Below are 56,959 nucleotides of genomic sequence, written 5' to 3'. Positions count from 1 at the left end.
TGGTCAGGCCTGACTGTGCAAGCGCCGCCTTGATGGCAACTCCGCCAAGTTGGGGAGCATCGACACCACTCAGGGCGCCTTGAAAACCGCCCATCGGGGTTCGGCTTGCACCAATGATATATACGGACATTTTGAAACACCTTTGCTGATAGCCATGATCGAATGCATACCGAATGGTAACCTTTGGCGTCTAGTCCAAGAACCTGAAAAGATCAGGAGCACGGACCATGATGCAAACGACAACACACCAAGACGGCATTCTTGTTCTGACGCTGTCAGCGACACGTATTGATGCAGCCAGCGCGATCCACTTCAAAGATGACTTCAGAAATGCGACCGCCGCACCAGCGAAGCGTGTCATCATGGATCTTGCTACCGTCACCTTTATGGACAGCAGCGGCCTGGGGGCGATGGTCGCTGCATTGAAGTCTTTAGAGGGGCGTAAGTTGGAATTGTGTAATCTGACCGCGGCAGTCGAAAAAGTATTCCGGCTTACCCGTATGGATAAGGTTTTTCCAGTGCACACCAGTATGAAGGAAGCCCTCGCTTATAGAAGCCCGAAGGGTATGGACGCCGCATGAGCAGCTTGGCCCGTTTGCCACTCTCTTTTGGAGCTCCCCGCCTTCACTACGAAGAAACAATCAACGCTGATCCAATCTCGGTCCGTGATACGATTGTGGAAATTATGAAGCGTTTGCAGCACGAATTTCCGGCGCAATCGGAGGGGATTATCAGTACCGAAATTGTTTTGGCGGAAGTGCTAAACAACATCGCGGAACATGGCTACAACCAGTCCAATCTGGGAGACATCATCGTCTCGGTCCTTTGCACAGACGACATGATCTCGGTCGAGACGCGGGATCATGGATTGCCAATGCCCGGCCTAAACCCACCTGAAGCAGAGCTAGAAGATTTACCAGTGAGTGTCGATGATCTTCCCGAAGGTGGATTCGGATGGTTCTTTATCCGCAGTCTTTCATCCCACATGGAATATCGCCGCGCTGCTTCACAGAATATTTTCTGTGTACAGATCCCAACTGTTTCCGAACTGGCAACTCAGAAGCCCTGACAGATCGCACTTAGTCAAAAGGCTGAACAGTTCACATTTTTGCCATGTTATTCACTCGCAATGGTCTAATTTTTCCCGTCGAGACGCCACACTCCAATGCGAAAAATTTGGTGTAGCTGCAGAGCTTCACTCGGCGTCGTGTTTATCAGCCCCCACCCAGATGCGCGACGCCGAGGACCATTCTTGCGGCCGTTTTCCCGATCTTTCCATCTTCCATAGACATTCCCATTTTGACGCCTATCCTCTCGTTTAACCACAGGGGAGCCAATTTCATGCGCGACTTTCATCAACCCGGACGCTCTACGGTCTTTGCGACAAATGGCATGTGCGCCACATCCCATCCATTGGCCGCTAAAGTTGCTGTGCAAATGCTCGAGGCTGGTGGAAACGCGGTCGATGCGGCCATCGCCGGGGCGGTACTGTTAGGGTTATGCGAGCCCCAGATGACCGGCATCGGCGGCGATTGCTTCGTATTGCTCAGCAAGCCCGGAGAGCCTGATATTATCGCATTGAACGGATCGGGACGCGCGCCGAAAGGGCTGTCTGCTTCTGAAATGCGCAAGAAAAAGCTCAAAAATGTTCCTGTGGACACTGTTGACGCGATCACCCTGCCCGGTGCGATCGACGCTTTTTGCCGCCTTAGCAAGGATCACGGAAAACTTGGTCTCAAGGCAATTCTCGCGCCATCCATCTACTATGCCGAGGCCGGTGTGCCGGTGGCCCCACGCACCAGTTTCGATTGGGCGCAGGCAGAAGGCACGCCAAAAGGGGCGGCAGCAGAATATTACCTACTGGAAGGCAAGGCTCCGAAACCTGGTCAGTTGTTCCGCTCACCACAGCAAGCAGAAGTTCTAAGACTCGTTGCCGAGCGTGGGCGCGCCGGCTTTTACGAGGGTGAAGTGGCGGAAGATATGGTGGCATCGCTGCAATCCGCGGGCGGCACCCACACTCTTGACGATTTCGCCGAAACTTCGTGTGACTACACGGCTCCGGTTTCCGGTTTCTACAAAGGCACAGAGTTGGTCGAGCATCCGCCAAACGGGCAAGGTGCAACTGCGATTTTGATGAACAACATACTCGGCCATTTTGACTTGGCGTCGATGGACCCGCTCGGTTCAGCGCGCGCCCATATTGAGATCGAGACCTCAAAACTCGCCTACGACGCGCGCAACAGGTTCTTGGCAGATCCGGATTTTACCACCCGCATTGATCATATGCTCGCACCGGAAACAGCCGCAGGTTTGGCAGCGCTCATTGCCCCCCAAAAAGCCATGACCTCGCCGAGCGAACTGTCCGAGCAGGTACACAAGGATACGGTTTACATCACAGTCGTGGACAAGGATTTGATGTCCGTGTCGCTGATCTATTCAATCTTTCACAGCTTTGGCTCTGGTATTGCCTCCGACAAATTCGGAGTCTTGTTCCAAAATCGAGGCTGCGGGTTTTCGCTTGAGGAAGGTCATCCGAATGAAGCTGCTGGCGGCAAAAGACCGATGCACACGATCATCCCGGGCTTGCTGCGTCAGAACGGCGAAACCGTCATGCCATTTGGCGTGATGGGTGGTGCTTACCAACCCTGTGGACACGCGCGCTTTGTGACCAACCTTGTGGACTTCGATATGCATCCGCAGGCAGCGATCGACGCCCCTCGGTGCTTTTCCGATGAAGGTGAGTTGAGGGTAGAACGAGGGTACTCGGACGCCGCGAGGCAGGAGCTGAGCGAACTAGGCCATAACGTCACGGTACCAAATGGCCCGATTGGCGGCGCACAAGCAATTTTCATCGACAGGGTAAAAGGTGTTCTTCACGGGGCATCCGACCCGCGGAAAGACGGTTGCGCGTTGGGGTACTAGTTGAAGTCGAACTGCAGCGGGTACTTTCCACGCCCGTCATAGTCACCAAACATGGCGCTTAGATCGGGGTGGTCGACAGGCTCTCCGGTCAAATCTGCTGCGAGGTTTTGCTCAGACACATATGCCACGTAGTAGCTTTCATCGTTCTCGGCGAGCAGATGGTAAAAGGGCTGGTCACGGTTTGGCCGGCTTTCAGCGGGAATGTTATCATACCATTCTTCAGTATTCGAAAACTCGGCATCAACGTCAAAAATCACCCCTCGGAAGGGATGTTTCTTATGGCGCACAATTTGGCCCAGTGTGAATTTAGCCTGAGTTTTCAGCATAACATTGCAACCCTTACCCCTCCTAGATAGACCCTCAGCGGGTGATTTGTCCATAAATGGGCACCGTTTTTCAAGGAAACAGTCTGTGAACCTAATTTTAACAGTTTTAGAGATTGTCGCACCGGTGTTCATCCTCGCAGCCATCGGCTTCGCATGGGTAAAGCTAGGTTTCGACTACAGAATCGAGTTCGTGACGCGGCTGGCGATGACCCTTTCAGTCCCGTGCCTCATCTTTTCTGCACTCATGCGGACCGAGATTGCTCCTGATGCACTGACCAAAGTTTCTCTAGCGGCGGTTACTGCCTATGCTATTGTAACAGCTGGATGTTTTTTGCTGGTTAAACTTGGGCGGATGGATGTCCGTACCTATTTGGCACCTTTGATCTTCGGAAATACTGGGAATCTAGGCCTACCTCTCGCTTTGTTCGCGTTCGGCGATGAAGGGCTTGGTTATGCGGTGGTGATCTTCGCGATTATGGCGATTTACTCATTCACTTTCGGTGTGTGGCTCGTATCGGGAGGCGGGTCGGTCAGCAAAGTAATTAAGGAACCATTGGTCGGAGCCACGCTCCTAGGTGCCCTATTTTTGGTCATGGATTGGGAAACACCCCGCTTCTTGACGAATTCCATCGATCTCATCGGGCAGATGGCGATTCCCATGATGCTGATCACGCTCGGGGTTGCTGTCGCCCGTCTAAAGCCACAAGGGGTGGGCAAAGCCATCGTCGCATCGCTCCTGAAAGCCTGCATTTGCATCGCAGCCGCTTTGGCTGCCGGACTGTGGTTTGGGTTATCTCAAATCCCATTGGCCGTACTGATTCTTCAGGTCTCGACGCCGGTGGCTGTGACCTCCTATTTGCTGTCGGTCAAATACGAGGCCGACAGCGACGCTGTCGCCGGCCTTGTGGTGGTCTCCACGCTGCTATCTGTTGCTTATATCCCGCTCACATTAACGTTTTTGGTTTAGACAACGTGATTGCGCAGTTTGCCTAGGCCAGATTTTGCGCTAAGATTCCGAAAAGCCAAAGAGGCATAAAGCCCAAATCAAGGCGAGCAGGTACCATGAAAAAGATATTCACCGCGTTAGCGTTTGTTCTTCTTGTGTCGGCATGTGGCGGCGGCGGGGGAAGCTCACCGAACAACCTCGACAACGCATGCTCCATTGTTTCCCAGCGCGCTAGTTGGTTGAAAGACATGAAAGCCGTGGAACGCAAATGGGGCGTTCCGGTTCATGTGCAAATGGCAACCATCCATCAAGAAAGCAAGTTCGTGAGCGACGCGCGTACGCCGTTCCGATACGCGATTGGTGTAATCCCGATGGGGCGGCAAAGCTCGGCTTATGGCTTTAGTCAGGCCCTTGATGCGACTTGGAAAGAGTACCAAGTGGACCAGCGGCGCCAGAGTGCCAAGCGTGACAAATTCCGCGATGCCGTGGATTTCATGGGATGGTATATGGACGGCAGTTCCGAGCGTCTGGGTATTTCTAAATACGACGCGCGCAACCAATATCTGGCCTATCACGAGGGTCGTACAGGCTTCGCCCGTGGATCGTATAATCGTAAATCATGGTTGCTACGGGTCTCTCAGGCGGTCGCTGACCGCTCTGAGATGTACCGCTACCAGCTGATCAGCTGCGGCAAGGCGTAGGGGGCCTAGTTTAGCCCCCTCGCCTGAATTTCTTGAGGAATGTTGAAGGGGCGCGCGCCGATTTTGACACCTTTCTTCAGCTCACCAAGAATGACAGTGGTCTGGCCACCTGCATCGTTGGTGATAACCCATTGGCGAAGTTCAACCGGATTAGACGTGAATTTCAGCTGAATATTGCCGTATTCTGGATGCTGTGGGTCCTGCACCTTTACGACAGTCGCCGTGCCATCGTCGCGATGGCCAACAACCATGTTTGAGCGGCTGAAATCGACGTTCCGTGCCAAAATCAAGTTCAGCGGTGTGCGCTTCAAGGGGAACTGCTCTGGCGGGACGTTTGATTTCGGATCGAAAACCGCAACTTGACTACCGCCAGCAATGACAAGGCTGTCATCGGGCGGGGCGTAATCAAATCGAACGCGCCCAGGCCGTTTGATCAGGATTTCCCCGGTCGTCACCGACCCGTCCTCATTGATCTGCGTAAAGTCACCCTTCGCAGTCTGGAAACTGTTGAGATAGTTGGAGATTTGCGAAAGCGAAATCTTCTCAGCCATAGCTGGCACCGCCAAAGCAAGCGACAGGACAGGGGCAAGGATCAGTTGTTTTATCATCATGACCTCAAGATAAGCAAAAGGCCGGGGGTTTAAACCCTCGGCCCTTCACGAAGCTGACATATGGCGCAATATTGCGCGACCGTTAATGCTGCTCAGGCACAAGAATCTCGCGTTTGCCAACGTGATTGGCTTGTGAGACCACGCCTTCTTCTTCCATTTGCTCAACAAGGCGCGCAGCTTTGTTGTATCCGATCGCCAGCTTGCGCTGAATATAAGAGGTCGAACATTTACGGTCTTTCAGCACGATCTGAACGGCAGTGTCATACAGCGCATCCTCGCCGTCGGTATTCCCACCGAGGCCAAGCACCATGTCGATGTCATTGGATTTCTCATCGGTTGGCCCCTCAACAACGCCCGACATATATGTCGGTGGTCCGAAAGACTTGAGGTGGTTGACGATTTCCTCAACCTCTTCATCAGACACAAACGGGCCGTGAATACGTGTGATTTTAGAACCGCCAGCCATGTAAAGCATGTCGCCCATGCCCAACAGTTGTTCGGCCCCCATCTCGCCAAGGATCGTCCGCGAGTCAATTTTCGACGTCACTTGGAAGGAAATCCGCGTTGGGAAGTTGGCTTTGATAGTACCTGTAATAACATCGACCGACGGGCGTTGCGTTGCCATGATCAAGTGAATACCGGACGCACGCGCCATCTGTGCAAGACGCTGGATGCAGGCTTCGATTTCCTTGCCGGCAACCATCATCAGGTCTGCCATCTCGTCCACCACGACCACGATATATGGCATGGTTTCAGGCTGGAATTCCTCGGTCTCGAAGATCGGCTCGCCGGTTTCGTCGTCGAAACCGGTCTGAACTGTGCGCGAGAACAGCTCGCCTTTGGCAAGCGCGTCTTTCACGCGGCTGTTGTAGCCGTCAATGTTCCGCACGCCCATCTTGGACATCTTGCGGTAACGCTCTTCCATCTCGCCCACTGTCCATTTCAAGGCCACAACCGCCTTTTTGGGGTCGGTTACAACAGGCGACAGCAGGTGAGGGATGCCGTCATAGACGCTGAGTTCCAGCATCTTCGGATCAATCATGATCAAACGACATTCTTCCGGTGTCAGCTTGTAGAGCAGAGACAGGATCATCGTGTTGATGGCTACGGATTTACCGGACCCAGTTGTACCCGCGATCAGCAGGTGGGGCATCTTGGCAAGGTTGGCGACAATCGGCTCGCCACCAATGTCCTTGCCCAGCGCCAGCGGAAGTTTCTGATTTCCATCACCGAAGTCACGTGCCGAGAGGATCTCGCGAAGCACAACCATTTCGCGCTTTTCGTTCGGTAGTTCGATACCGATCACAGTGCGACCCGGCACGGTTGAAACACGTGCGGACAAGGCGGACATTGATCGCGCAATGTCGTCCGACAATCCGATCACCCGAGATGCCTTCAAACCCGGTGCGGGCTCCAATTCATACATTGTGACAACTGGGCCGGGGCGAACGGAAACGATTTCCCCTTTCACGCCATAGTCGTCCAAAACGGCTTCAAGCATACGCGCGTTTTCTTCCAGCGCTTCATCGCTCAGAACGTGGCGTTCCACGGTGGATGCGCTGGTCAGAAGATTTAGGGGAGGCAGCTCGAAATCAGAACTGTTGTCCTCGAATTGTAACGCCGGCTGCGCCTCCGCAACGGCCCGTTTGGACGGTGCAACAGGTTTGCGGACGGGTTGCTGTACGACCGGTTTGGTCAATGGCGCATTAACACGTGCCAATGTTGGAGCAGTTGATAGCGGTTCGATCAGTTCATCTTCGTCCACATAGCGCTGCTCTGCCGTTTCGTGAAAGGCAGGATCAATGCGCAGAGGCTCTGGGCCACGACCGCGAGTGAGTTGAGGCTCCGCACGCATCGACGGCTCGTCGGTATATTCAAGCGGCTTTGTACGGCGACCACGGTTCTTGATGACGTCTGAAATCTTTGACTTGATGCGATCTTCTGGGTCCACATCATCGTGAATTATCGCGGGTTCATCATATAGTTCCGGCTCGACATCCCGCGGCTTCAATCCCGGCAGGCGAGCAAGCAGGCTTGGTTTAGCGGCAGGTTTTTCAACTTCGATCTGCGGCGCGACAAGTGGCTGTGGCGCATGCACGACAGGCGCACGGCGCAACGATGGTCCGGGAATTGGCACGTCGTCCTGATAGGATTCTTCAACGGCACTTAGGCGTGCCTCCTTGCGCTGCACCCGAATTTCGTTGGCTTTGCTTGCCGCGAGTACAGCACCTTTGCCGGTCGAGCCTATCAGCTTCATGATGCTGGCATATGTCAGGATGACGCCGACCAACATAAAACGTGCGACGGCTTTGATCTCTGACCGATCGAAGCCCAGCACAAACAGCGACAAAAACAGCAAACCAAAAAAGACAAGGAACGCCAGCACCTTCAGCCCGAAGGTCGCGCTGATCGGAGCCACACCAAGGATCGCACCAAGAACCGTGTCACCGAACAAGCCGCCCAAGCCAAAGGAATGGGTCCATTCGCTCACCGGGACATGGGTTGAAGCATAGACCGAGGCCAAAGCAATAGCCAACGGAGCGAAGATCAGTCGGCCAACCGCCCGCTCCTCTCCGCGATGCATAACAAACCGCAGCCCCCAAACCACGGTGACGAATGGAATAGCCCAAGCGCCGAAGCCGACGATGATGAACAACGGGCTCGCAAGATAAGCTCCAAATCGGCCCAGCCAGTTTTTTGCAGGCTCGTCAGTGGCGGACATCCAGCTTGGGTCTTCCGGTACATATGACAACAGAAGCATGGTCACCATGACGCCAACCGCCAGAAGCCCGAAACCGAACAGTTCCTTGCCTCGTTTCTCGATTGCCGCCTGCATATCGCTGTCCAAAAACGGATCGCGCGGCCTTGCCTGATACGCCATATCTACTTCCTCACCTTCAACCGTAAATGCAGCTCTTGAGACGGGTCAGCCCCGGCTGCAGTTCGTTCATTGGAGCGACCAAAGCCACCCGTATATAATTCGTGCCGGGGTTAGACCCCTGATATTCGCGGCCCAGATATGCGCCGGGTAGAACTTTGACGCCCGTCGAACTCCACAGCTGCTTCGTCGCGTCTTCGCCGTCCTTGACAGGGAGCCACAAAAAGAAGCCCGCTTCTGGTGGCTTGTAGCCGTCCACATCTCCAAACAGCGTATCGCTGAAATCCAGCTTTTCTCGGTAGAGGGCGCGGTTCGCTTCGACATGGTCTTCGTCAGCCCAGACCATTTCTGCCACGCGCTGCAAAGGCAGCGGCAATGGAGCGCCTGCATATGCGCGCAGTGCCTTAAGCCGCTTGATGTTTTCGGGTCCACTTGCCGCGAAGCCGGACCGCAGGCCTGCAAGGTTGGACCTCTTTGATAGCGAATTGAACAAAACCACACGTTCCGGATCAAGCTCTTTACCCGCCGTTAACGCGCCCATCGGCGCAGAAGAACGATAGATTTCAGAATAGCATTCGTCCGCGAAAATCTTGAAGTCGTATTTCTCGGCCAAAGCCAACAAGTCGGCCCAATATTCTGGTGTCGCGACCGCACCCTGTGGATTGGAAGGCGAGCAAAGATAAGCAATCGCTGTGCGGTTCAACACATCTTCCGGTAGGGCAGAAAAATCAGGTAAAAAGCCGGTTTCCAGCGTCGCGGGCACGTAAATCGGTTCCGCACCTACAGCCAGCGAAGCAACGGCATATACTTGATAAAACGGGTTCGGCATCAAAACGACGGGTGTGCCGTTCTTATCTTCGGGGCACAACGCCAACGCCGCGTTGAACAAGCCTTCGCGAGTGCCGTTCAGTGCCAAAACCTGCGTAGCCGCATCAACTGCAACGCCATATCGACGGGCGATCCAAGCCGCGATTGCTGCCTGTAGTTCCGGCGTTCCGTCGTTTGGCGGGTACCCGCCGAAGCCGGACGCATGTGCTGCAATGATGTCGGTAATCCAGTGAGGAAAGGGATGCTGAGGCGAGCCAATTGTCATATCCACAGGCACCCCGCCCGGCTCCAGACCGGCGAGTAGCGACCGCAAACGCGGAAATGCATATGGTGGCAGGTTCGAAAACCGCTCAGGAAAGGTCATTGGGACCTACTATTACTGCCTCAAGGATCGGGATCATGGACGCCCCGTTTAGACCAAGCTACCCCAATGCGCAGGCCGCGGTCCAGAAAAAGCGCCGCAATTTCAGCAATGTGGTCACAGGCCTGTGACTTTTTGGCCCACTAGCTAAGCGCGTCCTCCGCGGCAGCGCACAAGCGCAGCAATCGTTCCTCCGCGTAAGGGGCACCAAGAAACATAATCCCCGTTGACGCCAAACCGGTTGGCAAAGTGACGCCAGCGGACCCCATCAGATTGCCAACCCTTGTATTACGCAGCGCCAACAAGTTCTCGGTAACGTAGTAATCGCTATCAGTCAGCAACCGTTCGGCGTTGGGTGGTAAAATTGGAGAGGTCGGAAGTACTACGGCATCAAAGGCCGAGATACGCTCGTTCCAAATCGAGATAATCGCTTCAAGGCGACGCCACCCCGCAACGTAATCAGGCCCTGATATGCCTGCACCTGAACGGAAACGCTCCAGAATTTCGGGAAACATGACGCTTGGGTTTGCTTCAATCACGTCTTTCCAAACCCCGTAGGCTTCCGGAGCAAACAACGTGCCCGACAAAGCAAGCGCGTCTGCAATCTCGGGCACCTCCTTGCGTTCCACAATTGCACCAGCTGCTTTCAGGCGTTCGACGGCACTGTTGAACCCCGCAAGAGGCTCCCCGCGGATGTCATCGAACGCGATTGTGTCGAGGATCATCAGCCGCGCACCGTCAAGCGAAACCCCGTGCAAATCAGCTAAGCGGCCGCCTTCTAACGCGGCAAGCAACTGTGCCGCGTCCTCGACCGACCGGCACAAGGGGCCGACGGTATCGAAACGCGGACAAAGTGGAACAGCACCTTTCACGGAAATTCTGTTGATGGTTGTCTTCAGACCCACCAAGTCGTTCCAGGCTGCAGGAATACGGACCGATCCGCCTGTATCAGAGCCTATTCCAGCCGCAGCTAATCCAAACGCAACTGACGTCGCCGCACCGGAGGACGACCCGCCGGCGACGGCGCCCACGTCGTTGATGCACGGCGGAGTGGCTGTTACCGGATTAAGACCAAGGCCTGAAAACGCCAGCTCCGACATGTGGGTTTTCCCAAGGCAAACGGTCCCTGCTTGGGTCGCATTCACCAGAACTTCCGCGTCAGTGTCAGGCGTGCGGTCTTTCAGCAAAGCACTACCCGCTTCAGTGACTACCCCAGCGGTATCGAACAAATCTTTCCACGAGATAGGAACACCATCGAGCAACCCACGCCGCTGGCCCATATCTGCACGCCTCTTGGCCTCCGTGGCCTCAGCCATCGCACGACCTTCCGTCAAACGCGCATAGATGCGGTCTGAAAACTCATGTGTCCGGGCTGCTTCAAGGTAAGTTTCAGTCAAGGCGACCGGATCGACCTCACCTGCCTCTATTCCGCGACCCAAGTCGCTCGCGGTCATAAACAACCATTGGTCCGACATAGCTAAATCCTTGCGCTGATTTAGCGCGAGGGTAGCGGCAGCACAGCGCATGGACAATCCCATCCATCCCGCCATATTGGGCGGCATGAATTATGATTGCGATATCTCGATTGTTGGTGGCGGCCTGAATGGGTGCGCCCTTGCGATTGCATTGGCCAGTGGCGGGCTCTCGGTCACGTTGATCGACAGCCTAGCCGTCGATGCCGTGCAAGAGGACAGTTTCGACGGTCGGTCCTACGCCCTCGCCTTGGCCTCCAAGCGCCTGCTAAGCGCTGTGGGGCTATGGGACGATGTTGCAAAAGACGCCCAACCGATGCTGGAAATCAAAGTGACAGACGGGCGGGCGGGCGAAGGTCCGTCGCCTTTCTGGATGCATTTCGACCATACTGAGATTGAGGAAGGTCCGATGGGCTTCATGGTCGAAGATCGCCATCTGCGACGCGCTTTCCTTTCAAAGATTTCCAAGACTGACAGCATCACGCATCTAACGCCTGAAACCGTGGTCGCGCAGTCGGTCGATCAAACGAGCGCAGCGGTCGTTCTGGCATCAGGAAAAACTGTCCGTAGCCGACTATTGGCCGGCTGCGACGGCCGCCGCAGCGGTGTGGCGGAGCGCGCTGGAATCGGGCGCAGCTTTAAAGACTATGGGCAGACGGCCTTGGTCGCGGCGATCGGGCACGAGCTGCCACATAACGGAATCGCCCACCAGTTTTTCATGCCTGCAGGCCCTCTGGCGATCTTGCCTTTGTCAGGCAACAGAAGCTCGATTGTCTGGGCTGAGACGCATGACCGGGCAGCAGAACTTTCCGAATTGAGTGACGAGGCCTTTATAGAAGCCTTGCGCCCAGCGTTCGGAGATTTCTTGGGGGACATACATGTTGCAGGCGCTCGGTTCTCCTATCCGCTAAATCTCACATTAGCAGACCGCCTCGTGGATGAACGCATGGTATTGGTCGGAGACGCCGCACATGGTGTCCATCCAATTGCCGGGCAAGGATTAAACCTCGGCCTTCGCGATGTCGGCGCTTTGGCGCAAGTGCTTGTAGACGCCCGCAGGCGTGGCGAAGACATCGGGTCTGAGGCTGTTTTAGTGCGCTACGAAGAATGGCGGCGATTTGACACGACCACGCTCGCCTTGGCGACAAACAGCTTTAATGGCTTGTTCTCTAACGACAATCCAATACTCAGAGCTGGCCGCGACATTGGGATGGGCTTGGTAAATGCATTCCCGGCACTGCGCCGCAATTTCATCCGTGAAGCCGCAGGGTTAACTGGCGATCTGCCACGCCTTCTGCAAGGCCGATCGCTTTAGTCGAGCTTGCGCGCCTCGTCGACGAGCATAATCGGAATGCCGCCGCGGATCGGGAAAGCCAGCTTTGCCGACTTTGAAACCAGTTCCTGCTTTTCTGCATCGTAGGACAAGGTCGACTGCGTCACAGGACAGACCAACCCCTCAAGCATATGGCGGTCAAAATTTGGATCGGTCATTGCAGTGTCTCCTCGGCTGTCCCGCCTCTAAGTGAAAACTCGATTAGCGTGACCAGCGTTTCACGCCGTGTCGTTAATGAAGGGGCCTCAAGCAGCGCTTGCTTTTCTTCCGGCTCGAAGGGGCAAAGCATGGACAGGGAGTTGATCAGCAACTCGGTATCCGCATCTTTTAGGCTTTCCCAATCTGTCCGCAAGTCGTGGGCATCGAAGAATCTCTCGAGTGCACTTAAAAATCCAGCCCGATCAAAATCCGGATCTTCTTCTGCTGCCCCCATGTCGCGCTCGAAGCCCGCCCAACTGACCGATGCTTTACGATAGGGATTGAATCCCGTGACCTCCTCAGTAATTCGGAAGCGTGAGATTCCAGCGAGCGTGACCATGTAGCGGCCATCTTCCGTCTCTGAAAATTGGGTTACACGCCCTGCGCATCCTATGGCGTGAAGTTGTTCCTCGCCTTTCGGTCCCCGGTGCGGCTGAACCATCCCAATCATTCTATCAGACGTTTTCAGAACGTCTTCGAACATTTGCAGATAGCGCGGCTCAAACAGGTGGAGCGGTAACCTTGCCCGCGGCAACAAAAGTGCACCGGGCAAGGGGAATACCGGGATGGTGTCGGGAAGGTCTGCTGATTTCATCATAAGCATGGACGTAGCCCGTGTGCTTCCTCAGACAAATATCATCGACGACAATTTACGACGACCGTTCAAAACAATCGGATCATCTGCCTTCAGCGCATCAAAAACTGTGAATAGCTGCGATTTGGCAGCGCCATTATTCCATTCGCGATCGCGGCGGAACAACTCCAGCAAATGATCGACCGCACCTTGAGCGTCACCGGATGCATGCAAGGCGACTGCGAGGTCCAACCTTGCCTGATGGTCGTCAGCATTGGCATCAACAGCGGCTTGAAGCTCGGCCGCCGGACCGGTTTCGGCGGCTTGCAACAGCAGATCAATCTGCGCACGGACGGCTTCAATCTCAGGCAAGCCATTCAGCTCTGCCGGTGCGTTGGCCAGCAGTTCCGAGGCTTGCTCCAACTCGTCCATTGCTAGATGTGCCCGCATCAGCCCTGCATAGGCGGCGGGATTGTTCGGCTCTTCACCCAAGATTGCCGCGAAGGTCTGCGCTGCATCCACTGCCGCACCCTCTTCCAGCATTGCTTCGGCTGCGGCTATGGCTTCACCAAGCCCCTCATCCACCTCGCCACCGGATTCGGCGATCAGTTTATCGATGAATGTCTTGATCTCGCTTGCTGGCAACGCACCCTGAAAGGCATCAATCGGTTTGCCTTTGTAGAATGCATAAACGGTAGGGATCGACTGGATTTGCAATTGGCCGGCGATCTGCTGGTTTTGGTCCACATCGACCTTCACCATTTTCACGGCACCTTTCGCCTCTTTCACCCCTGCCTCCAGGGCTGGACCAAGAGTTTTGCATGGGCCACACCATGGCGCCCAGAAATCGACGATGATGGGAACTTCGTGGCTGGCCTCGATCACATCGACCATAAAGGTCGCTTCGCTTGTGTCTTTGATCAGGTCGCTACCACCGGCGGGAATTCCGCCTACGTTTAGTTCAAGCATGGTTTTGTCCTCGGTGTTTAAGCTCAGTTGCCCTGTATATGTGCGCTCTTTGGTCAAAGATCAAATGTCGCAAATACCGGCGCATGGTCGGAAGGCTTTTCCCAGCCACGCACATGACGAACCACCCGCGACGAGTGGCCTGCGGACGCGATGTCTGAGGTCGCCCAAACGTGATCCAAACGGCGCCCTTTGTCAGCGGCATCCCAGTCTTTAGCGCGATAAGACCACCAGGAATAAAGCTGACCTTCGGGAATGTCGTTGCGTGTCACATCAGACCACCCCCCTGCGTCCATCACTTCGTTGAATTGCTCGACCTCGACCGGCGTGTGGCTGACAACCTTCAGCAATTGCTTATGGGACCACACGTCATCCTCACGAGGTGCGATATTCAGATCACCCACGAGGATGGACTTGGCGGGCTTCTCCGCATGGAACGCATCACGCAATTCGCTTAGATAATCGAGCTTCTGGCCGAATTTATCGTTTACTTCGCGGTCGGGTACGTCACCACCGGCGGGGACGTAATGATTGTGAATAGTCACCCCATTCTCCAGCCGCGCAGCGACATGACGGGCATGACCAAGCGAGGCGTAGTCCTCCGCCGCAGTCTCAACAATCGGTAGTCGCGAGATGATCGCGACGCCATTATACCCCTTCTGACCACGCGCAACCATATGATGGTAGCCAATTGCGTGCAGCCCTTCGAGAGGGATCTTGTCCACCGGGCTTTTGCATTCTTGCAAGCACAACACATCCGGCGCTTCTTCGCGGAGTAGCCTCAGCACCAACTCTTCACGCAAACGAACCGAGTTGATGTTCCAAGTGGCGAGGGTGAATGACATGGCGCTTCTCCGGTTTGACTTCATTTCAGATTAGTCCGACGCTCGCGCCAGCACCACAAGGAAACATCCAATGTCGCTAATTGCCACCAATCGAAATTTCCGATTGCTGTTTTCGGCGACCGCCGTCTCCAATCTTGGTGACGGAATATCAGCCTTGGCGTTTCCATGGCTCGCCACTTTGATTACCCGGGATCCGTTCTTAATTTCCGCTGTTGCCGCTGCCACAAGGCTTCCGTGGCTGTTGTTCTCGTTACCCGCAGGCGTGATCACCGACCGAATGAACCGTCAGCGCTTGATGGTCGGTGCTGATATCTTGCGCATGGTTCTAACCATGGGCGTCATCGGCTTGATCCTGTCTGCCCCCACATTGCCTCTTTACGATGGTGCCGTGCAAATGACGTCGTTGATCACAGGGCTATGCGCTGCTGCGTTCTTGCTGGGAAGCGCCGAGGTTTTACGAGACAACGCCGCGCAAACAGCCCTGCCGTCTGTAGTCGAGAAGTGTGACCTGGAGAGAGCCAACGGCCAGCTCTGGAGCGTTGAGCAGATTATGGGTCAATTCGTTGGTCCGCCTGTCGCGGGCTTGCTGATCGCCCTCGCGGTCCCTGCCCCGTTTCTTTTGGATGCCGCGACGTTCGGCATTGCAGCCTTTCTGGTGTGGCAAATCGCGATGTTGCCGTATGTTCGGGTTCAGCAGGCTTCCGGCTTCTGGCTACAAATGAGGGAAGGCGTCGTTTGGATGCTTGGGCAGCCGCTTATCCTTCGGCTTGCGCTGATGCTTGGAGTATTGAACTTCGTGATCATGATGAGCGCTACGATGCTGGTGCTGTTGTCACAAGAAATCATGGGCCTCGACGCTGCGGGTCACGGGTTGTTGCTTACAGCGGGCGCTGCTGGCGGGGTCTTAGGCGGGATGTTTGGTCCTAAGCTGGTCAGTCGGTTTGGAGCGCAGATCTGCGTTTTCGGGGCGCTGATACTATTTCCAATCCCGTTCATCCTGCTGACGGTAACATCGAATCCATGGCTGGCGGGGCTTGCCCTATTTCTGGAAATGTTCAGCGGGATCGTTTGGAATGTCGTCACGGTTTCCTTGCGTCAGCGCATCATTCCAGATGCCCTGCTCGGGCGCGTCAATTCGATTTACCGCTTCTTCGGGTGGGGTTCGATTCCGCTGGGCGCCCTGTTCGCGGGTTTGCTGGTATCGTCATTGGAGAGCTCTCTGGGCCGTGAAACGGCGCTGCGTGTTCCTTACGTCTTCGGCGCCATAGTATGCGTAGGGTTGGCGCTATACGGGATGCTGCGCCTTCGTCTGCCAAAGGCATTATAACAGCATCTCATCTGAGCAAAAAAAATGCCCGGGCGTTTGCCCGGGCCAGTCCAACAGGGAGAATACCGCAACATAACCCCGTTGCGGTCAGGGGAACTTTGACCGAGGTCAAACCTCATGAATTCAATTTATAACCACCAGATTCGGTCACAAGAAGGCGCGCATTTGACGGGTCTGGTTCTATTTTTTGACGCAAGCGGTAGATATGCGTCTCCAAAGTATGCGTCGTCACACCCGCGTTATAGCCCCAAACCTCGTGCAACAGCACATCACGCGCCACTACGCCATCGGTCGAGCGGTAGAGAAACTTCAGAATATTCGTCTCTTTTTCAGTGAGACGGATTTTCTTTTCGTCCTCAGTGATCAGCATCTTCATCGCAGGTTTGAAAGTGTAAGGCCCGAGTTGGAACACCGCATCTTCGGACTGCTCGTGCTGACGTAACTGAGCGCGAATGCGGGCCAAAAGCACCGGAAACTTGAACGGTTTAGACACATAGTCATTTGCACCGGCATCAAGACCCAGAATGGTATCTGCATCACTGTCATGCCCTGTCAGCATCAACACGGGGCATTTCACACCCTGTTTACGCATCAACCGGCAGAGTTCGCGCCCGTCGGTATCCGGCAAGCCGACATCAAGAACCACAAGGTCGTAGATCGCTTCTTTCGCTTTCTGCATCGCGTCGGCGCCGTTACCTGCCTCGAACACGTCGAAATCTTCGGTCATGATCAATTGCTCGGACAGCGCTTCGCGCAGGTCCTCATCATCGTCTACCAGCAGGATTTTCTTCAGTGTTGCCATCGTTCAATATCCTTTGTTGTTAGGAACAAGATGTGGCCTGTCAGCAAAGGAAACAACTCACGCCGCCGTTATTCACAGCCTCGTGTCGCAATCGGGGTGTTTTGTTTCAACTTTCATTCTTTTGGCGTAGAAGTGGGCTGACTTTGTTACAAGATCGAGCCTATGACACTCGCACCTGACATAATTGAGCTGACGGCCCGCGCCCGTGCCGATCTACGGATGGGCGTTCCTGTCATCATCGGGTCGTCTCTTATCCTTGCGGCTGAAACGCTGAGCGACAAGCGATTGAAGGCTTTGCAAATCGCGGGAATGCCTCTGGCCCTCGCCATTACCGACTGGCGCGCCCGCACTTTGAAAGCCCGCGCCTATGACACTGACCTTGCGCGGATCGTTGTGCCATCCGATGCACCGGTGGACTGGATTGCGGCGATTGCCGATCCCGCGGACGACTTGAACGCACCAATGAAGGGGCCGCTTCAGACATTGCGCGACGGAAACGCCGATGACGCACGTCTTGCCATTCAACTCGCGAAAGACGCGCGCTTGCTGCCCGCCGTTATAGTCGCCCATCTGGAATCGCCGTTGGAGTACGCGGCGCTACACAGTCTCACCTTGCTTGATGCCGATGCCTTGGCTCGCGTCTCTGCGACTGTCAGCCCCTTGCACCCGTTGGTCAGCGCGCGGCTACCTCTTGAGGTTAGTGAAGCTGGGCGCCTGCATGTTTTTCGCCCTGAGGATGGCGGAGAAGAGCACTACGCAATCGAAATTGGCATGCCCTCGCGGTCTGAGCCTGTTCTGACCAGGCTACACTCAGCATGTTTTACTGGCGATCTACTTGGGTCGCTAAAGTGCGATTGCGGACCTCAACTGCGTGGCGCTTTGGCGCAAATGGGATCTGAGGGTCAAGGCGTGTTGCTCTACCTCAACCAAGAAGGCCGCGGGATCGGGCTCGCAAACAAAATGCGCGCCTACTCCTTGCAAGATCAGGGCTTCGACACTGTTGAAGCCAATCACAGGCTCGGCTTTGAAGACGACGAGCGCGATTTCCGGATTGGCGCAGGCATTCTTAAGTCCATGGGTTTCAGCAAGGTAAGATTGCTGACAAATAACCCGGCTAAACTCGCAATGCTGGCAGCCAACGGATTGGAGGTCGTCGAGCGAGTCCCTCTAAAGGTTGGTGAAACCCGCCACAACACCGCCTACCTCGCCACCAAGGCGGCGAAATCGGGGCATTTGCTGTGAGCCCTACAAACCTCGTGGTGACGCGATGGGGTACCCGGTTTATGGGCCGGAATTTTCCGTGCAGTATCGGCAAAGGTGGCATTTCAGGAGACAAGCGTGAAGGTGACGGAGCGACGCCTGTCGGCAGCCACCGGATTGTGGGGATGTTGTATCGCCCCGACCGACTGCAACCTCCAGTTCCGTGGGCTACGCCGATTGGGCCAATGGATTTATGGTCTGACGATCCGACTGATCCGTCTTATAATCAAATGGTTCGTGCGCCATATTCCGCCAGCCATGAACGCCTGCGTCGGGCTGACGCTCTGTACGACTTGGTATTTCTGACCGACTGGAACTACCCCGTATCGGTTCCTGGCAAAGGTTCTGCGATCTTCATTCACCGCTGGCGCAAACCGCGGCACCCTACCGAAGGGTGCGTGGCGTTTTCGGCAGTGGATTTGCTTTGGATAGCGCAGCGGATCGCCTTTGGCTGCCGTATGATCGTCAAGCCTTAGGTGCGACACGCTCGCCAAAGATCGCCGACCCCACGCGCACGAAGGTCGCGCCTTGCTCTATTGCGCACTCGAAGTCGCTGCTCATCCCCATGCTGAGTTCCGCCAATCCATTGCGCTCCGCCAAGCCACTCAGAAGCGCAAAATGCGCGGACGGCTCCTCGTCGACCGGTGGGATGCACATTAAACCAATCACTGGAAGGTCCAGCGCCCGACATTCTTCAACAAAGCTGTCTGTTTCTTCAGGTGAAACACCTGCCTTCTGGGCTTCATTGCCAGTATTCACCTGAATGAACAACTTGGGACAGCGTCCCAGCTCGTCCCGCATAGCGGCGATGCGCTTCGCCAGCTTCAGCCGGTCGAGGGTGTGGAAATAGTCGAACAACTCCATCGCTTGCCGCGTCTTATTTGTTTGGAGCGGCCCCAGTAAGTGAAGCTCGATCCCATCATAGGTGTTGCGAAACTCTGGCCACTTCCCAGCGGCTTCTTGCACGCGGTTTTCGCCAAATATCCGGTGTCCTTCCTTGAGGACGGACTCGACGCGATCATTCGGTTGAACCTTGGAGACTGCGATCAAGCTGATGCTGCCTTCGGCACGCCCGAAGCGTGTTTCCGCCGCTGCGATACGGTTCTTTATATCTGTTAGCGACATCGGCGGCTCCTGCGGTTTTGCTCACCCTTTTCCAACATAGACCTTCACAAAAGAAAAGAGCGGGCCGAAGCCCGCTCTCTCTAATTCTGTAAGTTTGGGTGAGCTTAGAAGCTCAGGCCCAGACCCAGCGATGCCGATTTTGCAGTCGGAGCGGCAGTCGAAGTTTTGCCCGAACCGTAGCCGAAGTGCACAACTGCACCGCCGCCAAGGTCGTAAGCTGCTGCAAGACCGAAGCCTTTTGCTTCTGCGCCAGCTGCAACGCCGTCGAACTTACCGTAGTTGGCGTGCACGGAGAACGCGCCAGTCGTGTAGCCCAGACCGATGGAGTAGTGCTTGTCTACTGGCAGGTTGGACATGTCGGTGTAAGTTACGCCAGCGGACAGGCCGTTTGCGAATGTTGCGGACACGGACACACCGGTTGCTTTCGCGTCTGGTGTTACGCCAGCTGCATCAGCTGCGCGCTGGTGACCGATACCGAAGTTAACAGTCGTGCCGGACAGGTCCAGAGCGTATTTGAAACCGATAGCGTAGCCGATGCCTGTGTTAACAGCCTTGGAGCCGTTGTCGTCTTCCAAGGAGATTGCAACACCGAATGCACCCGAGGTGTAATCCCAACGCAGGATTTGACCGTCGTTAGCACCGTCAAGGTATGCACCAAGGTAGCCAGCGTGTGTGGTTTCGTCGTCAGCCAAGGAACCTGGGTTGCCCACGTTGCCAGCTTCAGTCAGTGCCCAGTCCAGAGCGCCGTCGGTGTCACCCATCGTCACGGTGCCGAAGCCGCCGGAGATGAAGATCGTTGCGCCGCCGTCGTCAGAGTTGTTGCCAGTAGCGCCGTTTACCGAAGCAACACCTGGGATTGGAACGCCAGCGTTAGTTACGGTACCGTTTGCGCCACCTTCGTCCAGATCAACGGACGCACCGAAGGTCAGGCCGTTGTCGGTTTCGCCGGACATGGTGAATGTCACGTCGATATCGGTGAAGAACTGTGGGCCACCGTTGTTTGGGCCGCCGAATGCAGCGTTGTACTGGTAAATACCCATTTCGGCACGGCCGGACAGGGCGACATCAGCAGCAGCCAAACCAGCAGTGGAAACCAGCGCGGTGGATGCGATCAGGATCTTTTTCATGACAATATGCCTCTTGAGTTAATGTGCCAAAGATTCGGCACGTGTATTTCCTGAACTTAACTAAAAGAAAATGAGGCGCGGTTGAAGCCTCCAGAAACAATAGAGGCGGATTAGGCGCTTTTTTGCAACAGCATTGTGGACGAAAAAAGGCGGGCCAAATGGCCCGCCTTCTATAATCAGTCGCTTGTAGGGTGAGCTTAGAAGCTCAGGCCCAGACCCAAGGACATGGATTTTGCAGTCGGAGCGGCAGTCGAAGATTTGCCCGAACCGTAGCCGAAGTGCACAACCGCACCGCCGCCAAGGTCGTAAGCTGCTGCAAGACCGAAGCCTTTTGCTTCTGCGCCAGCTGCAACGCCGTCGAACTTACCGTAGTTGGCGTGTACGGAGAACGCGCCAGTCGTGTAGCCCAGACCGATGGAGTAGTGCTTGTCTACTGGCAGGTTGGACATGTCGGTGTAAGTTACGCCAGCGGACAGGCCGTTTGCGAATGTTGCGGACACGGACACACCGGTTGCTTTCGCGTCTGGTGTTACGCCAGCTGCATCAGCTGCGCGCTGGTGACCGATACCGAAGTTAACAGTCGTGCCGGACAGGTCCAGAGCGTATTTGAAACCGATAGCGTAACCGATGCCTGTGTTAACAGCCTTGGAGCCGTTGTCGTCTTCCAAGGAGATTGCAACACCGAAGGCACCCGAGGTGTAATCCCAACGCAGGATTTGACCGTCGTTAGCACCGTCAAGGTATGCACCAAGGTAGCCAGCGTGTGTGGTTTCGTCATCAGCCAAGGAACCTGGGTTGCCCACGTTGCCAGCTTCAGTCAGTGCCCAGTCCAGAGCGCCGTCGGTGTCACCCATCGTCACGGTGCCGAAGCCGCCGGAGATGAAGATCGTTGCGCCGCCGTCGTCAGAGTTGTTGCCAGTAGCGCCGTTTACCGAAGCAACACCTGGGATTGGAACGCCAGCGTTAGTTACGGTACCGTTTGCGCCACCTTCGTCCAGATCAACGGACGCACCGAAGGTCAGGCCATTGTCGGTTTCGCCGGACATGGTGAATGTCACGTCGATATCGGTGAAGAACTGAGCGCCAGTGTTGGTGCCGCCGCTGAATGCGGTGTTCTGTGTGAAGATACCCATTTCGGCGCGGCCGGACAGGGCGACATCAGCAACTGCTGCGCCACCAAAGGCGACCAATGCAGTGGATGCGAAGAGAACTTTTTTCATCGTTTTCCCTCGAGAGTTAAATACTATTAGGTGCACCTCAATTCAGGGAATCCGAACTGAGTCCCAGCCTGTTTCTTACGGACGGCCCCTCAATTCAAGCCGCCTCGCCCGATGTAAAGGTTTACCGCTCAAATTGATGCAACTGCGCCACAGTCCCATTTTCGGCTTGGACATGTGTTTAGGTATTCTTTCTTGTTCCACCACGCTGCCTCCGATATGACAGGGAAAACAACAGGCCGAGAGCATTTATTCATGGTGAGCACCCGTTTCCTTAAATGGACCACAACCTGCGCCCTAGTTCTGTCGCTGTCAGCATGTGGCGGTAGCGGCATCTTCGGCAAAGGAAAGAACGAGCGTCGCGAGAATGATGCCAACGGCTTCTCCCGCGATTACGACAGCGCGGCGCGCGCTAATGCCGTCAAAAAAGGCAGCCGGTTGTCCGATTTGTTTGTCAACAATGATGACCCCAACGTCACATTGAAGGTGAACAAATATCTGTGGAAAGCATCATTGGACGTGTTGAATTTCATGCCAGTGGAAGCAGCCGACCCGTTCACGGGCACCATCGCGCTTGGCTACGGGCGCCCGCAAGGCGGTGGCCGCGCGTATCGTGCGACTGTCTATATCACTGATCCTGCGCTTGATGCCCGCTCGCTCCGCGTGTCGCTGCAAGGCGCTGGTGGCAGCGCTGTTTCAACGCAAACCGCGCGCGCTGTCGAGGATGCGATCCTGACTCGCGCCCGCCAGCTTCGCATTGCTGACGGCAAACTCTAGCCTCTGGACCAAGTCCAGTTGCACCCCTATTACATGCGCCGGGCCTCATCGCCCGGCGCTTTTCGTATCTTAGGAAGACCAGATGTCCCGCTACAACGCCCGCACAGTCGAACCCAAATGGCAAAAAGCTTGGGATGACGCCCAGACCTTCCTCGCCACCCGTGATGAATCCCGCGAGAAATACTACGTCTTGGAGATGTTCCCTTACCCGTCAGGCCGCATCCACATCGGGCATGTGCGCAACTATACGATGGGTGACGTGATCGCGCGTTATAAGTCGTCTTGCGGTTTTTCAGTGTTGCACCCTATGGGCTGGGACGCCTTCGGGATGCCTGCGGAGAACGCCGCAATGGCGATCGGCGGCCACCCCAAGGAATGGACTTACAGCAACATCGCCGCAATGCGCGACCAGATGAAACCGCTGGGCTTGTCGATAGACTGGACCCGCGAATTCGCCACATGCGATCCGGAATACTACGGCCAGCAGCAGGCGCTGTTCCTCGATTTCATGCAAAAGGGCTTGGTCTACCGTAAGAATGCGACTGTGAACTGGGATCCGGTCGATATGACCGTTCTGGCCAACGAGCAGGTGATTGACGGCAAAGGCTGGCGCTCCGATGCACTGGTGGAGCGGCGCGAGTTGACGCAATGGTTCTTCAAGATCAGCGATTGGTCCGAGGAACTACTTGCTGCGCTGGATGGACTCGACAACTGGCCCGACAAAGTGAAGCTGATGCAGGCGAACTGGATCGGTAAGTCTCGCGGCTTGCAGTTCGGGTTTGAGCGCACAGACGGTGGCGATGCGATTGAAGTTTATACGACTCGTCCTGACACGTTGATGGGCGCGAGCTTTGTAGGCATTTCCCCGGATCACCCGCTTGCTAAGGAACTGGAGGCCGCGAATCCCGAAGCCGCCGCCTTTATTGCAGAATGCCGCAAGGGTGGCACCACGGCGGAAGCGCTGGAAACTGGCGAGAAGCTGGGTTTTGACACTGGTATAAAGGTGAAGCACCCGCTGAACCCCGATTGGGAGTTGCCGGTTTGGGTCGCGAACTTCATTTTGATGGATTACGGCACGGGCGCGATTTTCGCCTGCCCTGCGCATGACCAGCGTGATTTGGACTTCTGCCGCAAGTATGACTTGCCAGTGATCGATACGTTCTTTGACTTGGATGATGCGAAACCTGTTGAGACCGAAGCCTTCGTGCCGCTGAAAACCGAGAAGGTGAAATGGGTCAACCATTTTGCGGGTCTCGATGTGGCCACGGGCGAAGAAGCTGTGAACGCCACCATTGATTTTGTCGAAACCGCCGGTTGGGGCAAAGGCGTTACTCAGTATCGTCTACGCGATTGGGGCCTGTCCCGCCAACGTTATTGGGGCTGCCCGATCCCTGTTGTCCATTGCGACGACTGCGGCGTAGTGCCGGAGAAGAAAGAAAATCTGCCGATTGAGTTGCCAGATGATGTCACCTTTGACATCCCCGGCAACCCGCTCGACCGCCATCCGACATGGCGCGACACGCCCTGCCCGTCTTGCGGCAAAGCCGCCAAGCGCGAAACCGACACGATGGACACGTTCGTGGACTCGTCATGGTATTTCGCCCGCTTCACCTCGCCCCACGCGAGCACGCCGACTAATATGGCGGACGCGGAGTACTGGATGAATGTCGACCAATATATCGGCGGCATTGAACACGCGATCCTGCACCTGCTCTATTCGCGGTTCTTTGCCCGCGCGATGGTGAATACCGGACATCTGCCCCAAGGCGCCGAAGAGCCGTTCGACGCGTTGTTTACACAAGGCATGGTAACCCATGAGATTTATGAGACCGCTGATAATAATGGACGTCCGGTCTATCATTTGCCGGAAGACGTAAGAGAATTGGTACTTGGTAATAAGAGAATAGTTATGCTCAAAGAGGGCGAGCAAGTACTTATGCATGGCGACAAAGACGTCGGCATAATTGAGCGCCTAAGAAAGGAGAACCTTCTTGTGAAGGTGACGCCCTCCGCCAAAATGTCCAAATCCAAGAAGAACGTCGTCGACCCTGTCGACATCATCGACCAATACGGCGCGGATACCGCGCGGTGGTTCGTTTTGTCCGACTCGCCGCCCGAGCGGGACGTGGAATGGACCGCGTCCGGTGCTGAGGCCGCTTGGAAGTTCCTTGGCCGCGTCTGGCGTTTGGCGGCGGAATTGGGTGACGGCGACGATACAGACCTAGATCTGGAACGCGCGACAGCCCAAGCCATCCGCGAAGTCACGCTGGGGATCGAGACCTTCGGGTTCAATAAGTCCGTCGCCAAGCTCTACGAGTTCGCCAACGCGGTATCCAAATCCAAGGCTGGTGCTGGCGCAAAGCGCAAGGCGGTCAAAGTGTTGGCGCAGCTCATGTCTCCTATGACGCCGCATTTGTCCGAGGAAATCTGGTCCCATTTGGGCGGCGAAGGATTGATCGCCAACGCCCCATGGCCCGTCGCCGACGAGGCCCTGTTGGTTCAAGATACCATCACCATGCCGATCCAGATCAATGGCAAACGGCGCGGCGAAATCGACGTGAGCGCGGAAGCCTCGAAGGAAGAGGTTGAAAAGCTGGCGCTGGCGCATGATGCTGTCATCAAGGCTCTCGAAGGTCGCGAGCCCAAGAAACTCATCGTGGTGCCGGGTCGTATCATCAATGTCGTCATTTAATCGCCGTTTCCTACTTCTTGCTTTGCCAGCCCTCGCCGCGTGCGGGTTCGAGCCTGTCTATGTCACAGGCGGTAGTGCAGAAGGCCTGCGCGGTTCTATTCTTGTTGACGAGCCGACCACGCAAGACGGCTTCAATCTGGTCACTCAGCTGGAACAGCGGTTGGGCCGCGCGCAAGCCCCCGTCTACGGCATGAGTGTGACACTCGAGGTCGAAGAAAAGGGCCTCGCCATTTCCGGTTCCAACGACATTACGCGGTACAATGTGTTGGGAACTGCCGTCTACGTGTTGCGCAATCTGGGTTCGAACGAACAGGTCTACAAAGGCACAGTGAATACGTTCACGGCATATTCTGCGTCTGCGCAACCGGTCGCGACACTTGCAGCAAAGCGCGACGCAAGCGAACGGCTGATGACCGCGCTTGCCGATAAAATCACCACAGATCTGCTGATCAATTCCGGCAAGTTCTGACATGAAACTGGCCCTGAAAGACGCCCGCGCGTTCTTCGCCAAACCCGACCCGACCCGCGCCGGCCTTTTGATCTATGGCCCCGATGCCATGCGTATCGCTATGCGCCGACAGGAAGTTATTGCAGCCCTAGTTGGCCCTCAGGGCGAAGAGGAAATGCGCCTGACGCGCATCCCGTCATCGGATTTGCGCAAAGACCCGGCAATGTTGATGGACGCAATCAAGGCGCAGGGCTTTTTCCCCGGTGCACGCGTCGCGTTCGTCGAAGATGCGACCGATACGGTCGCCAAAGCCATCGACGCGGCGTTGAAGGATTGGCGGCAAGGGGATGCCACTATCCTCGTGACATGCGGACAGCTCACCCCGCGCTCCGCCTTGCGCAAGATGTTTGAGGGCCACAACAACGCCTATGCGGCGGCAATCTATGCCGATCCGCCCGGCCGCGACGAGATTGAGGCAGAGCTTCGCAAGGCAGGTGTAACCGACATTCCACCCGATGCGATGGGTGATTTGATGGACCTAGGTCGCGTGCTCGAGCCGGGCGATTTCCGTCAAACCGTCGAAAAGCTGTCACTTTATAAGCATGGTGACGCAACCCCAGTAACATCCGACGACATCGCAAACTGCGCCCCCGCTACGTCCGAGGCGTCGCTTGATGATGCGCTGGATATCGTGGCTGAAGGGCGCTTTCAGGAAATCGGTCCGATCCTGACCAAGCTGGAGGCGCAAGGCGTCGCCGCCGTGCGCCTCTGCATCGGTGCGACGCAGCATTTCCGCAAACTGCATTTGGCGGCAAGTGACCCTAAAGGCCCCGACGCCGGTATCGCCCGCGCGCGTCCACCCGTTCCCTACAAACGCAAAGATCGTATGTTGCGGCAGGCGCGTGCGTGGGGCACCTACAAACTTGAGACAGCCCTTCGCTTGCTCACCGATACCGATCTGCAGCTACGATCCGCCAGTACCGCGCCTCAAATGGCACTGATGGAGCGTGCCCTGATCCGACTTGCCATGATGAACCGAAGATAAGGACGACTGAATGTACACGCTGATCGGATTGACGAAGACCCGCACATTTCGTGTGAAATGGGCCTTGGAAGAGTTGGGCCTGCCCTACACGCAACTTCAGGCGGCACCCCGCTCTGAGGAAGCGATCGAGTACAACCCGTCCGGCAAGGTTCCCGCCTTGATCGCAGATGGCGCCACGCTGACCGACAGCACAGCGATCATCACCTTCCTTGCCGACAAGCATAATGGGCTGACGCTCAAGGCAGGGTCTTTGGGCCGCGCACGTCAGGATGGGTTTACCCATATGATCCTTGACGAGTTTGACAGCGTGTTGTGGACAGCTGCGCGGCACAGTTTCATACTTCCCGAAGAAAAGCGCGTGCCAGAGGTTAAAGAGTCTTTGAAATGGGAGTTTGCACGCTCGGAAACCACATTGGTCGCGCAAATGGGCGACGGACCCTTCCTGATGGGAGACGAATTCACCATCGCAGATATTATACTCGCGCACTGCCTTGATTGGGCGATTGGCGCAAAGTTCGGCATCTCGCAATCACGTTTGAAGGATTACCTTTCCAATGTGCACACGCGGCCTGCATATAAAACGGCTCGTGCCGACTGACCAATCAATCGAGACAATGATGAAACACATTTTTCTTTCAGCGCTGCTTCTAAGCGCATGTTCACCCCAAGCAATCATCGACACTGCGTATCCACACCGTGAAAAGTTTGCATTTCGATCAGCCGATGGCGAGGCCGTGTTTACATACACCTGCGCGTCAGGGCCTACCGACGACGCAACCAAGAAACGCGCCCGAAAAGCCCACGCCTACCTTGATGCGCGCTTTACGAAAGCTGTGAACGGAGCAGTTGATTCAATATTCGACGCGGACGGAAAAACGACTGCGCGCGCAGTGGGGAAGACTCTCGATAAAGAAATCGAAGACATAGTCGAGCAAACGGAAGCCCGCTACAAATGCCTTTTTACTGACAGCCGCGACGCATAGTCGGCGGCTGCCTTCCCCGCCCAACGTCCTGTCGCAAGGCAACCTGTTATCAGGTAGCCACCCGTAGGCGCTTCCCAATCCAGCATTTCACCAGCTGCAAAAACACCTGGACGTGCGCGCAACATTAGCTTTCTGTCGAGGGCCTCTTCAGCCAACCCTCCTGCAGTCGAAATTGCCTCATCCATTGGCCGCGGCCCTTTGTGGTGAACGCGGAGTGCTTTGATGACAGCGGATAGGTCGATGGGATCATCAGGCAAAGGGCGCGCAAATTCTTGCAACAGAGCAAGTTTCACGGGCTCCAGCTTCAAATTCTTACGCATGTGATTTGACCAGCTGTCTTTACCACGCCTGCGCTTTAGTCGCTTGCCGACTTCTTCTTGGGACAGATCAGGCAGCAGGTCTATCGTCAAAGCTGCACCGTCGCGCACCGCCGCTGAAACGGTATATATGCCGCCGCCTTCAAGACCCTTCGCAGATATGACTGCTTCGCCCCGTATTGCCGAGCCACCCACCCCGAATGCAACGTTCTTCAAGGGCAACCCAAGATGGTCATTCATGTGTGATGACCATTCCACCACAAAGCCCATGTTGGCGGGTTTGAATGGACGTAGATCAGATCGCTCGAATTGATTTGCCCACACCCCGTCCGAACCCAGCTTGCGCCAAGATGCCCCGCCCATGGCAAGGACCGTGACTGATGGTGCAAGTTCAACCGGACCGTCGGGAGTTTGGAAAATACAAGCGTCACCGTTCCAACCCGTCCATTGCCAACGAGTTCGTATCGTCACGCCCTTATTGGCCAAACGACCGAGCCATGTCCGCAACAACGGGGAGGCTTTCATTGACTTGGGAAATACCCTCCCACTTGATCCGGTGAATATCTGTTGGTCTAAATCTTCTGCCCAAGCCATGACCTCAACGGGTCCGAATTCGCGAAGTGCAGGCAGAAGCCAATCAGCGTTAAAAGCCTTGAAAAAAGCCGCTTCCGGTTCATCTTTGGTAAGATTTAGGCCCGATTTACCCGCCATCAGGAACTTGCGACCCACCGAGGGTTTTTGCTCCGCGATGGTGACCGAGTGCCCCGCATCCGCGAGCATCTCTGCGGCCATCAAACCCGCCGGTCCAGCCCCGATAACAAGAGCTTCGCTCACTTGGGCATCTCACCTTTGAACTCGATAACGCGATGCGGATACGGGATTTGAATGCCGTTGTCTTTCAGCGCGTTCCAGATGAGGAACAACACATCGGACGTATATTTGTGCCGCCCGTCGTCAATACCGTTCACCCAGAACTCCACCGAGAAGTCTATTCCGCTGTCACCAAAACCACGAAGCTCGCAGTCGGCGGGATACGGTTCCGCAAGCACATCGGGGTGGCCCTGAACTGCTGCCTCTACAATCGCCGGGACGGTGTTGATGTCGGTGTCATAGGACACCGAGAACTCGGCCTCGTATCGGTTGGCAGAGCCTTGATCGGAATAGTTGATCACGCGGGTTACGATGAAGTCCTCGTTCGGGACAACAATCCACCGCCCGTCATAGGTTTCCAGAATGATCGCGCGGGCGGTCATCTTGACGATTGTGCCGGCCTCGCCGCCATCAAGTTCCACAAAGTCACCAACAGTTGCCTGACCTTCCAGCAATAAGATGACGCCGGATATGAAATTGGAGGCGATCTTCTGAAGGCCAAAACCAAGACCAACACCAATGGCACCACCCAACACGGCGAGACTGCCAAGGCTGATCCCCATGATGTTCATCAAAAGCAGGAACGCGGCGCCAAAAATTATGATCTCGACAGTTTTTACCGCCAGTTGGCGGGTCGCTGGTCGCAACTCTTTTTGCTTGCTGATCATCGCGGCGCTTTGATCGTTCGACCAGCGCCCCAGCCAGAATAGCAACGAACCTGCAATCAATCCTCGCACCAGCGACATCAACGAGAACGAGATGTTCCCAAGACCAACGCGAAACTCTGACAACGCAGTGGTTGCCGTGTCCAGGAGATCAACAGCGTAAAGCGCTGCGACTGGGATAAGGATGAACTTGCCAAGCAGCTTCAGGAACGGATCAGAAATAATCCGGTGCACAAGCCTGCGGGCTGCGAGGAACAGGAAAACCCGCTTGCCGAATGCGATAACCGCTCCGCTATCAAACAGTGAACGCACGACCTGTTCGCCGACCGCCGTGAACGCATAGGCTAGCAGCGGCAGCATCAGTGGTAAGAAACGAAGGACGAAACGGCGTGCGGTGGCGATGAGCCCGTCGGCGTCCTCTGCCGGGGTAAGTAAACCCCGAAGCGCATTGTTGATGCGTCGGCTTAGAAGCCACGCCAATCCGAAAGCGACCACCAATAAGGCAAACTGAGACCACGCCGCAGGGCTTGTCAGCCAGCTAAGTGCCAGTTCCCAGCCTTGCTCGCCATAGCCCAACATTTTCTGAACAAATGGATTACTTTCCATCGCATACGCCCTTGGTCGTTCCGGAGTGTTCGATAACCTCTAGTCCGTCACCGAAAGCAAAGAAAGCCCTATGGGGCGGCGGCTTCACTGATTGAAGCGCCCTAGCCAAGCATCGCCTTGATTGCAGCCGCATGGTTTGGAGTGGCTTCAATGACATCCTCCGCCAATGACTTGGCAGCGTCGAGTAGTTCTCCGGATTCCACGATCCGGTCCACCAAGCCCCATTGGAGAGCTTCTATCGCCCCGACTTTCTGACCAGCCATCAGGATCATCTTGGCCCTTGCGGGGCCGACCAACGCAGCCAAGCGTGCGGGATCGGAGGGTTGCGGAAGGAAGCCAAGCTTCATCACCGGATAGAAGAACTTTGCGGTCGGGACACAAATACGCACATCACAGGCGAGTGCCATTCCCATGGCCCCGCCCGCCAAGGTGCCATTCAACGCAGCGATGCTCAGACCCGGAAAATCCGCTATGGCCTTTGATAAGCGCTCCCAAATCGGATCGGTCGCCAACCCCGCCTTTGCCGCTTCCAGATCAGCGCCTGCGCTGAAAACCTTGCCTTCACCGGTCAAAACTATGGCCTGCACCTCTCCCGCCGCAGATTCTACGGCAATCGCCAAGTCTCTCAGCATCCGGCGTGTCAGCGAGTTCGCCTTCTCAGGTCGGTTGATCTTGATGACCCAAATGGCGTCGCCTTTGCTCACCTCGATCATTCTCCAAGGCCCACCCGCCGACGAACATCTTCGTCACGCAGCGAGACTTCTTCACCCAAGAACGCGTCCGCATCCGCGCTACACATCCACAGCAACGCCTTGGCGGGCCATTCAGCCGGAATATGCACGGACGGGTCCAACTCACTTACCGGGTTGATACCGCTTTCCTTGATTTTCACCTGCATTTCAGTCGCGACCGTGCCCGGCGAAAGCCCCATAACGCGGATACCCGCATCGCCATGCTCTTTATGAATGCAGCGTGTCAGCATGGCGGCACCGGCTTTTGATGAACAATAGGCACTCCACCCCTCCATCGGCCCGTGCGCCGCACCGGAGCTGATATTTAAAATTGTCCCTGAACTCTGGGATAGCATCGTCGGCAATGTTGATCTCACGCCGTAGTAGACACCTTTGAGATTCACATCGATCAGTCTGGCCCATTCCTTCGGGTCGCTGTTTTCCAATCGCGAGATGGGGTCGATCAGGCCGGCATTATTCACCAATATGTCGATGCGGCCGGTTTGCTCCATGGCAACCGTCACGGCCTTGGACCAATCGTCGTAGCTGGCAACATCTGCGGGACAAACAATCGCCTGCGCCCCGATCTCAGCCGCCAGCACTTCCAGATCACGCGTGCTTCTTGCGAGCAGTACAACATGCGCGCCAGCGGCAGCCATTATGCGTGCGGTATCTGCCCCGATGCCTCTGCTAGCGCCGGTGATCAGCGCTGTTTTTCCCGTAAGATCAACCATGGAACTCTCCAAAAAACTTGCGCTATCTGACCCACCCGACGACGAAGTTGCAAGCAATCCTTGCCATGCCGCCTTGCAAGCCCCCGCTCACAAGACTACGTCCACGTGTAGATTTACCGGAGCTCTCCCATGTCCCAAGACCTGTCTGCCCTGACCGACCGCATGCTACTTGCCGCCCGAAAGGCTGGTGCCGATAGCGCGGACGCGATGGCCGTTGACGGGACTTCGGTGTCCATTGATGTGCTTGGCGGGAAGCTGGAGCATGCCGAACGCTCCGAGGGCATAGATATCGGTCTGCGCGTGATGATTGGCCAGAGACAGGCCGTTGTTTCGTCCTCTCTGTTCGACGATGCTACTTTGACCACAATGGCAGAACGTGCCGTTGCTATGGCGAAGGAAGCGCCGGAGGATCCTTATATCGGCCTCGCGGACCCATCTCAGTTTGCCAAAGGTTGGGATGTTGATGCGCTAGAGCTTTTTGATCCAACAGCCGAACCCAAAGCGGCGGAATTGGAAGATGATGCCAAGCGTGCGGAAGCCTCTGCCTTGGCGCAGGATGGCATTAATCAGGTTCAGTCTGCATCTGCCGGTTATGGTCGTCGACGCATTCACCTTGCAACGTCCAACGGGTTTTCGGGTGGATACCGCAGATCAAGTCGCAGCCTTTCTTGTGTGGCCATTGCGGGCGAAGGAAGCGCAATGGAGCGCGACTATTTTGGCGAAAGCCGGATTTTCCAGAACGAGTTGCCCAGTGCTGAAGATGTCGGACGCATCGCAGCGGAGCGCACAATTGCCCGCGCTGGTGCCCGCCGCCCAAAAACCGGATCATACCCCGTGATTTTTGACGAGCGTATTGCATCCTCGCTTATCGGCCATCTTCTTGTCGCGTCAAACGGATCAATGATCGCGCGAGGTTCCTCTTGGTTAATGGGGAAACTGGGTGAGCAGATTTTGCCGTCGGGCCTTTCGATTACCGAGAATCCCCACCGCCCTCGCATTTCCGGCTCCAAGCCGTTTGACGGCGAAGGACTTCCCACGGCACCGCGTGACATCGTGCGGGACGGGGTTTTGCAAAGCTGGACACTGGACCTTGCCAATGCCCGCAAGCTGGGCTTGGAAAGCACAGCCTCCGCGTCACGTGGAACCTCTGGACCGCCCGGCCCATCGGTGTCCAACATCGCGCTTACGCAAGGGGATCGCAGCCTGCAGGACTTGATGAAAGAGATGGGAACCGGACTTTGGATTACCTCGATGATCGGATCGACGATCAATCCAAATACAGGTGACTATTCACGCGGTGCGTCAGGTATCTGGGTTGAAAACGGCGAGCCTCAATATGCGATCAACGAATGCACTGTCGCGGGCAACCTGCTAGACATGTTGCCACGGATTCAACCGGCCAACGATGCCCGAGCTCACCTGTCGCGCGTTGTTCCCAGCCTTCTTGTTGAAGGGTTAATCCTTGCCGGCGACTGATGACCTAGAGCTACTGATTGATGCCGCGCGGGCCAGTGGAGATATCGCGCGCAAGTTCTTCAACGCGTCACCCGAGGTGTGGGATAAGGCAGGGAATGCTGGCCCCGTAACCGAGGCCGATCTGGCTATCGACGAAATGCTGAGAACCGATCTGTTGGCCGCCCGTGCGACCTACGGATGGCTGTCCGAAGAAACCGAGGATGACAGCGCCAGATTGTCACGCGACCGCGTGTTTATCGTTGATCCAATCGACGGCACTCGCGCGTTTATTGCTGGGGAACGTCATTTTTCTCACTCTCTTGCGATCGCGGAGAACGGCCGGATCACCACCGCGGTGGTTTATGTCCCAATGATGGATTTGCTGTTCGCAGCCACAGAGTCCGGCCACGCAACCCTAAATGGCGAGGATATCGTCACTTCATCCCGACCTGATCTAGATGGAGCGACGGTCCTAGCGACCAAGCCAAATATGCGGCCTGAGCACTGGATTGGTGACGTTCCACCGGTGCAACGCAAGTTTCGCCCGTCTTTGGCCTATCGCCTCTGCTTGGTTGCGCAAGGGCGCTACGACGCAATGCTCACACTGCGCGATTGCTGGGAATGGGACATCGCTGCGGGTGATCTGATCGTGCGGCAGGCAGGTGGAACCGTGACCGACCGCCATGACAGCCCGCTGGCTTTTAACAACCCGCATCCGAAGACCAAAGGCTGCCATGCGGCTGGCCCGATACTGCACAAAGCCCTGCAGGCCCGCATTCGCCAACCGGAGCCTCAATAAGCCCCTGTTGCTACCCAGAGCCATCGCCTATTGTCGCCGCAATTCTAAGTAACACCGGAGCTACCCTCATGACCCAGCGCCTTCACCTTGTTTTCGGCGGCGAACTTGTCGACCCGACAAAGAACGCCTTCAAAGACGTCAAGGACATCCACATCGTCGGAATGTATCCAGACTACGCCACTGCTTACGATGCATGGAAGTCTGAAGCGCAAAAGACAGTCGATAACGCGCACATGCGATATTTCATTGCGCATATCCACCGCCTGCGCGACGAAAAGACCGAAGCATCACCGACAGAAGAGCTCGGTAGCTAACTCGACCATACAGGCCCCGCGATGGCGTTCTCACCAATGCTGGCACTTTATCTGACGGCGTCCCGCTGGATGGTTCCGCTTGCCAATCGCAAGCTGGCCTCCCGCTTGGCCGATGGAAAAGAAGACTCCGATCGTATCAACGAGCGACGAGGCATTGCCTCGCAACCGCGCCCGCGCGGCGAGCTGATCTGGTTTCATGCCGCTTCGGTCGGGGAGTCCCTTTCGTTGCTGGACCTCATCGATTCCTTGATCGACGAAAGACCCGACTTGAATGTGCTGATCACCACAGGCACCCGCAGTTCTGCTGATTTGCTAGGGTCACGACTTCCCGATCAGACCATTCACCAATTTGTTCCACTGGACGCGCGGCCGTTTGTTGAATCCTTTCTTGATCACTGGAAGCCGGACGTCGCTGTTTGGACAGAAAGCGAGCTATGGCCCTCGCTAATATGCGAAACGAGCGCGCGCGGGATTGCGATGATTTCGCTCAATACTCGCATGTCGCACGACTCCTACAAAAAGTGGCTTTGGTTACGCGGGACCGCCGGTGCGCTTCTTGGCAAGTTTGACCTGTTTCTTACTCAAGACAGGATCACTGCCAAACACCTTCTGCGCCTTGGAGCTCAGTCGACTAAGGTGCGTATTAATGGGTCTCTCAAAGAGAGCAGCGGTGCCTTGCCGCATGACGAGAAAGAACGCGAAAAGATATCTGCGGCGCTTGAAACGCGCCCGGTATGGCTTGCAGCCTCTACCCACCCCGGCGAGGATGAAATTGCCGCCGAAGCACAACGCCTCGCCCGTCGTGCCGCGCCGCGGTTGTTGCTGATTATCGCTCCTCGACACCCCGAACGTGGTCCGGCGATTGCTGAGATGTTACGCAAATCCGGCTGGCGGGTTGCTTTGCGGTCGGAAGCTACAGAACCCGATGCTGTGATGGACATCTACATCGCCGATACTCTGGGCGAGATGGGGCTTTGGTATCGCATCGCCCCCATGAATTTTCTTGGTGGGTCGCTTGCAGAAATCGGCGGTCACAACCCGTATGAACCTGCTGCACTTGGCTCCGCCATTTTGCATGGCCCGCATGTGGCAAATGCGAAGGATGTGTATGACCGTCTCGATGAAGCAGGAGGCGCGCGCTTGGTCACAGATGCGCCAAGCTTGGGCCAGGCCGTGATTGAACTACTTGAGCCTCACCGATCTGCAGCAATGGCCCACGCCGCCTGGGAGATCAGCAGCCAAGGTGCGCAGGCAGCTGAGGCGGCATTTGTCGAAATAATCGCCGCGCTTGATCGCAAAGCGGAGAGAGCCTGATGCAGCCACCCCGCTTCTGGTATCGCCCACCCGGCTTTAGATCGACGCTGCTATCCCCGCTTGGCGCAATTTACGCGGCGGGCACGGCACGCCGTTTGGCGAAAGGAACCCCATTGAAGCTGGACGTGCCGGTAGTTTGCGTCGGCAACATTAACGCAGGCGGGACGGGAAAGACGCCCACCGTGATTGCGCTGGCACAGCGACTGCAAGAGATGGGGCACACCCCCCATATTGTGTCGCGCGGGTATGGCGGGTCAGTGACGTCAGCAGTGCAGGTCAACGAACGCATCCACCGCGCGGCAGATGTCGGGGACGAGCCTCTGTTGCTTGCTGCCTTTGCGCCGACATGGGTTTCACCGGACCGCAGCCAAGGCGCGAAACTGGCCGTTCAAAGTGGCGCGGATGCTATTATTCTGGACGACGGGTTTCAAAATCCTGCGTTGCATAAAGATCTGGCGATTGTCGTGGTGGATGCGTCTCGCGGGTTTGGCAATGGAAAGGTTCTGCCTGCAGGGCCATTGAGGGAGCCAATTGAGACGGGGCTTTCGCGCGCCGACTTACTGCTGAGTATTGGACCAAAGAAAGCCCAAAGTCACTTCGTGCAAACTTGGGGTCGTCCTCCCTGCCCGCATTTGCAAGGGCATCTGACGCCACTTCAAACCGGTATGGACTGGCAAGGCAGTCGTGTTCTTGCCTTCGCCGGAATTGGCCACCCCCAAAAGTTTTTTGCAACGGTTCAGGAGCTTGGGGCCGAACTTGTGAAATCCGAAGCACTTGAAGACCATCAGCCCTTGTCGCAGGCCTTGATGACGCGGCTTGAGAGCGAAGCGCGGCTTTTGGGTGCTCAATTGGTGACCACAGAAAAAGACGCAACCCGTTTGCCAGATGAATTCCGGGCAAAAGTTTTAGCGGTGCCTGTTCGGTTGGAAATCGAGGATTGGTCAGCGCTGGATACAGCACTGACCAGACTGTTCTAAGCTTAAAGCTCGGCGTCGAGGATCTTTTTCAAATCATCGTAGCTCATGTTTTCATGAAGCTTGCCATTGATCACCAAGGAAGGCGTGGACCGGATACCGTCTGCCTCAGCGTTCTTCTGGTAAACAGCCGTCATGGCCGCTGCTTTGTCGCCATCGGTCATACAAGCATCAAGGGTTTCATCGTCCAAACCGGCTTGCTTGCCGAACTTGCGAAGATTGCCCGCGATTTGAGCAGGTTCGCCCTGTGCCCATTCTCTTTGGTGTTCGAAAATCAGGTCGGTAATTCCGAAGTACCGCATTCCGCCACCACAGCGTGCAACCATGCCAGCCCATAGGCCGTAGCGATCAAAGTAGACTTCACGGAACACGAATTTCACTTTGCCAGTATCTACATAGTCCTTCTTCAACTGCTTGAAGACATTCTGGTGGAAGGTCGCGCAATGCGGGCAGGTGAAAGACGCGTACTCGATCAAGGTAATTGGCGCATCTGCGTCACCAATTGCCATTTCCTTGACGCTTGACGTGTCGATATCGCCGGCATCAGCCGTTTGTGCGTTCAGTGGCGTAACCGGCTCCGGGGAATTCCCCGTCAGCACGAAAGCGCCCAGACCGAAAGCAAGGATGCCAACAATGGCGATCAGGATATTGCGGTTCATCTGCTTGTATTCCTTCTCAGGTGTTCGATTTACGGGCCATAACATTTTGGCCAAGTTGTTCCAATGCGCGGCGCAAGCCATCGCTTTCTACATTGCTAGCTAGTTCTTTGCTGGCGGAAATCACATGTTCTGGGGGTGCCGCCCTTTGCTTAGTCGCCGCCGTGAACGACATTTGCCCCTCGCTAAACCCAACGGGCGCGGTCTGGGTAATCCGAACGCGGCTAATCGCCGAATAGCCGTAGCATGCATTCACCTTCTCGCGAATTTGCGGAAGCATCTGTTGCACTAACGGGGCGCTAGACCCTGAGCACAGGACGGTCAATGTGGCCCCGAACCCTTCGCGTCCATAGCCTACGTCAACTGGATGGGCCATCTTGGCAGTGTCGTCGCCGACAATCTCGCTCCAATGAGTCAGCAAACGCATGACAGCAAATCCACGTTTTTCACCCGCCTGACGGATTTGTCCGTCAAGGAAGCCAGACATGGCCGAAAACCCCTTGGAGCCGCGCCGACGGTAAGTCGGGCGCGCCTTGGTTGTAGGTGCGGAATATGGTGCCTGCTTGCGAGTCACGGTTTTTGCCTTAGGTTGCACCGATAACTTAACGCCTCGCCGTCGTGGTGTCAGACAAAAGCGACCTGAGAAGGGTATAAACTTTGCGTGAACCTGTCACTTCCGGCACACTTCTTGCGTGGTACGACCAGCACGCCCGCGACATGCCGTGGCGCGTTGCGCCTCAGGACCGCGCGCGCGGCGTCATGCCTGACCCCTATCGCATTTGGCTTAGCGAAGTGATGTTACAACAAACAACCGTAGCAGCCGTGAAGGACTATTTCGTAAAGTTCACCAATCTTTGGCCGACGGTCGCTGATCTTGCTGCCGCCGACGACCCAGAAGTGATGGCCGCATGGGCAGGTCTTGGCTACTACGCACGCGCCCGCAACCTACTCAAATGCGCCCGGGTCGTAGCCACCGAGCATGGAGGTGTGTTTCCCAGTAACCGCGACAGCTTGCAGGCGCTTCCGGGGATTGGGCCTTACACCTCGGCCGCGATCGCATCGATTGCATTCGACCTTCCGGAAACCGTTCTGGACGGCAACGTGGAGCGCGTGATGGCGCGAATTCACGCAGTTGAAACGCCCCTACCGACCGCAAAACCAGAATTGATGGAGCTGGCACAGGCTCTAACACCGCGCGAACGGGCTGGAGACTACGCTCAAGCGGTGATGGATCTGGGTGCGACGATCTGCACCCCCAAAAAACCCGCATGTGGAATTTGTCCGTGGCGCGACGGGTGTGAAGGGCACGCATCGGGCTTTGCGCCCGAGCTTCCTCGAAAAATTGCCAAGAAAGCAAAGCCAACCCGCCGCGGCGTCGCTTATGTTCTGCGAAATTCCAAAGGGGACTGGTTGCTTGAGACGCGCCCGAACAAAGGTCTATTGGGTGGAATGTTGGGCTGGCCAGGGTCCGACTGGACTGACGAGCCATCCCCTGCACCACCTGTTCAAACTTCTTGGGAGCCTACAGGTATCGAAGTCCGCCACACGTTTACCCACTTTCATCTGATCCTCGACGTGATGACTGCGCAGGTGGATACTCCACCAGACAAGGGAGTGTTTATCCCGCATCAATCTTTCCGCCCGTCAGACCTTCCGACGGTTATGCGGAAGGTTTTCGACGTGGCAAAACACCGCTTTGAGCAGAATTGAGTACCGTTGAATATCGCAGTACTCTTAGCCCGACCAACGCAGACCCGCAAAGGTGCACCATGACAACTCTGACCACGACCGAGGTCTCGAAATTCAGCGCGGCAGTGCCGTTTTGGCTTTCTCTGCTCATGATCCCTTTGGCCCTGATTGGCGCGTCTCAGGGTGGGTGGTGGCTGATACTGCTTCCCGTTTACGGGTGGGGAATGTTCTCGATTCTGGACGCGATCATTGGCCTAAACCTCGACAATGCCGATCTGGACACGACCGAGGACGATCTGTTTTGGTATCGCGCAATCACCATGATGTGGTTTCCGCTACAGTTCATTCTGATCTTTGGGATGATCGCCTACGCAACCCGCGCAGATCATCTATCCGGCGGCGAGCAGATCGCGCTTTTCTTCGGTGTTGGGATCATCTCCGGAACGATCGGCATCAACTACAGCCACGAGCTTATGCACCAGAAAAACAAGTTGGAGCGATGGCTGGGTGACCTTCTTTTGTCGTCAGTGCTGTATTCTCATTTCCGTTCGGAACACCTGCTAACGCATCATCGCTATGTGGCTACGCCCAAAGACCCGGTGACTGCCCGATATAACGAAGGTTTCCACCGGTTCTTTCCACGCGTCCTACGCCAAAGCATCAAGTCGGCATGGGGGGCGGAGAAAGCGATGCTCGCCCGCAAGAACCTACCCGCGACGGATTTCAGCAACCCATTCTATCGCTATGCCGTGTTGCAACTCGGGATGCTGATACTCGCATTTCTGCTTGGTGGTTGGGTTGGTCTCGGGCTTTTCGTATTTCAGGCCTACGTTGCCATCTGGCAGTTGGAGTTGGTCAACTACATTGAACACTATGGGCTGACCCGAAAGCACTTGGGTGACGGCAAGTACGAGCATGTTCAGCCGCGTCATTCGTGGAACGCCGCCCACAAAGCGTCAAACTGGCTACTCATCAACCTGCAGCGTCATTCCGACCACCACTACAAGCCTGACCGCCGCTTTCCGCTCCTACAGAACTACACCGAAGAAGACGCGCCACAGCTGCCCTACGGATACCCCGTTATGACAATGGCCGCGATGGTTCCGCCGATCTATCGTCGCATTATGAACCCGCGTGTCCGGAAATGGCGGGCGATGTATTACCCCGAGATAACCGACTGGGCGCCTTATAAGGCGGCGACCAACCCTATGCCACGGTAGGCATAAGTATTTGTTTACCTTCTTGAGGTTAGCATTGACGAGCTGACCCCAAGGAAGGACTCACCTCGTGCACAACACACTGATCATCGCCGCAATATTGCTACTCGCGGGATGTATTCCACCGCCGCAACCGGTTGTCTCGGATTTCAATGGCGACAGCGTAAAAATCCAAATTGCATCCTATGGCGACCCAGCCGACGCGAAAACCCTGTCACAGGCCGAAGCTGATCGCATTTGCGCGAAGCGTGGACGTCGCGCAGAATATGCTTCCACTCGAACACTGCCCGACTACACCTTGGAAAATCTGTATCTGTGTTTGTAGCCTAAAGCGTATAGCCATTCCGGCGCGACGCATCGACAACCGGCCGCCAGTAGCCAAGCGCAGCATCAAAGGAATTGCTGTGCTCAGGCGCGTCCGTCCCGATCATCTCCGCTCGCGCGCACAGCTTTTCGGTTTGGGATGGCGCAAGTCCGGCCACGTAAATTGACGGTGCAATTCTTGAACAGCGCAGATCACCTTCTGCCGCCGAAAACGCTGCGTAAGGTGCAATCAATATGGTTCCCGGACGGGCCTGCTCCAGAATCTGATCTTCCATTTCCCTTAGCCCATCAAGGTCTTTCAGCGGCTGATAGAAATAGATCACGTCATAACTCGAATAGTCGAAAAACCGACGCGCATCCGCCTCCATGATACATCCTGCGGGCGCGTTGAGTTTTGCCATCGCGGCTGCCCCGACTTGCACTTGGGTCGGATTGTTTTCTAGCCCACTCGCATCCGGGAAGTAGGGTAAAGCAGCCCAAATTTTAGTTCCACCGCCGCAGCCGACATCAAGGAAACGTGGCGGAGTAGTGCGTCCCTGAGCCAAACAGATGCGATACGCTGCATGCACGAGCGCCTCGAAATGTGTGGCCGGTAGCGCGATATCGGGATGAGCATCAGAAATCAGGTTCAACATCGCCTCGGCCGATGGCAAGGCCAGCGTGTGAAGGGCCGCATAGATGTGATTCACAAACCGATTATGCGCACCATCCATATATTCTGTCGGCTGCGGCATGAGGTGTTTGGCCTCTGGTGTAATCTGCCTGTTCACCATGTCTTCAATGCGCGGCCACAGACGGAGGCGCGTATGGGCTGCATTGTAGCCGACGCGCTGTTGAATCTCTGACCCTTTGGCATCGCGATACCTTGGGTCGGACAAGATAGAGCCGTGGTCTTGCAAAGCCGTGCGCAGTTGGACCCTATATCGGGAGATAGGGCGCCAAATCTTGGCAAACCCCGGAATGCTGCGTTCGGTGGGCGCAAGCGACAGAAATTCGGCCAGCTGTTTTGTCAGCTGAACCAATTCCGCTTCCATCTTTTCTAATTCGGACATCAAGAGCCGTTCTAACTAATAAAAGAAACACAATTGCCGCTAGGTTAGCCATTACATGCTGATGTGGCCAGTGCCACGAACCGTGAAACCGCGTGAAAAAAATGCCCCGCACCTTGGGTTAGGGCGGGGCAGTTATGTGCTGCGGTTAGGCCGCAGGCACAGGCGGTAACTTTGAATTCGGTGTGCTTAGTTCATCTCCGCGCGGATTTGCTGGCGTAGCAAATCAATCGGAACCTTCTTGCCGTCGCGCTTGAACGTCCAGTAAGTCCAGCCATTGCAACTTGGAGCACCTTCAAGCGCGGCACCTACCTGGTGGATCGAGCCTTTGACGTCATCGCCAATCAATGTGCCATCGGCGCGAATTTTCGCTTTGTGACGCCCGTTCAGGCTCCAGAGCTCTTCACCAGGTGTCAGCATGCCGCGTTCGACCAGCTGGCCGAACGGGACGCGAGGCTCTGCGCGTTTGGATTGCGTGACTTCAAGTGATGTGCGGTCAAATTTGCGCACGTTCTTCAGTCGCTTCTCGGCAACTTCACGATACGCTGCTTCACGCTCGATACCGATGAAATCACGACCAAGCTTCTTGGCAACAGCACCTGTTGTGCCTGTGCCAAAGAACGGGTCAAGAACCACGTCGCCCGGGTTGGTGGTCGCAACCAACACGCGGTGAAGCAGGCTTTCAGGCTTTTGTGTCGGATGGGCTTTATCGCCAGCATCATTCTTCAGGCGTTCATGGCCAGTACAAATTGGCAGGACCCAATCGGAGCGCATCTGTGTGCCTTCGTTGAGTGCCTTCAATGCCTCGTAGTTGAACGTGTATTTGCTGCCTTCGGATTTTGAGGCCCAGATCAGCGTCTCGTGGGCGTTGGTCAAACGCTTGCCACGGAAGTTCGGCATCGGGTTCGACTTACGCCAAACCACGTCGTTGAGCATCCAGAACCCTTGGTTCTGCAACTCGTGTCCGACACGGAAGATGTTGTGGTAAGATCCGATCACCCAGATCGCGCCATTTGGTTTTAGCAAACGCTTCGCGGCTTTTAGCCAAGCTTGGGTGAATTCGTCGTATTTCTTGAAAGACGAAAACTGGTCCCACGCGTCATCGACCGCATCAACCTTGGAGTTGTCAGGGCGATGCAAATCGCCGCGCAATTGAAGATTGTAAGGAGGGTCAGCAAAGATCAAATCAATGGAGCCTTCGGGAAGGCTGTTCATCGCATCAATGCAATCACCGTCTAAAATCGTGTTCAGTGGCAATGCTTCATGCATCACCTTTGTCATTTTACCCATCGTCTGCCCCAAGCTGGTGCACGTTGTCGTGCTTGTTCGCTGTGTTGCCCTAAGGATGAGTCAAAGCTGATTCGCTGTCAAAATCTTTATATTTCAATGTGTTGAAAATTATAGGTGACACAAGATATTGTGGACCGGTTTGAAGCTACGTCTATGATGTGGGGTCACACCAAGTTCAATTAGGGCAGAAATGTGGCCCTTAGTCGGGTAACCGGCATTTTTGTCCCATCCGTAGCCGGGGTATTGTTGCGCAAGTGCATCCATGTGTCTGTCGCGCGTCACTTTGGCCAATATTGAAGCCGCGGCAATTGACTGTGACTTGCCGTCCCCTTTCACGATCGCGGTCGCTGGCGGGACCATCTCGCGGGGGATTTTGTTGCCATCGACCAGAACATGGTCAACCGCACCCAACCCCTCAACCGCGCGACACATCGCCAGATGCGAAGCGTGGTATATATTCAGCTCGTCGATTTCCTCAACGGACGCCTCAGCGACACAGAACCGTGCACAAGACCTGATGACGTCAAACAGCACATCGCGCTTCTTTGCGCTGATCTTCTTTGAATCGTTCAAGCCTTCGGGAATGTTGCTTGGGTCCAGAATGACCGCAGCTGCAACCACGGGACCAGCCAAAGGGCCACGGCCGACCTCATCGGTGCCTGCGATGGTCACAACTCCGCGGGCAATCAATGCCTGCTCATACGAAAAATCCGGGCCCAACATCCAAACAGCAAGAACCGGATTCGAGACCAAGCGCAACCACCTACGCCAAATGCAAAAGAGCAGACCTTTCGGTCCGCCCTTCCTGCTCGATTATCTGAGTTGATTATGCCTTCCAGCCATTCTTGCGCAGGCAATTCGGCGTGTAGAACTGACTTACACCGTTCCGCGTTTCGACCTTCCGCTTGCAGTTTCGTGGTAAAGCGTGGCGGGCGTTGTTCTTCATGCAACGGGCACCATAGACGTCGCGCTTACCGCGATGGGTCCATTGTTCACGTAAGCACCGACGCGGGGCAACCTTCTTGACATGGCGCGGGCGGTTCGGCTTCACTTGGCGTGGGCGATGCTGGTTTTGCGTGACGACTTGACGGTCATCTTTCTTTGCAGCGTTTGCCAGAATTCCAAGCAGCGCCAAGCCGGCTATGATTTTGACAACATCTTCATCTGCCCTAGCGGGCGCGGGCGTCATGGCGCTAAATCCAAGTGAGAGGCTTAGGAGAGCAGCAATAAATTGGCGAGTCATGGTCTTTCCTTTCATAGGGCCCGTGTTGGCAGGCTTTTGATGGATTGACCTTGGCCGCTGATCGCAGCGTCGTTCAATGACAGCGCGCAGTTATTGGATAACGCGCCTAAAAACACGGCTTGATATTGTATAACGGGACGGCGCGGATCATGGTCATCTCATGAAACACCGCATTCTCATACCTGCTCTCGCCCTTGGATTGTCCGCCCTCGCATTCCCAGCCAATGCTGCGTGCTATGCTGACTACAAGGCCAAGAAGGATAACCCGCTGAAGCTGCACTATGGCGTGATGAAGCTGCCAAACTCGGCCTGCAACTCGCCCAATGCAGCTGCAAGCGCTATCGCACCACGCTTGGCGGCAGCTGGCTGGACCTTACTTAATATTGTGTCACTGTTTGACGAAGGTGGCTTGAACGGGAGGAAAGCGAATGCCGGACCATATTTCCTCCGCTTCTAAGGCCCCTTCACCAACTCAAGTTATTGTCATCGGAATGGCTGTAATTGTCGGCATTCTGGTTGTCGCTGCACTCGTGCTGTTTCTGAACTTGCCTGATGCCAACGCCTTCAACATTCGGGTCGAACGCATCTTCATCGAAAATGATGCTCTGACCCAAGGTGGCGAGATCCGGCTTTTGGAAATTCTTGCGCAATCAGGAACTGCTTTTTCCGACACGCTGGCCTCCTATCGCTTCATCATTTTCGTGCTGCTTGTCTTCGCGACCGCGTTGCTTATCGCTGCATTGGTGTCGATTGTTTTCCTCGTCACCCTCGCGCGCCGAATGGCCGAAATCGAGAAGAGCGGAATTCAAGTCAGTTCACTGATCGTAAGCCGCGACGAACGAATTGTGCAGATCAATGACATGGAGTTCAAACTTACCGAAGCCGCATTGGAAACGCTTTCTGTCTTGGCAGAAGCACGCCTTGATGACGACATTCTGTCCGGATTGGAAATCGAGTCGATGATTTCAGGTAAACCTGAAGTTGATTGCGACGAGGCCTCTGGCGCGACACGCATCAAGCGGCTGCGTGACCACTTGGGCAACCAGATGATGAGCGAGTTGTTGATAAAGAACATCGCGCGCAAAGGCTACGTTCTGGCTGTCGAGCCCGGTGCAATCAAAATGATCTGACCAACGGCGGTTGTTGCCCTTTACCGCTCCGGGAAAGTCGCTAGGCTCTCGCATTATGGACCCTGCATCCCGACTCGACACTTTAACTGCGATTTGCCTCGAAGCGGGGCAGCTTGCTTTGCACTATTTCAAGAACCAAGACGAACTTGTAATTGACCATAAGGGCCATCAGGACTTCGTGAGCCAAGCCGATCGCGAGGTCGAAGCACTGACACGCAGCCTGCTGGAAGACGCCTTTCCCGATGATACCATCGTAGGGGAAGAAGACGCGCCAAAGCCGGGAACATCAGGCTTCACCTGGGTGATAGACCCAATTGATGGAACGACCAACTTTATCAACGGGATTCCGGCTTGGACAGTTGTCGTTGCGGGTGTGAGTAACGGCAAAACGCAGATTGGCGTCATTCACGACCCTTGCAATTCCGAAACCTACGCTGCCAAAGCCGGGAATGGGACAACCCTCAATGGCAAGCCAATCCTGATAAACGACCAACGCAAACTCTCGGAAGGGACTGTGGGCGTAGGGTATTCGAACCGTGTTGACGGCAGCGGCATCGTGCGATTGGTTGCGGGCTTGGTTGAAGAAGGCGCGATGTTCCACCGCAATGCCTCCGGTGCTTTGTCATTGGCTTACGTCGCTGCGGGGCGGTTGCTTGGCTATTCCGAAGAGCACATGAACGCGTGGGATTGTTTGGCTGGTCAACTTCTCGTCGCGGAAGCAGGCGGGCAAGTTGAAATGCAAGACGCGGATGCGATGATCGCCGATGGTGGACGTGTCGTCGTCGGGACTCCCGTCGTATTTGATCGGCTCCTTGAGATTTCCGAGAAGGCGTTTGCGACCGAGGTCTAACCTTCGGGCAGCAATACCGGCCCCTTTTCCGCAAATCCGACAGTCACTTCGGTTCCAACTTCCAGCGGCGTATCGACATCATCTTGCACAGCAAACATTGATCCGAATGCGGCCTCAAGCGTGTATTCCATTCGCACACCGACATAGGTGGCTTTGGCAACCTTCGCGTGAAATCCGTCCTTGGCCCCGATAACCAAACGTGACGGGCGGACCGCCATTGTGGCAGGCCCAACAGGAATACCACGCGATGGCAGGTCGTAGCGGTAGTCTTCGATGGCAATGGTCGCCTGCTCTCCAGCCACGACCTCAATACTGCAGGGCAGCAGGTTTGCCTCGCCAATGAAGTCCGCGACGAAGCGATCCACCGGCGCGTCGTAAAGCTGGCGCGGCGTGCCAATCTGGGCAATCGCTGCGTTGCGCATGACGACGATTTCGTCCGACACGGCCAATGCCTCCTCCTGATCGTGGGTCACGTAGACCACCGTTAACCCAAGGTCTTTCTGAATGGCGCGGATATCCTCACGCACCTGCCGCCGCAGCTTGGCGTCAAGGTTGGAAAGTGGTTCGTCAAACAACAGAACCTGAGGCTCCAGCACCAAGGCACGGGCGACAGCGACGCGCTGCTGCTGACCACCCGACAACTCGCTTGGCAACCGGGTGTCGAAGCCCTTGAGGCCGACCAGATCAAGGCCCACCAAGGCCCGCTCCCGCGTTTCGGCTTTCGTGAAGCCCGAGAACGAGAGACCATAGGACACGTTTTCCAGCACCGACATATGCGGGAACAGCGCGTAGGACTGGAACACCATCGACACGTCGCGGTCTGTTGCGGGCAAGGTAGTTACGTCAGCATCCCCAATGAGGATGTGGCCAGACGTTGCCATCTCCAACCCCGCGATCATGCGCAGTGTCGTGGTCTTGCCACAGCCTGATGGCCCCAAAAGAGTGACCAGCTTGCCAGCCTCAATATCCAGGTTCACGTCGTCCACAGCCAAGACATCGCGGCCATAGATTTTGCTGACGTTCTGGAAGCTGACTGGCGCCGCCTTGGAGCTAATTTTCATAATGGTCCCTCAGACATTGGTGCGCGACTGGCTCATGCGCCGCCCGATTTCGGTTCGCCCGACAATAAGCTGCATGACACCCACGACCGACAGCATCACGAAGATCAGCGTGGTGGAATAGGCGATGGCAAGGCCGTAGTCGTTATTCTCGACACGCCCGATGATGTAGCTGGTCGCCATGTCATATTCTGCCGAAACCAAGAAGATCACCGCTGAAATCGCCGTCATAGCGCGGACAAAACTGTAGACAAGTGCGGCCAAAATTGCAGGGCGTAGCAACGGCAGGATCACCTTTCGGAAGGTCTGCCAACTATTCGCTCCAAGGGTTAGGGATGACTCATCCAGTGACTTGTCGAGTTGCGACATCGACGCAATGCCCGCGCGGACACCAACGGGCATGTTTCGGAAGATGAAACTGATGATCAGGATCAACCCTGTTCCCGTGATCTCTATCGGCGGCACGTTGAAGGCCAGAATATAACTGACGCCAATGACCGTTCCGGGAATGGCAAAGCTGAGCATGGTGCCAAATTCAAACGCGTTCTTACCTGCGAAGGTTTGTCGGGTCAGCAGGTAAGCCGTGATCAGGCCAACCACGGCCGTGAGCGGAGCCGCCGCTGCAGCGATATAAATCGTCGTCCAGAAGCTATCCCACGCGGCCCCTGTCCAGCGGATGCCGCTGTCTTCGATGCGGACAGAGAAAGCGGTGACATAATGCTTGAAGGTCAGTGTGTTGTTGACGCCCCATAGCTCGACCATGCTGCCGTAAAGGATCATGCCGTAGATTACGATTGTGAACAGGCCCCATGCGCCAGCAATAACAAAGACCGGAATCGCCAATCCGTTTGGCATCATTGGGTGAACGCCAGCATCCCCCTTGCCCGATACTGTCGTGTAGCTTTTCTTACCCAGCCACGCGCGTTGCGCGTAGAATGCCGAAAGCGTGAAGAACAGCAGCACCATAGCCAGAACAGCCGCGCGGCCTTGGTCATATTGCGCACCTACAATGGCGAAAAAAATCTCTGTCGACAGCACGTCGAAGTTGCCGCCGAGGACGAGCGGGTTGCCGAAATCGGCCATGCTCTCAATAAATCCTAACAGGAAAGCATTCGCGAGGCCGGGCCGCATCAACGGAAGCGACACTGTGCGGAACGTCTGCCACTTGTTGGCGCGCAGCGTTTGCGCTGCTTCTTCCATTGACGGCGAGACGCCCTCAACCACGCCGATCAACACGAGGAAGGCGATGGGCGTGAACGCCAAAACCTGCGCGATAAGAACGCCCGGCAGGCCATAAAGCCATCTGGTGGGTTGGACGCCGAACAGGTCGGATGTGAATTGCGTGACCGCCCCCGATAACCCGAACAGCAGGATCAACGCCAAGCCGATGACGAAAGGTGGTGTGATGATGGGAAGCACAGTCAGCGCCCTGAGCGCACGCTTGAATCGAAACCCGGACCGCGTGACGACGAGTGCGAAGACAAGGCCAAGAACCGTTGTCAGCAAACCAACGAGGACGGCAAGGAACAGCGAATTCCACGCTACGCCACACCGGCCACCGCTTAGGCAGCCAAGCCCCCAAAGCCGGTCGTCGAAAAATTTAGCTGCGAAAACGCCAACGGAATAACTCCCCTCTTCTGTGATGAAAGCAGCTAACAACATCTTGGCAATCGGGAAGAATACGAATGTCGTTACGATGACGATCACGCCCCCAATGGCGCTAACGACAAATACATCGCCGTTAATCGCCCCGCGTGCGGCTATGCCTTGGGTGAAGATAAACAGGAATGCCGAAGCAACGATCATCGCACCAAGCCCCATGCCGAACTGGCGGTCGCCTAACTCTCCGAACAACGCTTTGAGCCAATCAAAGTTGAACCCGCGAATGCCAATTCCGAAGCCTTGGGCCGTCAACCAACCGAAGCCGAGTGCACCCGTCAGGATAAGGATTTTTGCGTAAAGCGGATCACTCTTCGGGCGGCCTAACGCGGCAAGCGACAATGCAAGCGGTAACAATAATGGAGCGAGCCACAGCTTCTCTCCCTGTGCGATAAGGAAGGCCGCCGGTGCGTAGTCCTCGTCGAACGGATAGCCGTCTATCAGCCATTCGAATGAAAGGATTCCGTCTTCGACCCCATACCAAGGCAGAAGCAGAAACCCGACCCACCCGGCCACAATCCAAAAGATCAGGGCCGGGTGGGTGGTCTTAGTGTTTGTAGAATTGCGCAAGATTTAATGCGGAAGGGTTGAGACTTCTTCATCCCATTTTTGCAACAGACGCTTGCGCTCTGCCGACGATCCGTAGGTTTTGAAGTCGTAATCAATCAGCTTGATCGATGACATGTCGGGTGCAGATGGCGATGCTTCCGCCCCCGTGTTCGACGACACCTGAAACGCATTTACTTCCAGCGCAAGGTTTTGTGCGTCGGTTGAAAGCGCCCAGTCATAGAACTTCTTGGCCTCGTCCATGTTGCGCGCGCCTTTAATGATCGACATGGAGCCAATCTCGTAGCCAGTGCCTTCGCACGGGGCCACAACCTTTACGGGAAAGCCAGCGACTGCCTGCTTCACAGCGTCATGCATGAACACGATGCCAATGGTGTTCTCGCCACGACCCGCAGCTTTGATCGGGGCAGAACCGGACTTGGTGTATTGGTTCACGTTGGAGTGCAGGCCCTTCATGAAATCAAAGCCTTCATCCTCACCAAACAGCTGCACCATAGTGGCAAGCGTCGTGTACGCGGTGCCGGAGGAGTTCGGATTCGCCATTTGCACATGCCCTTTGTATTCGGGCTTCAGCAGGTCTTTCCAGCAGGCAGGCTCCGGCAGGTTGTTCGCCGCGAGAAGATCGGTGTTGTAACCGTACCCCAAAGCGCCGGAATAGATGCCGATCGTTTTGTCCCCAGCACTCGTTGCTTGGGAAATCGCCCAGTCGTGCAGCTCGCCACGCATTGGTGTGACATATGGCTCAGTCAGGTCTTCCTCAGCGGCTTGCAGGTGCGGATCACCAGTGCCGCCCCACCAGACGTCACCCTTGGGGTTGGACGATTCTGCTTTGATTTGGGCGAAAGTTTCACCAGAGGATTTGCGGGTCATATTGACGTCGATGCCTGTCGCATCTTCAAAACTACGCGCCATGAGCTGGCACCAGTCTTCTTGCGCAGAGCAATATAGCGTCAGCTTTTCCGCTTGCGCGGCCGTTACACTTGCAGCCATTGCAATAAGTGATGGGATCAGCAGTCTTTTAATATTATTCATGTTTTCCTCCCTAGGATTTACTTGATATTATTCTTGGTCATTTTCGTTGGCAGCAACATTCTCGACGATACGCTTTTTTCACGATGTTCATGATCGGCTAGTACAGCATGTCCTCTAACTCGGCCCCGTCAACTTTTTTCGGCTGCTTACTTTAGTCAATCGCCTCCTTCAGTGCTTGCAAGACGGCTGGACAGCAGCCCTCCAGTCGCCTCGACGATGGGGTATGCCGTGAAGGTGAACGCGGTGTTCACCTGCTTCAAAGCGCGGATAGTTTCTTGATGCAGATTGCTGGTTTCGAGGCTCGCAACATTGCCTTTGCGAAGGCGGTCAAGATGGTGGGCCTGAAGCCGCTGTTCGACATCACGCATGCGGTCTTTTTCTTCAACAAGCTGGATTGCAGCCTCCGCATCTCCGGTCATCAGCACATTCAAACCAAGCTGGACGTTAGACAAAACCTGATCGTGGAAATCACACAAATCGCGCCATCCGTCGTCCGAAAAAGATAGCCCCTCCGCATGCAGGCGTTGAGCGTAGTCGGTTAAATTCGAGGACACCTGATCACCTGCGTCTTCCAGATGGTTAGATATCGTCGCGATGTCCATCGCACGTCTGGCCTGTCTGCCGGACAGAACGCCCTCCTGAAGATGCGCGATGTACAGCTTCACCTCGAAATGCATCCGGTCAACTTCGTCTTCGCTATCAAGAATGGCGCGGTAGGTATCGTCATCCCAGTCGCGGAACAGTCCCAATACCGGGGTTAACATGGCGTGTACCTGCTCTCCCATCTCCAGAACTTCCCGCATTGCGCTTGCGAGTGCACGATCTGGATCAGTCAGTGCCGTATCTAGGGCGCTAATCCGGCGCGGTTTTGATAGGGCGATATCAGGGAGAATTGTGCTTGCCACACGCAGCATCGGGTTGATCAACATCAACCCCAACAGCAGCACCACGAGGTTAAAGACGAGATGTAGGTTGATCGATTGGACGGCGGCAGTCGCACCAAGCAGGCTAAGCTGGTTTTGCCACTGCACCAAAATCAGTAGCGCCAGCAACGCACCACCCCCACGGATCAGCAAATTGGCGAACATGACCCGCCTTGCGGAGCGTGCTCCGGAAAGTGTCAGCAATACCGGTATTGTAGCACCGCCAAGATTGGCTCCAAGAACGATTGCGGCGGCGGCAGGCGCTTGAAGGACGCCCTCGGATGCCATCGCGACGACCGCAAGGACCGTTGCCACACTTGAATGGGTAACCCACGCCAACACCGCACCCAGCAAGAAAGAGGTGACAAGATCAGTCGACAGATAGGAGAAGATGAGCGCCGTTATTTCGCTATCCTGCAAGGGAGCAGTCGCGGTGCGGATCATGGAGAGTGACGTCAACACAAGCGCAATGCCAATAATGATGCGCCCTGTCTGCTTAATGCGACGTGCACGGCCTTTCAGAAAAAGCCCCACGCCAACGACCAATAGAAGTGGCACCAATACTGCGATTGGCGTCAGCAGAATTCGCGCGACGATTGACGAACCGAGATCCGCACCAAGTATAACAGCGAGGCTGCTTGCTGCAGGAAGCGTTCCAGCCGACACGAAACCAGCGACTAACATCGCGACCGCAGTCGAACTCTGCATGGCAATAGCAGCGACCACGCCGCTTCCAGCTGCTGTAGATTTCTTCTGAGATGCCCGCCGCACCCCCGTACGAAGGGGGCCGGAGAATCCTCGTTCAATCCCGGTGCGCACCAGCCGCACAGACCAGAGCAGAAGCGCAATCGCGCCCGCAAGATTTCCAATTATCTGGATCACCTAGTTCATCCGATCCGAGTGTTTTCTCGCACACCGGCGGATAACCATTGTCACCACGCCGGACCGTCTTACAGCCGTCATTGGCATGATCCGAGCACCGAAATCTGCCTTATGCAACATTTTTTCTTGCATATAGTTGGGAAACTCCACACTTTTGCACTCAAGTTGGGGATTCTTGCTCAAAATCTGAAAGTGCGCATGTCAGTTGACGTTGACCTTGAAACACGACCAAAGCTGCGCAAGCAGGAACGACGCAAGCAGATCCTGTTCGAACTTCGACTGCGTCCACATGTCCGTATTTCCGAACTTGCTGGTCGCTTTCGCGTATCCACCGAAACCATTCGGCGTGATCTTGAGAAGTTAAGCGCTGACGGTCTTTTGGATCGCGCGCATGGCGGGGCACTGGCCTTAACGTCCGGCCACTACCCGACATTTGACGAGCGGGCGACGGCCCGTGTCGCAGAACGTGAGCGGATCGGTCGCAGGGCCGCAAATCTGGTACAACCCGGCGAAACACTTATGGTTGATTCCGGCTCAACGACCCTGCAGCTTGCACGGTTTCTTGCGTTTGACGGCACGCCTTGCACCGTCATTACCAACAGCTTTCCGGTGGCGATGGCCCTTGGTCAAAGCGAGGCGACCAAAGTCATCATTTGCCCCGGTGACTATCTCGCGTCCGAATCCGCGGTGATCGGAACCGATGCGATCGAGTTTCTAGAACGCCACTGTGTTGATAGATGCTTGATCGGCGCTTCGGCACTTTCCGAAAGAGGCCCGTCGGAAGCGATACGGGGATTTGCGGCCATCAAGCGCATTATGCTGCGCCAAAGTGCAGTATCCCACCTTCTGATTGACGGTGAGAAATTTGGCCGCAAGAGTCTGGCGAAGGTGGGCAGCCTATCCGACGTGTCATCCATAATATCCGATCAGGCACCCGCAGAAGATCTGGCCAAGTCACTCGATCGAGCCAATGTTGAGGTGATTGTAGCACGCTAGCTTACCAACATCTGCCCTGAAGAAGCAGGTGTAATTGAAAACCAAGGGAGGAAAAAACATGAGTAAACTGAAAAAACTACTGGCTACGACCGGTGCAATTGCCGCTATGTCGATCGCCGCTAGCGGGGCTTGGGCACAAGACTGTCCGCGTGGCGATCTGGATGCTCGCTATTGCGACCGTGATGGCGATCTGGTCGCCGATACACCTGATGACGCGTCTGAGTTAGTCGACCCCGATACGCTGATCTTTGCGTATACGCCAGTTGAAGATCCGGCCGTGTACAAAGCTGCTTGGGCTGACTTTCTGGATCACTTAAAGGAAAAGACCGGTAAAGACATCGTCTTTTTCCCGGTGCAATCAAACGCAGCCCAAATCGAAGCCATGCGCTCCGGCCGTTTGCATATTGCAGGCTTTAACACAGGTTCCAACCCGCTGGCGGTAAACTGCGCGGGCTTTAACCCGTTCACAATCATGGCGGCCGACGATGGCGGCTTCGGTTATGAGATGGAGATCATCACCTATCCCGGCTCTGGTATCGAAGACGTCGCGGATATCAAAGGTAAGCAGTTGGCCTTCACTTCGCCCACCTCAAATTCGGGTTTCAAGGCACCAAGCGCTATTCTGAAAGCCGACTATGACATGCTGCCAGAGCGAGATTTTGAGCCGGTCTTTTCCGGCAAGCATGATAACTCGATCCTCGGCGTAGCAAATAAAGACTATTTGGCCGCTTCTGTCGCCAACACAGTGATTACGCGCATGGTCGCGCGTGATGTGATCAAAGCTGACCAGATCGTGTCGCTTTACAAGTCAGAGACCTTCCCAACCACAGGTTTTGGTACCGCGCACAACCTGACGCCTGAGTTGAAAGCCAGCATTCGCGATGCCTTCTTTTCGTTCGAATGGGCCGGCACTTCGCTTGAGGCCGAGTTTGGCAAAGGTGGTGAGTCGCAGTTCATTGAAATGAACTACAAAGACTTCTGGAACGTGATCCGCAAAATCGACGCGGCAAACGACGTCAGTTATACTTGCCAATAGGCCAACCCTAATTGGCGGCGCTCATTTGGGCGCCGCCGAACTGACTACGTCAACTGAGGCTGGACATGCTGAAACTCAAAAAGCTCGTGAAAACTTATCCCACGGGCGATCAGGCTTTGAAGTCGATCGATCTCGAAATGCCTGAAGGGCAAGTGCTGGCGCTGATCGGCCCCTCCGGAGCGGGAAAATCAACCCTGATCCGCTGCATAAACCGGCTGGTTGAGCCGACATCTGGAGAGGTCTGGCTAGACGAAACCGAACTTACACACTTGAAATCTTCGGGCCTGCGCCGCGCGCGGCGCGAAATGGGAATGATCTTTCAAGAATATGCATTGGTCGAACGCCTGACCGTGATGGAAAACGTCCTCTCCGGCAGGCTCGGCTATGTCGGCTTCTGGCGCAGCCTTACTCGCCACTATCCACAATCAGATGTAGATGAGGCCTTCCGCCTCCTGGATCGCGTGGGACTGCTAGCCATGGCCGATAAGCGCGCCGACGAATTGTCCGGTGGTCAACGGCAACGCGTCGGCATCTGTCGTGCACTTATTCAGAATCCGAAACTGCTACTTGTCGACGAGCCAACGGCATCACTTGACCCGAAAACAAGCCGCCAGATAATGCGCCTGATTTGCGAGCTGTGCTCTGAGCGCGGCCTCGCGGCGATCATCAACATCCATGACGTCGCCTTAGCGCAGATGTTCGTTCAGCGTGTCGTCGGACTTCGTTTCGGCGCGATGGAATTCGACGGCCCACCAGAGGCCCTGACACCAGATGTTCTGACAACGATCTATGGCGAAGAAGACTGGGAAGCGACGATCAAGAAGGTCGACGACGACGGCAACGAAATCGAGGCCGCCGAATGAGCACGGAACTAGAAGCAATCCTTGGCAAAACATGGCGCCGACCACCCTTTGTCACAAACCCGATGCTGCGTTGGGGACTATTGAGCGCGTTCTGCGCCTACATGGTCGCCGCCTACATGACGATCGAGATCAACTGGTCCCGCGTATACGAGGGATTGGATCGCGGTGGACAATTCATCCTAGCCTTCATGACCCCCGATTTCGTCTCTCGGGCTTCGGATATCTGGAGCGGTTTGCTGGAAAGCATCATCATGTCGGAAAACTCTGTATCGGCGTGACTGCTTCGCCCACGAGAGTTTGGTTGGTAGTCACCATAGTCTGACACTTCAATTTCACTGATTTTCTCAAGCACCACGTTTTTAGCGGCTTCGGCACTGCGACCGGTGTGCCGTGCAATGAACTCCAGCATCTCGATATGTTCATTCAGTTCACTTTCGGAAGAAAGGTCAGAGATTGTTTCTGAAACCTCATCAAACTCATAGTCGATCGCGGAGTTTATCGCGTCTTCGATGGGTTCGAGATCAGTAGCTTCATCAAGGTATTCGTCTATGGCGTCTTTCACGGCGACTAATTCGTCCATCGGAATGCCAGCTTCGATTGCACTCACTAGCGCGGACTCTACCGAAGCAAGCAAGACCGCCTTGCTATCCACATCATCATCGACAAAGTTGGAAATCCTCCAGTGAAGTTCTGGTAAATCTCTGGAATCACGTGACGCTTCGAACCCAAGAGCCTCGCTCTTCAAGGCTGAGATCGCGGCATCGAGAAAGCGAGAGTCGTCGGATTGCTCAAACAGATCAAGCAGAAGAGATCCTCGTTCAGCGATAGAAAGGTCATCGAGTTTGCGGTACCAATAATGGTGCTGTTCCGACTTCACCTTCGCGAAGTTGGGGATTTGGTCCAGTTTGTTCGCAAACTCTAAGAATGCTAGCGCCAGAGCTTTCAGTTTATCGGGATCGGTCTGGAACGTGTGTTTTAAGTGGCTCCATAGATTCTGGGCCCATTCGGCTCGTACGCAAAGGGTCGGGAGCAGGCCCAAAAAATCTCCATCAGATAAATGTTCCTTTAGAAAGTCGCGGACTGATGGATTCACAAACCGCACCTGCTGACCGGATATGGCAACAAAGCCAGACTCGAGTGATTTGAGAGCTTCTTCGAAGTCCTCTGGTTTTGACGGCTGTGAATAGTGTTCGCAAATCTTGTTATGTATTGCGTTGAAGTTTTTCCGCAGAACCCCAATAGGTTGGTGATACTGATTGCCAAAGTAGAGAGCCACAAGCAGGTTTTGGCAGCGCATGCTGAGACTGCGGTATGCCTTGGCCCAGATCAGCGCAGGATTTTCGAGGATCTTGAAGGCAAATGTGGGATAAGCGGTTTCGTCCAAGTCTTCAGGACACTCTGCAGCTATATGCGCAATTAGGCGCGGATTGTAGTTTCGGTGATCAACTATCTTCTTCAGCCAATCACCCTGAAGCAGAGCTTCTATGTGGCCACCAGTCAGATCTGATGCGGCAAGATGGTTGAACAAGATGCGCGCTTTGATTGAGCGGGTATATTGCCCAACATCTAGCAGAAATTTTGAAAGCTGGAAGCGACCTTCATCCATATGATCTGAAAGTCTTCGTGCTTCCTCAAAGATGTGTGCACGCGTGGTCAGAATGAAACGCGCGTTTTTGGAAGCTCTAACGCGCTTCACAAATCTCGCCAATTGCCCATCCCGTTGAACGAGTGCTTGGCGATCAAGCTCAATCTGACCGAGGAAGTCGTCAAAAAAGAAGATGGTTCGCTTTTCCTCATCGAGTTTGGCAAAGCCATCATCGAGCGATTTTATCGCGCAGAATTGCCAATCGTCATTGAGCTGACATTTCCCAAGTGATGCCTGTTCTGACGGATTTTGATGGATTTTGTGGTCATTTTCAAGACTGACGGTCGGATCAGCTGCGCGAGTGGCC

At 55.5% G+C, this 56,959-nt stretch carries 57 protein-coding genes (1 of these 57 cut by a window edge); 28 read left to right on the top strand and 29 right to left on the bottom strand.

Annotated elements, in window-relative coordinates; translation table 11 throughout:
* Positions 1-130, bottom strand: partial view of a thiolase family protein gene (locus tag BUB72_RS15535; protein ID WP_073145633.1) — the beginning only. The gene continues 1,037 nt to the left of window position 1, outside the view; the window shows 130 of its 1,167 coding nt (coding positions 1-130); the start codon lies at positions 128-130; the stop codon falls past the left edge of the window.
* A gap of 97 nt (positions 131-227) precedes the next feature.
* Here BUB72_RS15535 and BUB72_RS15530 point away from each other — a divergent pair, with 97 nt between their 5' ends.
* The 3 genes from BUB72_RS15530 to BUB72_RS15520 all read left to right on the top strand — a co-directional run bounded on the left by BUB72_RS15530 (position 228) and on the right by BUB72_RS15520 (position 2,922).
* A complete protein-coding gene (locus BUB72_RS15530) occupies positions 228-581 on the top strand; it encodes an STAS domain-containing protein (protein WP_073145630.1) in 354 nt (117 codons plus the stop codon).
* Entirely contained in the window at positions 578-1,069 is a 492-nt protein-coding gene (locus BUB72_RS15525; RefSeq protein WP_073145628.1) for an ATP-binding protein, read from the top strand. Before BUB72_RS15530 ends, BUB72_RS15525 begins: the two co-directional genes overlap by 4 nt.
* 272 nt (positions 1,070-1,341) lie before the next feature.
* A complete protein-coding gene (locus BUB72_RS15520) occupies positions 1,342-2,922 on the top strand; it encodes a gamma-glutamyltransferase family protein (RefSeq protein ID WP_073145626.1) in 1,581 nt (526 codons plus the stop codon).
* Here BUB72_RS15520 and hspQ read toward each other — a convergent pair.
* Positions 2,919-3,248: a heat shock protein HspQ gene (gene hspQ, locus BUB72_RS15515; RefSeq protein WP_073145624.1), complete on the bottom strand. Its 330-nt coding sequence runs from the start codon at positions 3,246-3,248 to the stop codon at positions 2,919-2,921. The two genes, BUB72_RS15520 and hspQ, sit on opposite strands and share 4 nt — an antisense overlap.
* Positions 3,249-3,333: 85 nt before the next feature.
* Between hspQ and BUB72_RS15510 the strand changes: the two genes are divergently transcribed.
* The gene (locus tag BUB72_RS15510) at positions 3,334-4,215 is read left to right on the top strand and encodes an AEC family transporter (protein WP_073145622.1); all 882 of its coding nucleotides are present in this window, start codon (positions 3,334-3,336) and stop codon (positions 4,213-4,215) included.
* A gap of 95 nt (positions 4,216-4,310) precedes the next feature.
* Positions 4,311-4,895 (top strand): transglycosylase SLT domain-containing protein, encoded by a 585-nt coding sequence (locus BUB72_RS15505; RefSeq protein WP_073145619.1) that lies wholly within the window; start codon positions 4,311-4,313, stop codon positions 4,893-4,895.
* 5 nt (positions 4,896-4,900) lie between these two features.
* Here BUB72_RS15505 and BUB72_RS15500 read toward each other — a convergent pair whose 3' ends face one another.
* The 4 genes from BUB72_RS15500 to BUB72_RS15485 all read right to left on the bottom strand — a co-directional run bounded on the left by BUB72_RS15500 (position 4,901) and on the right by BUB72_RS15485 (position 11,048).
* Positions 4,901-5,506, bottom strand: a complete 606-nt coding sequence (locus BUB72_RS15500) for a LolA family protein (RefSeq protein WP_073145617.1) — start codon at positions 5,504-5,506, stop codon at positions 4,901-4,903.
* An 82-nt stretch (positions 5,507-5,588) separates the two neighbouring features.
* Positions 5,589-8,387, bottom strand: a complete 2,799-nt coding sequence (locus BUB72_RS15495; protein WP_073145615.1) for a DNA translocase FtsK — start codon at positions 8,385-8,387, stop codon at positions 5,589-5,591.
* A gap of 16 nt (positions 8,388-8,403) precedes the next feature.
* Positions 8,404-9,576 (bottom strand): aminotransferase class I/II-fold pyridoxal phosphate-dependent enzyme, encoded by a 1,173-nt coding sequence (locus tag BUB72_RS15490; RefSeq protein WP_073145613.1) that lies wholly within the window; start codon positions 9,574-9,576, stop codon positions 8,404-8,406.
* Between the two features lie 140 nt (positions 9,577-9,716).
* Positions 9,717-11,048 (bottom strand): amidase, encoded by a 1,332-nt coding sequence (locus BUB72_RS15485; RefSeq protein ID WP_073145610.1) that lies wholly within the window; start codon positions 11,046-11,048, stop codon positions 9,717-9,719.
* Positions 11,049-11,097: 49 nt separating this feature from the next.
* Here BUB72_RS15485 and BUB72_RS15480 point away from each other — a divergent pair, with 49 nt between their 5' ends.
* Positions 11,098-12,360 (top strand): UbiH/UbiF/VisC/COQ6 family ubiquinone biosynthesis hydroxylase, encoded by a 1,263-nt coding sequence (locus BUB72_RS15480; protein ID WP_073145608.1) that lies wholly within the window; start codon positions 11,098-11,100, stop codon positions 12,358-12,360.
* Here BUB72_RS15480 and BUB72_RS15475 read toward each other — a convergent pair.
* From BUB72_RS15475 to BUB72_RS15460, 4 genes are read right to left on the bottom strand one after another with little or no spacing between them, the layout of a single operon-like run.
* Entirely contained in the window at positions 12,357-12,536 is a 180-nt protein-coding gene (locus BUB72_RS15475) for a Trm112 family protein (RefSeq protein WP_073145606.1), read from the bottom strand. The genes BUB72_RS15480 and BUB72_RS15475 overlap by 4 nt on opposite strands.
* Positions 12,533-13,174: an LON peptidase substrate-binding domain-containing protein gene (locus tag BUB72_RS15470; protein ID WP_073145832.1), complete on the bottom strand. Its 642-nt coding sequence runs from the start codon at positions 13,172-13,174 to the stop codon at positions 12,533-12,535. The genes BUB72_RS15475 and BUB72_RS15470 overlap by 4 nt, the downstream gene beginning before the upstream one ends.
* A 27-nt stretch (positions 13,175-13,201) precedes the next feature.
* Complete coding sequence (gene trxA / locus BUB72_RS15465; protein ID WP_073145830.1) at positions 13,202-14,119, bottom strand: thioredoxin; 918 nt, start codon at positions 14,117-14,119, stop codon at positions 13,202-13,204.
* A gap of 53 nt (positions 14,120-14,172) precedes the next feature.
* Positions 14,173-14,961 (bottom strand): exodeoxyribonuclease III, encoded by a 789-nt coding sequence (locus BUB72_RS15460; protein ID WP_073145605.1) that lies wholly within the window; start codon positions 14,959-14,961, stop codon positions 14,173-14,175.
* A gap of 70 nt (positions 14,962-15,031) precedes the next feature.
* On the opposite strand from BUB72_RS15460, the gene BUB72_RS15455 reads away from it, so the two are divergent.
* Positions 15,032-16,288, top strand: coding sequence for an MFS transporter (locus tag BUB72_RS15455; RefSeq protein ID WP_073145602.1), 1,257 nt, complete (start codon positions 15,032-15,034; stop codon positions 16,286-16,288).
* A gap of 115 nt (positions 16,289-16,403) precedes the next feature.
* Here the strand turns inward: BUB72_RS15455 and BUB72_RS15450 are convergent, their stop codons facing one another.
* Positions 16,404-17,090: a response regulator transcription factor gene (locus BUB72_RS15450; RefSeq protein ID WP_073145600.1), complete on the bottom strand. Its 687-nt coding sequence runs from the start codon at positions 17,088-17,090 to the stop codon at positions 16,404-16,406.
* A gap of 162 nt (positions 17,091-17,252) precedes the next feature.
* Between BUB72_RS15450 and ribA the strand changes: the two genes are divergently transcribed.
* Together ribA and BUB72_RS15440 are read left to right on the top strand one after the other, a co-directional pair.
* A complete protein-coding gene (gene ribA, locus BUB72_RS15445; RefSeq protein ID WP_073145598.1) occupies positions 17,253-18,332 on the top strand; it encodes a GTP cyclohydrolase II in 1,080 nt (359 codons plus the stop codon).
* Positions 18,329-18,826, top strand: a complete 498-nt coding sequence (locus tag BUB72_RS15440) for a L,D-transpeptidase family protein (RefSeq protein WP_073145595.1) — start codon at positions 18,329-18,331, stop codon at positions 18,824-18,826. The genes ribA and BUB72_RS15440 overlap by 4 nt, the downstream gene beginning before the upstream one ends.
* Here BUB72_RS15440 and BUB72_RS15435 read toward each other — a convergent pair.
* The 3 genes from BUB72_RS15435 to BUB72_RS15425 form a co-directional block, all read right to left on the bottom strand.
* Positions 18,816-19,475 (bottom strand): YggS family pyridoxal phosphate-dependent enzyme, encoded by a 660-nt coding sequence (locus BUB72_RS15435; RefSeq protein WP_073145592.1) that lies wholly within the window; start codon positions 19,473-19,475, stop codon positions 18,816-18,818. The two genes, BUB72_RS15440 and BUB72_RS15435, sit on opposite strands and share 11 nt — an antisense overlap.
* A 104-nt stretch (positions 19,476-19,579) precedes the next feature.
* Positions 19,580-20,602 (bottom strand): porin, encoded by a 1,023-nt coding sequence (locus tag BUB72_RS15430; protein ID WP_073145590.1) that lies wholly within the window; start codon positions 20,600-20,602, stop codon positions 19,580-19,582.
* 197 nt (positions 20,603-20,799) lie between these two features.
* Positions 20,800-21,822, bottom strand: a complete 1,023-nt coding sequence (locus BUB72_RS15425; protein ID WP_073145588.1) for a porin — start codon at positions 21,820-21,822, stop codon at positions 20,800-20,802.
* Between the two features lie 252 nt (positions 21,823-22,074).
* Between BUB72_RS15425 and BUB72_RS15420 the strand changes: the two genes are divergently transcribed.
* The 5 genes from BUB72_RS15420 to BUB72_RS15400 all read left to right on the top strand — a co-directional run bounded on the left by BUB72_RS15420 (position 22,075) and on the right by BUB72_RS15400 (position 27,379).
* Positions 22,075-22,596, top strand: a complete 522-nt coding sequence (locus BUB72_RS15420; protein WP_073145586.1) for a DUF3576 domain-containing protein — start codon at positions 22,075-22,077, stop codon at positions 22,594-22,596.
* Between the two features lie 82 nt (positions 22,597-22,678).
* Positions 22,679-25,288 carry a leucine--tRNA ligase gene (leuS, locus tag BUB72_RS15415; RefSeq protein WP_073145584.1) on the top strand — a complete coding sequence of 870 codons (2,610 nt, stop codon included), beginning with the start codon at positions 22,679-22,681 and terminating at the stop codon, positions 25,286-25,288.
* Positions 25,275-25,757: an LPS assembly lipoprotein LptE gene (gene lptE, locus BUB72_RS15410; RefSeq protein ID WP_073145582.1), complete on the top strand. Its 483-nt coding sequence runs from the start codon at positions 25,275-25,277 to the stop codon at positions 25,755-25,757. Before leuS ends, lptE begins: the two co-directional genes overlap by 14 nt.
* Position 25,758: 1 nt before the next feature.
* Entirely contained in the window at positions 25,759-26,781 is a 1,023-nt protein-coding gene (gene holA / locus BUB72_RS15405) for a DNA polymerase III subunit delta (protein ID WP_073145580.1), read from the top strand.
* A gap of 10 nt (positions 26,782-26,791) precedes the next feature.
* Positions 26,792-27,379 (top strand): glutathione S-transferase family protein, encoded by a 588-nt coding sequence (locus BUB72_RS15400; RefSeq protein ID WP_073145578.1) that lies wholly within the window; start codon positions 26,792-26,794, stop codon positions 27,377-27,379.
* Between the two features lie 348 nt (positions 27,380-27,727).
* Here the strand turns inward: BUB72_RS15400 and BUB72_RS15390 are convergent, their stop codons facing one another.
* The 4 genes from BUB72_RS15390 to BUB72_RS15375 form a co-directional block, all read right to left on the bottom strand.
* Positions 27,728-28,915 (bottom strand): TIGR03862 family flavoprotein, encoded by a 1,188-nt coding sequence (locus BUB72_RS15390; RefSeq protein ID WP_073145574.1) that lies wholly within the window; start codon positions 28,913-28,915, stop codon positions 27,728-27,730.
* Entirely contained in the window at positions 28,912-30,222 is a 1,311-nt protein-coding gene (locus BUB72_RS15385) for a mechanosensitive ion channel family protein (protein ID WP_073145572.1), read from the bottom strand. The genes BUB72_RS15390 and BUB72_RS15385 overlap by 4 nt, the downstream gene beginning before the upstream one ends.
* A 101-nt stretch (positions 30,223-30,323) precedes the next feature.
* The gene (locus BUB72_RS15380) at positions 30,324-30,935 is read right to left on the bottom strand and encodes an enoyl-CoA hydratase/isomerase family protein (protein ID WP_073145569.1); all 612 of its coding nucleotides are present in this window, start codon (positions 30,933-30,935) and stop codon (positions 30,324-30,326) included.
* Entirely contained in the window at positions 30,932-31,687 is a 756-nt protein-coding gene (locus BUB72_RS15375) for an SDR family oxidoreductase (protein ID WP_073145567.1), read from the bottom strand. Before BUB72_RS15375 ends, BUB72_RS15380 begins: the two co-directional genes overlap by 4 nt.
* A 129-nt stretch (positions 31,688-31,816) precedes the next feature.
* Here BUB72_RS15375 and BUB72_RS15370 point away from each other — a divergent pair, with 129 nt between their 5' ends.
* The 5 genes from BUB72_RS15370 to lpxK all read left to right on the top strand — a co-directional run bounded on the left by BUB72_RS15370 (position 31,817) and on the right by lpxK (position 36,546).
* Positions 31,817-33,163 (top strand): TldD/PmbA family protein, encoded by a 1,347-nt coding sequence (locus BUB72_RS15370; protein WP_073145564.1) that lies wholly within the window; start codon positions 31,817-31,819, stop codon positions 33,161-33,163.
* Positions 33,150-33,941, top strand: coding sequence for a 3'(2'),5'-bisphosphate nucleotidase CysQ (locus BUB72_RS15365; protein WP_073145561.1), 792 nt, complete (start codon positions 33,150-33,152; stop codon positions 33,939-33,941). Before BUB72_RS15370 ends, BUB72_RS15365 begins: the two co-directional genes overlap by 14 nt.
* 68 nt (positions 33,942-34,009) lie before the next feature.
* Complete coding sequence (locus BUB72_RS15360) at positions 34,010-34,255, top strand: DUF4170 domain-containing protein (protein WP_073145559.1); 246 nt, start codon at positions 34,010-34,012, stop codon at positions 34,253-34,255.
* A 36-nt stretch (positions 34,256-34,291) separates the two neighbouring features.
* Entirely contained in the window at positions 34,292-35,569 is a 1,278-nt protein-coding gene (locus BUB72_RS15355; protein WP_245814874.1) for a 3-deoxy-D-manno-octulosonic acid transferase, read from the top strand.
* Positions 35,569-36,546 (top strand): tetraacyldisaccharide 4'-kinase, encoded by a 978-nt coding sequence (gene lpxK / locus BUB72_RS15350; protein ID WP_073145554.1) that lies wholly within the window; start codon positions 35,569-35,571, stop codon positions 36,544-36,546. Before BUB72_RS15355 ends, lpxK begins: the two co-directional genes overlap by 1 nt.
* 2 nt (positions 36,547-36,548) lie before the next feature.
* Here the strand turns inward: lpxK and BUB72_RS15345 are convergent, their stop codons facing one another.
* Positions 36,549-37,202 (bottom strand): DsbA family protein, encoded by a 654-nt coding sequence (locus tag BUB72_RS15345; RefSeq protein WP_073145551.1) that lies wholly within the window; start codon positions 37,200-37,202, stop codon positions 36,549-36,551.
* Between the two features lie 16 nt (positions 37,203-37,218).
* On the bottom strand, positions 37,219-37,773 hold the full coding sequence (locus BUB72_RS15340; RefSeq protein ID WP_425435178.1) for a DUF721 domain-containing protein: 555 nt from the start codon (positions 37,771-37,773) through the stop codon (positions 37,219-37,221).
* Between the two features lie 83 nt (positions 37,774-37,856).
* Here BUB72_RS15340 and mutY point away from each other — a divergent pair, with 83 nt between their 5' ends.
* The 3 genes from mutY (at position 37,857) to BUB72_RS15325 (ending at position 40,430) form a co-directional block, all read left to right on the top strand.
* Complete coding sequence (gene mutY, locus BUB72_RS15335) at positions 37,857-38,909, top strand: A/G-specific adenine glycosylase (protein WP_073145547.1); 1,053 nt, start codon at positions 37,857-37,859, stop codon at positions 38,907-38,909.
* Between the two features lie 59 nt (positions 38,910-38,968).
* Positions 38,969-40,108 (top strand): alkane 1-monooxygenase, encoded by a 1,140-nt coding sequence (locus BUB72_RS15330; protein WP_073145544.1) that lies wholly within the window; start codon positions 38,969-38,971, stop codon positions 40,106-40,108.
* Positions 40,109-40,175: 67 nt separating this feature from the next.
* Positions 40,176-40,430: a hypothetical protein gene (locus tag BUB72_RS15325; protein WP_073145542.1), complete on the top strand. Its 255-nt coding sequence runs from the start codon at positions 40,176-40,178 to the stop codon at positions 40,428-40,430.
* 1 nt (position 40,431) lies between these two features.
* Here the strand turns inward: BUB72_RS15325 and BUB72_RS15320 are convergent, their stop codons facing one another.
* From BUB72_RS15320 to BUB72_RS15305, 4 genes are all read right to left on the bottom strand, one after another.
* Positions 40,432-41,481, bottom strand: coding sequence for a class I SAM-dependent methyltransferase (locus BUB72_RS15320; protein WP_073145540.1), 1,050 nt, complete (start codon positions 41,479-41,481; stop codon positions 40,432-40,434).
* Between the two features lie 186 nt (positions 41,482-41,667).
* Positions 41,668-42,768 (bottom strand): site-specific DNA-methyltransferase, encoded by a 1,101-nt coding sequence (locus BUB72_RS15315; protein ID WP_073145537.1) that lies wholly within the window; start codon positions 42,766-42,768, stop codon positions 41,668-41,670.
* 108 nt (positions 42,769-42,876) lie between these two features.
* A complete protein-coding gene (locus BUB72_RS15310) occupies positions 42,877-43,491 on the bottom strand; it encodes a ribonuclease HII (RefSeq protein WP_073145828.1) in 615 nt (204 codons plus the stop codon).
* Between the two features lie 103 nt (positions 43,492-43,594).
* A complete protein-coding gene (locus BUB72_RS15305) occupies positions 43,595-44,011 on the bottom strand; it encodes a hypothetical protein (protein ID WP_139250698.1) in 417 nt (138 codons plus the stop codon).
* Positions 44,012-44,171: 160 nt separating this feature from the next.
* Here BUB72_RS15305 and BUB72_RS15300 point away from each other — a divergent pair, with 160 nt between their 5' ends.
* Genes BUB72_RS15300 through BUB72_RS15290 form a run of 3 tightly spaced genes read left to right on the top strand, consistent with a single transcriptional unit; the run spans position 44,172 to position 45,991 of the window.
* Positions 44,172-44,468 (top strand): hypothetical protein, encoded by a 297-nt coding sequence (locus BUB72_RS15300; RefSeq protein WP_073145533.1) that lies wholly within the window; start codon positions 44,172-44,174, stop codon positions 44,466-44,468.
* A gap of 34 nt (positions 44,469-44,502) precedes the next feature.
* Positions 44,503-45,141: a winged helix-turn-helix domain-containing protein gene (locus tag BUB72_RS15295; protein ID WP_425435177.1), complete on the top strand. Its 639-nt coding sequence runs from the start codon at positions 44,503-44,505 to the stop codon at positions 45,139-45,141.
* A 55-nt stretch (positions 45,142-45,196) separates the two neighbouring features.
* Positions 45,197-45,991 carry an inositol monophosphatase family protein gene (locus BUB72_RS15290; RefSeq protein WP_073145531.1) on the top strand — a complete coding sequence of 265 codons (795 nt, stop codon included), beginning with the start codon at positions 45,197-45,199 and terminating at the stop codon, positions 45,989-45,991.
* On the opposite strand, the gene BUB72_RS15285 is transcribed toward BUB72_RS15290, so the two are convergent.
* The 4 genes from BUB72_RS15285 to BUB72_RS15270 all read right to left on the bottom strand — a co-directional run bounded on the left by BUB72_RS15285 (position 45,988) and on the right by BUB72_RS15270 (position 52,112).
* Complete coding sequence (locus tag BUB72_RS15285; protein ID WP_073145528.1) at positions 45,988-47,052, bottom strand: ABC transporter ATP-binding protein; 1,065 nt, start codon at positions 47,050-47,052, stop codon at positions 45,988-45,990. The two genes, BUB72_RS15290 and BUB72_RS15285, sit on opposite strands and share 4 nt — an antisense overlap.
* A gap of 9 nt (positions 47,053-47,061) precedes the next feature.
* The gene (locus BUB72_RS15280; protein WP_073145526.1) at positions 47,062-49,278 is read right to left on the bottom strand and encodes an ABC transporter permease; all 2,217 of its coding nucleotides are present in this window, start codon (positions 49,276-49,278) and stop codon (positions 47,062-47,064) included.
* Positions 49,279-49,281: 3 nt separating this feature from the next.
* On the bottom strand, positions 49,282-50,307 hold the full coding sequence (locus BUB72_RS15275; protein ID WP_073145524.1) for an ABC transporter substrate-binding protein: 1,026 nt from the start codon (positions 50,305-50,307) through the stop codon (positions 49,282-49,284).
* Between the two features lie 155 nt (positions 50,308-50,462).
* On the bottom strand, positions 50,463-52,112 hold the full coding sequence (locus BUB72_RS15270; protein ID WP_073145522.1) for a Na/Pi cotransporter family protein: 1,650 nt from the start codon (positions 52,110-52,112) through the stop codon (positions 50,463-50,465).
* 198 nt (positions 52,113-52,310) lie between these two features.
* On the opposite strand from BUB72_RS15270, the gene BUB72_RS15265 reads away from it, so the two are divergent.
* From BUB72_RS15265 to phnC, 3 genes are all read left to right on the top strand, one after another.
* On the top strand, positions 52,311-53,108 hold the full coding sequence (locus BUB72_RS15265) for a DeoR/GlpR family DNA-binding transcription regulator (protein ID WP_073145824.1): 798 nt from the start codon (positions 52,311-52,313) through the stop codon (positions 53,106-53,108).
* Between the two features lie 58 nt (positions 53,109-53,166).
* Positions 53,167-54,144 carry a phosphate/phosphite/phosphonate ABC transporter substrate-binding protein gene (gene phnD / locus BUB72_RS15260; protein WP_073145520.1) on the top strand — a complete coding sequence of 326 codons (978 nt, stop codon included), beginning with the start codon at positions 53,167-53,169 and terminating at the stop codon, positions 54,142-54,144.
* Positions 54,145-54,209: 65 nt separating this feature from the next.
* Positions 54,210-55,007 (top strand): phosphonate ABC transporter ATP-binding protein, encoded by a 798-nt coding sequence (gene phnC / locus BUB72_RS15255; protein ID WP_073145518.1) that lies wholly within the window; start codon positions 54,210-54,212, stop codon positions 55,005-55,007.
* A 112-nt stretch (positions 55,008-55,119) separates the two neighbouring features.
* Here phnC and BUB72_RS18885 read toward each other — a convergent pair.
* Positions 55,120-56,959: nSTAND3 domain-containing NTPase (locus BUB72_RS18885; protein ID WP_175549181.1), on the bottom strand; the 1,840-nt coding region annotated here is incomplete at its 5' end.

Source organism: Litoreibacter ascidiaceicola, from assembly GCF_900129235.1.
In the GTDB taxonomy this organism is placed as follows: Bacteria; Pseudomonadota; Alphaproteobacteria; order Rhodobacterales; family Rhodobacteraceae; genus Litoreibacter; species Litoreibacter ascidiaceicola.
This window is presented reverse-complemented; position numbering and strand designations above follow the sequence as displayed.

Bases quoted from the DNA above. Each gene is read 5' to 3' on its own strand.
- BUB72_RS15520 (WP_073145626.1), top strand. From the start codon at position 1,342: ATGCGCGACTTTCATCAACCCGGACGCTCTACGGTCTTTGCGACAAAT.
- BUB72_RS15285 (WP_073145528.1), bottom strand. From the start codon at position 47,052: ATGAAAATTAGCTCCAAGGCGGCGCCAGTCAGCTTCCAGAACGTCAGC.
- BUB72_RS15485 (WP_073145610.1), bottom strand. From the start codon at position 11,048: ATGTCGGACCAATGGTTGTTTATGACCGCGAGCGACTTGGGTCGCGGA.
- BUB72_RS15375 (WP_073145567.1), bottom strand. From the start codon at position 31,687: ATGGTTGATCTTACGGGAAAAACAGCGCTGATCACCGGCGCTAGCAGA.
- BUB72_RS15385 (WP_073145572.1), bottom strand. From the start codon at position 30,222: ATGGAAAGTAATCCATTTGTTCAGAAAATGTTGGGCTATGGCGAGCAA.
- phnC (WP_073145518.1), top strand. From the start codon at position 54,210: ATGCTGAAACTCAAAAAGCTCGTGAAAACTTATCCCACGGGCGATCAG.
- BUB72_RS15300 (WP_073145533.1), top strand. From the start codon at position 44,172: ATGAAACACCGCATTCTCATACCTGCTCTCGCCCTTGGATTGTCCGCC.
- BUB72_RS15475 (WP_073145606.1), bottom strand. From the start codon at position 12,536: ATGACCGATCCAAATTTTGACCGCCATATGCTTGAGGGGTTGGTCTGT.
- BUB72_RS15355 (WP_245814874.1), top strand. From the start codon at position 34,292: ATGCTGGCACTTTATCTGACGGCGTCCCGCTGGATGGTTCCGCTTGCC.
- BUB72_RS15370 (WP_073145564.1), top strand. From the start codon at position 31,817: ATGTCCCAAGACCTGTCTGCCCTGACCGACCGCATGCTACTTGCCGCC.
- BUB72_RS15530 (WP_073145630.1), top strand. From the start codon at position 228: ATGATGCAAACGACAACACACCAAGACGGCATTCTTGTTCTGACGCTG.
- BUB72_RS15435 (WP_073145592.1), bottom strand. From the start codon at position 19,475: ATGTCGCTAACAGATATAAAGAACCGTATCGCAGCGGCGGAAACACGC.
- BUB72_RS15505 (WP_073145619.1), top strand. From the start codon at position 4,311: ATGAAAAAGATATTCACCGCGTTAGCGTTTGTTCTTCTTGTGTCGGCA.
- BUB72_RS15380 (WP_073145569.1), bottom strand. From the start codon at position 30,935: ATGATCGAGGTGAGCAAAGGCGACGCCATTTGGGTCATCAAGATCAAC.
- BUB72_RS15470 (WP_073145832.1), bottom strand. From the start codon at position 13,174: ATGATGAAATCAGCAGACCTTCCCGACACCATCCCGGTATTCCCCTTG.
- lptE (WP_073145582.1), top strand. From the start codon at position 25,275: ATGTCGTCATTTAATCGCCGTTTCCTACTTCTTGCTTTGCCAGCCCTC.
- BUB72_RS15455 (WP_073145602.1), top strand. From the start codon at position 15,032: ATGTCGCTAATTGCCACCAATCGAAATTTCCGATTGCTGTTTTCGGCG.
- BUB72_RS15275 (WP_073145524.1), bottom strand. From the start codon at position 50,307: ATGAATAATATTAAAAGACTGCTGATCCCATCACTTATTGCAATGGCT.
- BUB72_RS15495 (WP_073145615.1), bottom strand. From the start codon at position 8,387: ATGGCGTATCAGGCAAGGCCGCGCGATCCGTTTTTGGACAGCGATATG.
- BUB72_RS15490 (WP_073145613.1), bottom strand. From the start codon at position 9,576: ATGACCTTTCCTGAGCGGTTTTCGAACCTGCCACCATATGCATTTCCG.
- BUB72_RS15450 (WP_073145600.1), bottom strand. From the start codon at position 17,090: ATGGCAACACTGAAGAAAATCCTGCTGGTAGACGATGATGAGGACCTG.
- holA (WP_073145580.1), top strand. From the start codon at position 25,759: ATGAAACTGGCCCTGAAAGACGCCCGCGCGTTCTTCGCCAAACCCGAC.
- BUB72_RS15500 (WP_073145617.1), bottom strand. From the start codon at position 5,506: ATGATGATAAAACAACTGATCCTTGCCCCTGTCCTGTCGCTTGCTTTG.
- hspQ (WP_073145624.1), bottom strand. From the start codon at position 3,248: ATGCTGAAAACTCAGGCTAAATTCACACTGGGCCAAATTGTGCGCCAT.
- BUB72_RS15265 (WP_073145824.1), top strand. From the start codon at position 52,311: ATGTCAGTTGACGTTGACCTTGAAACACGACCAAAGCTGCGCAAGCAG.
- BUB72_RS15480 (WP_073145608.1), top strand. From the start codon at position 11,098: ATGGACAATCCCATCCATCCCGCCATATTGGGCGGCATGAATTATGAT.
- BUB72_RS15345 (WP_073145551.1), bottom strand. From the start codon at position 37,202: ATGAACCGCAATATCCTGATCGCCATTGTTGGCATCCTTGCTTTCGGT.
- BUB72_RS15360 (WP_073145559.1), top strand. From the start codon at position 34,010: ATGACCCAGCGCCTTCACCTTGTTTTCGGCGGCGAACTTGTCGACCCG.
- BUB72_RS15310 (WP_073145828.1), bottom strand. From the start codon at position 43,491: ATGTTGGGCCCGGATTTTTCGTATGAGCAGGCATTGATTGCCCGCGGA.
- leuS (WP_073145584.1), top strand. From the start codon at position 22,679: ATGTCCCGCTACAACGCCCGCACAGTCGAACCCAAATGGCAAAAAGCT.
- ribA (WP_073145598.1), top strand. From the start codon at position 17,253: ATGACACTCGCACCTGACATAATTGAGCTGACGGCCCGCGCCCGTGCC.
- BUB72_RS15330 (WP_073145544.1), top strand. From the start codon at position 38,969: ATGACAACTCTGACCACGACCGAGGTCTCGAAATTCAGCGCGGCAGTG.
- BUB72_RS15430 (WP_073145590.1), bottom strand. From the start codon at position 20,602: ATGAAAAAGATCCTGATCGCATCCACCGCGCTGGTTTCCACTGCTGGT.
- BUB72_RS15305 (WP_139250698.1), bottom strand. From the start codon at position 44,011: ATGACTCGCCAATTTATTGCTGCTCTCCTAAGCCTCTCACTTGGATTT.
- BUB72_RS15290 (WP_073145531.1), top strand. From the start codon at position 45,197: ATGGACCCTGCATCCCGACTCGACACTTTAACTGCGATTTGCCTCGAA.
- BUB72_RS15295 (WP_425435177.1), top strand. From the start codon at position 44,503: ATGGCTGTAATTGTCGGCATTCTGGTTGTCGCTGCACTCGTGCTGTTT.
- BUB72_RS15420 (WP_073145586.1), top strand. From the start codon at position 22,075: ATGGTGAGCACCCGTTTCCTTAAATGGACCACAACCTGCGCCCTAGTT.
- BUB72_RS15320 (WP_073145540.1), bottom strand. From the start codon at position 41,481: ATGTCCGAATTAGAAAAGATGGAAGCGGAATTGGTTCAGCTGACAAAA.
- BUB72_RS15525 (WP_073145628.1), top strand. From the start codon at position 578: ATGAGCAGCTTGGCCCGTTTGCCACTCTCTTTTGGAGCTCCCCGCCTT.
- phnD (WP_073145520.1), top strand. From the start codon at position 53,167: ATGAGTAAACTGAAAAAACTACTGGCTACGACCGGTGCAATTGCCGCT.
- BUB72_RS15400 (WP_073145578.1), top strand. From the start codon at position 26,792: ATGTACACGCTGATCGGATTGACGAAGACCCGCACATTTCGTGTGAAA.
- lpxK (WP_073145554.1), top strand. From the start codon at position 35,569: ATGCAGCCACCCCGCTTCTGGTATCGCCCACCCGGCTTTAGATCGACG.
- BUB72_RS15425 (WP_073145588.1), bottom strand. From the start codon at position 21,822: ATGAAAAAAGTTCTCTTCGCATCCACTGCATTGGTCGCCTTTGGTGGC.
- BUB72_RS15315 (WP_073145537.1), bottom strand. From the start codon at position 42,768: ATGGGTAAAATGACAAAGGTGATGCATGAAGCATTGCCACTGAACACG.
- BUB72_RS15460 (WP_073145605.1), bottom strand. From the start codon at position 14,961: ATGTCATTCACCCTCGCCACTTGGAACATCAACTCGGTTCGTTTGCGT.
- trxA (WP_073145830.1), bottom strand. From the start codon at position 14,119: ATGCTTGAACTAAACGTAGGCGGAATTCCCGCCGGTGGTAGCGACCTG.